Source organism: Mesorhizobium sp. WSM4814 (assembly GCF_055811595.1).
Window position 1 is genome coordinate 226641 of record NZ_JBVVQT010000005.1, and the last position, 56025, is coordinate 282665.

The 56025-nt window shown below is 63.2% G+C and carries 53 protein-coding genes and 1 other RNA gene (1 of these 54 cut by a window edge); 35 read left to right on the top strand and 19 right to left on the bottom strand.

What is annotated here, in order from left to right:
• The first annotated feature begins 150 nt into the window (after positions 1-150).
• Positions 151-477, top strand: a complete 327-nt coding sequence (locus AC0L2V_RS11515; RefSeq protein WP_473520119.1) for a hypothetical protein — start codon at positions 151-153, stop codon at positions 475-477.
• A gap of 34 nt (positions 478-511) precedes the next feature.
• On the opposite strand, the gene AC0L2V_RS11520 is transcribed toward AC0L2V_RS11515, so the two are convergent.
• Positions 512-1384 carry a 50S ribosomal protein L11 methyltransferase gene (locus AC0L2V_RS11520; protein ID WP_091594483.1) on the bottom strand — a complete coding sequence of 291 codons (873 nt, stop codon included), beginning with the start codon at positions 1382-1384 and terminating at the stop codon, positions 512-514.
• Between the two features lie 86 nt (positions 1385-1470).
• Positions 1471-2046 (bottom strand): SCO family protein, encoded by a 576-nt coding sequence (locus AC0L2V_RS11525; protein ID WP_128246426.1) that lies wholly within the window; start codon positions 2044-2046, stop codon positions 1471-1473.
• A 244-nt stretch (positions 2047-2290) separates the two neighbouring features.
• Between AC0L2V_RS11525 and AC0L2V_RS11530 the strand changes: the two genes are divergently transcribed.
• The 3 genes from AC0L2V_RS11530 to AC0L2V_RS11540 all read left to right on the top strand — a co-directional run bounded on the left by AC0L2V_RS11530 (position 2291) and on the right by AC0L2V_RS11540 (position 3985).
• Positions 2291-2785, top strand: coding sequence for a CreA family protein (locus AC0L2V_RS11530; protein WP_287065119.1), 495 nt, complete (start codon positions 2291-2293; stop codon positions 2783-2785).
• Positions 2786-2855: 70 nt separating this feature from the next.
• Positions 2856-3497, top strand: a complete 642-nt coding sequence (locus AC0L2V_RS11535; RefSeq protein ID WP_473493977.1) for an LbetaH domain-containing protein — start codon at positions 2856-2858, stop codon at positions 3495-3497.
• Between the two features lie 77 nt (positions 3498-3574).
• Positions 3575-3985: a low affinity iron permease family protein gene (locus tag AC0L2V_RS11540; RefSeq protein ID WP_473520158.1), complete on the top strand. Its 411-nt coding sequence runs from the start codon at positions 3575-3577 to the stop codon at positions 3983-3985.
• 3 nt (positions 3986-3988) lie between these two features.
• On the opposite strand, the gene AC0L2V_RS11545 is transcribed toward AC0L2V_RS11540, so the two are convergent.
• Positions 3989-4855, bottom strand: a complete 867-nt coding sequence (locus tag AC0L2V_RS11545; protein WP_473493978.1) for an SDR family NAD(P)-dependent oxidoreductase — start codon at positions 4853-4855, stop codon at positions 3989-3991.
• A 133-nt stretch (positions 4856-4988) separates the two neighbouring features.
• Here AC0L2V_RS11545 and AC0L2V_RS11550 point away from each other — a divergent pair, with 133 nt between their 5' ends.
• On the top strand, positions 4989-5270 hold the full coding sequence (locus AC0L2V_RS11550; protein ID WP_473520120.1) for a hypothetical protein: 282 nt from the start codon (positions 4989-4991) through the stop codon (positions 5268-5270).
• An 8-nt stretch (positions 5271-5278) separates the two neighbouring features.
• On the opposite strand, the gene AC0L2V_RS11555 is transcribed toward AC0L2V_RS11550, so the two are convergent.
• A complete protein-coding gene (locus AC0L2V_RS11555) occupies positions 5279-5854 on the bottom strand; it encodes a TMEM175 family protein (protein ID WP_473520121.1) in 576 nt (191 codons plus the stop codon).
• A 69-nt stretch (positions 5855-5923) separates the two neighbouring features.
• Entirely contained in the window at positions 5924-6949 is a 1026-nt protein-coding gene (locus tag AC0L2V_RS11560; protein ID WP_473520122.1) for a LacI family DNA-binding transcriptional regulator, read from the bottom strand.
• A 198-nt stretch (positions 6950-7147) separates the two neighbouring features.
• Between AC0L2V_RS11560 and AC0L2V_RS11565 the strand changes: the two genes are divergently transcribed.
• The 5 genes from AC0L2V_RS11565 to AC0L2V_RS11585 all read left to right on the top strand — a co-directional run bounded on the left by AC0L2V_RS11565 (position 7148) and on the right by AC0L2V_RS11585 (position 12337).
• A complete protein-coding gene (locus AC0L2V_RS11565) occupies positions 7148-8167 on the top strand; it encodes a Gfo/Idh/MocA family protein (RefSeq protein WP_473520123.1) in 1020 nt (339 codons plus the stop codon).
• Between the two features lie 173 nt (positions 8168-8340).
• Positions 8341-9246 carry a sugar phosphate isomerase/epimerase family protein gene (locus tag AC0L2V_RS11570; protein ID WP_128167128.1) on the top strand — a complete coding sequence of 302 codons (906 nt, stop codon included), beginning with the start codon at positions 8341-8343 and terminating at the stop codon, positions 9244-9246.
• Positions 9247-9420: 174 nt separating this feature from the next.
• Positions 9421-10434 carry a substrate-binding domain-containing protein gene (locus tag AC0L2V_RS11575; RefSeq protein WP_027153760.1) on the top strand — a complete coding sequence of 338 codons (1014 nt, stop codon included), beginning with the start codon at positions 9421-9423 and terminating at the stop codon, positions 10432-10434.
• Between the two features lie 56 nt (positions 10435-10490).
• Positions 10491-11288 (top strand): ATP-binding cassette domain-containing protein, encoded by a 798-nt coding sequence (locus AC0L2V_RS11580; RefSeq protein WP_473509091.1) that lies wholly within the window; start codon positions 10491-10493, stop codon positions 11286-11288.
• Positions 11285-12337, top strand: coding sequence for an ABC transporter permease (locus AC0L2V_RS11585; protein WP_473520124.1), 1053 nt, complete (start codon positions 11285-11287; stop codon positions 12335-12337). The genes AC0L2V_RS11580 and AC0L2V_RS11585 overlap by 4 nt, the downstream gene beginning before the upstream one ends.
• 9 nt (positions 12338-12346) lie before the next feature.
• Here AC0L2V_RS11585 and AC0L2V_RS11590 read toward each other — a convergent pair whose 3' ends face one another.
• Positions 12347-15010: an ATP-dependent helicase gene (locus tag AC0L2V_RS11590; protein ID WP_473509087.1), complete on the bottom strand. Its 2664-nt coding sequence runs from the start codon at positions 15008-15010 to the stop codon at positions 12347-12349.
• Between the two features lie 208 nt (positions 15011-15218).
• Between AC0L2V_RS11590 and AC0L2V_RS11595 the strand changes: the two genes are divergently transcribed.
• A complete protein-coding gene (locus tag AC0L2V_RS11595) occupies positions 15219-16124 on the top strand; it encodes a dienelactone hydrolase family protein (protein ID WP_473509086.1) in 906 nt (301 codons plus the stop codon).
• On the opposite strand, the gene AC0L2V_RS11600 is transcribed toward AC0L2V_RS11595, so the two are convergent.
• Positions 16125-17030: an EamA family transporter gene (locus AC0L2V_RS11600; protein ID WP_473509084.1), complete on the bottom strand. Its 906-nt coding sequence runs from the start codon at positions 17028-17030 to the stop codon at positions 16125-16127.
• Positions 17031-17119: 89 nt separating this feature from the next.
• On the opposite strand from AC0L2V_RS11600, the gene AC0L2V_RS11605 reads away from it, so the two are divergent.
• Positions 17120-17605 (top strand): Lrp/AsnC family transcriptional regulator, encoded by a 486-nt coding sequence (locus AC0L2V_RS11605; protein WP_128180780.1) that lies wholly within the window; start codon positions 17120-17122, stop codon positions 17603-17605.
• A 247-nt stretch (positions 17606-17852) separates the two neighbouring features.
• On the opposite strand, the gene AC0L2V_RS11610 is transcribed toward AC0L2V_RS11605, so the two are convergent.
• A complete protein-coding gene (locus AC0L2V_RS11610; protein WP_287177278.1) occupies positions 17853-18050 on the bottom strand; it encodes a hypothetical protein in 198 nt (65 codons plus the stop codon).
• 121 nt (positions 18051-18171) lie between these two features.
• On the bottom strand, positions 18172-18678 hold the full coding sequence (locus AC0L2V_RS11615) for a thioesterase family protein (protein WP_287282163.1): 507 nt from the start codon (positions 18676-18678) through the stop codon (positions 18172-18174).
• 201 nt (positions 18679-18879) lie between these two features.
• Here AC0L2V_RS11615 and AC0L2V_RS11620 point away from each other — a divergent pair, with 201 nt between their 5' ends.
• Both AC0L2V_RS11620 and AC0L2V_RS11625 read left to right on the top strand, forming a co-directional pair.
• The gene (locus AC0L2V_RS11620) at positions 18880-20292 is read left to right on the top strand and encodes an FAD-binding oxidoreductase (RefSeq protein WP_287291548.1); all 1413 of its coding nucleotides are present in this window, start codon (positions 18880-18882) and stop codon (positions 20290-20292) included.
• A gap of 94 nt (positions 20293-20386) precedes the next feature.
• Positions 20387-24409: an AsmA family protein gene (locus tag AC0L2V_RS11625; RefSeq protein ID WP_473520125.1), complete on the top strand. Its 4023-nt coding sequence runs from the start codon at positions 20387-20389 to the stop codon at positions 24407-24409.
• Between the two features lie 19 nt (positions 24410-24428).
• On the opposite strand, the gene AC0L2V_RS11630 is transcribed toward AC0L2V_RS11625, so the two are convergent.
• The 4 genes from AC0L2V_RS11630 to AC0L2V_RS11645 form a co-directional block, all read right to left on the bottom strand.
• Complete coding sequence (locus AC0L2V_RS11630) at positions 24429-24656, bottom strand: ribbon-helix-helix domain-containing protein (RefSeq protein WP_027153750.1); 228 nt, start codon at positions 24654-24656, stop codon at positions 24429-24431.
• A gap of 20 nt (positions 24657-24676) precedes the next feature.
• Positions 24677-24922, bottom strand: coding sequence for a DUF4169 family protein (locus AC0L2V_RS11635; protein WP_473509081.1), 246 nt, complete (start codon positions 24920-24922; stop codon positions 24677-24679).
• A gap of 18 nt (positions 24923-24940) precedes the next feature.
• Complete coding sequence (locus tag AC0L2V_RS11640) at positions 24941-25474, bottom strand: SspB family protein (protein WP_473509079.1); 534 nt, start codon at positions 25472-25474, stop codon at positions 24941-24943.
• Between the two features lie 118 nt (positions 25475-25592).
• The gene (locus tag AC0L2V_RS11645; protein WP_023798781.1) at positions 25593-26282 is read right to left on the bottom strand and encodes a TetR/AcrR family transcriptional regulator; all 690 of its coding nucleotides are present in this window, start codon (positions 26280-26282) and stop codon (positions 25593-25595) included.
• 153 nt (positions 26283-26435) lie between these two features.
• On the opposite strand from AC0L2V_RS11645, the gene AC0L2V_RS11650 reads away from it, so the two are divergent.
• Positions 26436-27641 (top strand): multidrug effflux MFS transporter, encoded by a 1206-nt coding sequence (locus tag AC0L2V_RS11650; protein WP_473509077.1) that lies wholly within the window; start codon positions 26436-26438, stop codon positions 27639-27641.
• A gap of 148 nt (positions 27642-27789) precedes the next feature.
• On the opposite strand, the gene ssrA is transcribed toward AC0L2V_RS11650, so the two are convergent.
• Positions 27790-28146: a transfer-messenger RNA gene (gene ssrA / locus AC0L2V_RS11655) on the bottom strand.
• A gap of 171 nt (positions 28147-28317) precedes the next feature.
• On the opposite strand from ssrA, the gene AC0L2V_RS11660 reads away from it, so the two are divergent.
• The 6 genes from AC0L2V_RS11660 to AC0L2V_RS11685 all read left to right on the top strand — a co-directional run bounded on the left by AC0L2V_RS11660 (position 28318) and on the right by AC0L2V_RS11685 (position 32875).
• Complete coding sequence (locus AC0L2V_RS11660; protein ID WP_287071461.1) at positions 28318-28629, top strand: DUF2853 family protein; 312 nt, start codon at positions 28318-28320, stop codon at positions 28627-28629.
• A gap of 198 nt (positions 28630-28827) precedes the next feature.
• Positions 28828-29622 (top strand): thymidylate synthase, encoded by a 795-nt coding sequence (locus AC0L2V_RS11665; RefSeq protein ID WP_287176385.1) that lies wholly within the window; start codon positions 28828-28830, stop codon positions 29620-29622.
• Between the two features lie 202 nt (positions 29623-29824).
• Positions 29825-30619 (top strand): molybdate ABC transporter substrate-binding protein, encoded by a 795-nt coding sequence (modA, locus tag AC0L2V_RS11670; protein ID WP_473520126.1) that lies wholly within the window; start codon positions 29825-29827, stop codon positions 30617-30619.
• A gap of 13 nt (positions 30620-30632) precedes the next feature.
• Positions 30633-31337: a molybdate ABC transporter permease subunit gene (gene modB / locus AC0L2V_RS11675; RefSeq protein WP_027153742.1), complete on the top strand. Its 705-nt coding sequence runs from the start codon at positions 30633-30635 to the stop codon at positions 31335-31337.
• Positions 31334-32446, top strand: coding sequence for a molybdenum ABC transporter ATP-binding protein (modC, locus tag AC0L2V_RS11680; protein ID WP_473520127.1), 1113 nt, complete (start codon positions 31334-31336; stop codon positions 32444-32446). Before modB ends, modC begins: the two co-directional genes overlap by 4 nt.
• An 87-nt stretch (positions 32447-32533) precedes the next feature.
• Positions 32534-32875: a winged helix-turn-helix domain-containing protein gene (locus tag AC0L2V_RS11685; protein ID WP_023798788.1), complete on the top strand. Its 342-nt coding sequence runs from the start codon at positions 32534-32536 to the stop codon at positions 32873-32875.
• Positions 32876-32902: 27 nt separating this feature from the next.
• On the opposite strand, the gene cobF is transcribed toward AC0L2V_RS11685, so the two are convergent.
• On the bottom strand, positions 32903-33676 hold the full coding sequence (gene cobF / locus AC0L2V_RS11690; protein ID WP_473509071.1) for a precorrin-6A synthase (deacetylating): 774 nt from the start codon (positions 33674-33676) through the stop codon (positions 32903-32905).
• A gap of 450 nt (positions 33677-34126) precedes the next feature.
• Here cobF and AC0L2V_RS11695 point away from each other — a divergent pair, with 450 nt between their 5' ends.
• The 6 genes from AC0L2V_RS11695 to AC0L2V_RS11720 all read left to right on the top strand — a co-directional run bounded on the left by AC0L2V_RS11695 (position 34127) and on the right by AC0L2V_RS11720 (position 39813).
• Positions 34127-35134 (top strand): DUF4424 domain-containing protein, encoded by a 1008-nt coding sequence (locus AC0L2V_RS11695; RefSeq protein ID WP_473520128.1) that lies wholly within the window; start codon positions 34127-34129, stop codon positions 35132-35134.
• On the top strand, positions 35134-35652 hold the full coding sequence (locus AC0L2V_RS11700; RefSeq protein WP_473520129.1) for a dihydrofolate reductase: 519 nt from the start codon (positions 35134-35136) through the stop codon (positions 35650-35652). Before AC0L2V_RS11695 ends, AC0L2V_RS11700 begins: the two co-directional genes overlap by 1 nt.
• Before the next feature lie 142 nt (positions 35653-35794).
• Positions 35795-36904, top strand: a complete 1110-nt coding sequence (gene hflK / locus AC0L2V_RS11705; RefSeq protein ID WP_287219119.1) for an FtsH protease activity modulator HflK — start codon at positions 35795-35797, stop codon at positions 36902-36904.
• Positions 36904-37863: a protease modulator HflC gene (gene hflC / locus AC0L2V_RS11710; protein WP_473520130.1), complete on the top strand. Its 960-nt coding sequence runs from the start codon at positions 36904-36906 to the stop codon at positions 37861-37863. The genes hflK and hflC overlap by 1 nt, the downstream gene beginning before the upstream one ends.
• 84 nt (positions 37864-37947) lie before the next feature.
• On the top strand, positions 37948-38160 hold the full coding sequence (locus tag AC0L2V_RS11715) for a DUF2065 domain-containing protein (protein WP_473520131.1): 213 nt from the start codon (positions 37948-37950) through the stop codon (positions 38158-38160).
• A 138-nt stretch (positions 38161-38298) separates the two neighbouring features.
• On the top strand, positions 38299-39813 hold the full coding sequence (locus AC0L2V_RS11720; RefSeq protein WP_287056274.1) for a DegQ family serine endoprotease: 1515 nt from the start codon (positions 38299-38301) through the stop codon (positions 39811-39813).
• A 240-nt stretch (positions 39814-40053) separates the two neighbouring features.
• On the opposite strand, the gene AC0L2V_RS11725 is transcribed toward AC0L2V_RS11720, so the two are convergent.
• Together AC0L2V_RS11725 and serB are read right to left on the bottom strand one after the other, a co-directional pair.
• Positions 40054-40617, bottom strand: coding sequence for a GNAT family N-acetyltransferase (locus AC0L2V_RS11725; protein WP_473520132.1), 564 nt, complete (start codon positions 40615-40617; stop codon positions 40054-40056).
• Positions 40614-41501 (bottom strand): phosphoserine phosphatase SerB, encoded by an 888-nt coding sequence (serB, locus tag AC0L2V_RS11730; RefSeq protein WP_473520133.1) that lies wholly within the window; start codon positions 41499-41501, stop codon positions 40614-40616. Before serB ends, AC0L2V_RS11725 begins: the two co-directional genes overlap by 4 nt.
• Between serB and miaA the strand changes: the two genes are divergently transcribed.
• Positions 41491-42483 (top strand): tRNA (adenosine(37)-N6)-dimethylallyltransferase MiaA, encoded by a 993-nt coding sequence (gene miaA, locus AC0L2V_RS11735; RefSeq protein ID WP_473491385.1) that lies wholly within the window; start codon positions 41491-41493, stop codon positions 42481-42483. The genes serB and miaA overlap by 11 nt on opposite strands.
• A 103-nt stretch (positions 42484-42586) precedes the next feature.
• Entirely contained in the window at positions 42587-43378 is a 792-nt protein-coding gene (locus tag AC0L2V_RS11740; RefSeq protein WP_473520134.1) for a GGDEF domain-containing protein, read from the top strand.
• A gap of 216 nt (positions 43379-43594) precedes the next feature.
• Here the strand turns inward: AC0L2V_RS11740 and AC0L2V_RS11745 are convergent, their stop codons facing one another.
• A complete protein-coding gene (locus AC0L2V_RS11745) occupies positions 43595-45433 on the bottom strand; it encodes an ATP-binding protein (protein WP_473520159.1) in 1839 nt (612 codons plus the stop codon).
• A 161-nt stretch (positions 45434-45594) separates the two neighbouring features.
• A complete protein-coding gene (locus AC0L2V_RS11750) occupies positions 45595-47397 on the bottom strand; it encodes an NAD(P)-binding domain-containing protein (protein WP_473520135.1) in 1803 nt (600 codons plus the stop codon).
• Between the two features lie 471 nt (positions 47398-47868).
• On the opposite strand from AC0L2V_RS11750, the gene AC0L2V_RS11755 reads away from it, so the two are divergent.
• The 6 genes from AC0L2V_RS11755 to nthA form a co-directional block, all read left to right on the top strand.
• Positions 47869-49650: an acetolactate synthase 3 large subunit gene (locus tag AC0L2V_RS11755; protein ID WP_473509051.1), complete on the top strand. Its 1782-nt coding sequence runs from the start codon at positions 47869-47871 to the stop codon at positions 49648-49650.
• 86 nt (positions 49651-49736) lie between these two features.
• On the top strand, positions 49737-50312 hold the full coding sequence (ilvN, locus tag AC0L2V_RS11760; protein ID WP_091594244.1) for an acetolactate synthase small subunit: 576 nt from the start codon (positions 49737-49739) through the stop codon (positions 50310-50312).
• Between the two features lie 150 nt (positions 50313-50462).
• On the top strand, positions 50463-51059 hold the full coding sequence (locus tag AC0L2V_RS11765; protein WP_473509049.1) for a LysE family translocator: 597 nt from the start codon (positions 50463-50465) through the stop codon (positions 51057-51059).
• Positions 51060-51226: 167 nt separating this feature from the next.
• Complete coding sequence (locus tag AC0L2V_RS11770) at positions 51227-52459, top strand: efflux RND transporter periplasmic adaptor subunit (RefSeq protein ID WP_473509047.1); 1233 nt, start codon at positions 51227-51229, stop codon at positions 52457-52459.
• Positions 52456-55620 (top strand): efflux RND transporter permease subunit, encoded by a 3165-nt coding sequence (locus AC0L2V_RS11775; RefSeq protein ID WP_473509045.1) that lies wholly within the window; start codon positions 52456-52458, stop codon positions 55618-55620. The genes AC0L2V_RS11770 and AC0L2V_RS11775 overlap by 4 nt, the downstream gene beginning before the upstream one ends.
• Positions 55621-55685: 65 nt before the next feature.
• A protein-coding gene (gene nthA, locus AC0L2V_RS11780) for a nitrile hydratase subunit alpha (RefSeq protein ID WP_473509043.1) crosses the window boundary here: on the top strand, positions 55686-56025 show its 5' portion. Its footprint extends 266 nt past the window's final position; the window shows 340 of its 606 coding nt (coding positions 1-340); it begins with the start codon at positions 55686-55688; its stop codon lies beyond the right edge, outside the window.

A 56025-nucleotide genomic window follows, 5' to 3' on the forward strand; every position in this document is an offset into this window, starting at 1 on the left:
CGCGGTTGTTGCCGCCCCGCGGGCGGGGGGTCGGGGGCCCCCCGGGTCATCGCGGGGGGGCTCGCCGCCCCCCTGCGCCCCGGGTGTGTTATTGTGGGGCCCGCGCCGACATCGACGGTGGTCATTCTACGTGAGCTGGGAGGCCCTCTTTTGCCTGCAGTGATTGCCCTGTTCGGTCCAGCATCGCTTTTGCGCATGGACGCCATGCAGAATCAGCGATTTAAAAGGTCAGCAGAGCTTACCTTTTTGGCGTGGAGGAACGAGTCTTACTGCCCTGCAAAGGAGACCATCATGTCCACGATTTCAGCCAGACGCGGATTTTTCAGAAGCGCCGTGAACGCTCTCATCGAAGCGCGCCAGCGCGAAGCGAGCCGCTATGTGAGCGGCGTTCTGCTTGGTTTTGACGACGAAACGCTGAAAGCCAACGGCTACGATCGCGAAGAACTGAAGAAGGCGGCAAGGTCGCGCTATGTCTGAGCGAATTTGCGGCGTGCGGTGAAGGCGCTGCGCGTCACCGCTTGAGGTGGATTGTCACCCAGCCTTCGCGATGCAACGTCCTGACATGGCGGAACCGCTGGCCGACATAGGCGGAGATCACCGCGTCGCGCTGCCGGTCGAGGATGCCTGACAGCACGATCGAGCCGCCCAAACCGATATGCCCGGCCATTTCGGGCGCCAGCCGCATCAGCGGCCGCGCCAGTATATTGGCGACGATGAGGCCAAAAGGCCCGCGCGCGGCAAAAATCGGATGGTGGAAGCCCGGCGCCGTCACCGTTTCGACGAGCGCCTTGACGTGGTTGAGCCGCGCGTTGGCGGCGGCGACTTTTGTGGCGACCGGATCGATGTCGGTCGCCAGCACCGGGATATGGGCGAGCTTGGCCAGCGCGATGGCCAGCACCGCGCTGCCGGTGCCGAGGTCGAGCGCGTTGCGCGGGCGCTCGCGCCGCACGACCTGTTCCAACATTTCGAGGCATCCGGCGGTGGTGCCGTGATGGCCGGTGCCGAAAGCCAGGCCCGCTTCGATCTCGATGGCGAGTTCGCCGCTGTGGCGCTTCCTGCGGTCATGCGCGCCGTGGACGAAGAAACGGCCGGCGCGTACCGGCTTCAGTCCCTCCAATGAACGCGTCACCCAGTCGATATCAGGCACGGGCTCGCGCGCAATCGGCCTCGACAGGGCCAGCCCGGCAAGGATCTCCTTCAAGCGCGCCTCGACGGCATCGACATCGCCGTCGGCATAGAGTGACACTTCGTGGATGTCGCGGTCCTCGTCGACTTCGACCAAGCCAATCGGCAGGCCCTCATCTTCGAATGCCGCTTCGAACGCCGCGAAGATACGGTCGGCCTCGATCTTTCCAGTGCTGAAATAAAGCCGCGTTTGGGTCATCAAACGATTTTCTTCGTGCGCATGATCTTGTCCGAAAACCGGTTCCCACTTTTCGCTGGCGCGGACCGTCGGTTCGGGACCATGCACTAACCTGCCGCCAGCCGCTTGAGCTTGGCGATGGCGGCGTCCGGGCTTTCGCCATAGGCGATGGTGCCGGCGAAATCGCCCCTGGCGTTGAGCAGCAGCACCGAAGCAGTGTGGTCCATCGTGTAGTCGCCGTTGCCGGTATCGACCTTTTTCGAATAGATGCCGAAGGATTTGGCCATGGCGCGGACCTTGTCCGGGTCGCCGGTGATGCCGAGGATGCGATCGGAGAAGTTGCTGATATAGGCGTTCATGATTTCGGGCGTGTCGCGCTCCGGGTCGACCGTCACGAAATAGGCGCGCAGGTTCTTGCCATCGTCGCCCATCGTCTTCAGCCAGCCGGCCAGTTCGAACAGCGTGGTCGGGCAGACTTCCGGGCAGTGGGTGAAGCCGAAGAAGACGACGCTGGGCTGGCCGCGAAAGGCAGCCTCGGTGATTGGAGCGCCCTTCTGGTCGACCAGCGTGAACGGCGCGCCGAACGGCTCGCCGCCATAATGCCCGCGGTACCATTCAAAGGTGAGCCAGCCGATGCCCGCCGCCATCAGGACGAGAATGCCGACCAGTATTGAACGCATCATCAATTGGCTGTCCGTCGCGATTTTCATTGGCGCCGTGTCGGCGCCTTTGGAGCTTGTTGGGCGAACACTCTTAACGGTTTGATCTCGCTCGCGCAAAGATGTCGCGTTGCCGCAACCGGCTTTCTCTTAAAAAATGATCCGCTTGCAAAGTGCTGCCCGCCGTCCCACCTGAGGTCGGCAAAACTCGAACGGCAGGAGGCTTCGTTTGCAAAGGTTGATTGGGCAACGACTGATTGGGCAAGGACTGATTGGGCGAAAACTGATCGGCGGCGCTTTGGCCGCGTGCCTTGTCGTCGGTGCTGGTGCGGCTGTCGCCCAGGAGGTCGGCAAAGTCGGCGTCGACTGGCTCGGCAACGACATCATCGTCGAGGCGATCAAGGACCCGAAGGTCGAAGGCGTGACCTGCCATGTCTCTTATTTCGACCGTGGCGTGATCGACCGCCTGCAAAAGGGCAACTGGTTCGAGGACCCATCCGATTCCTCGATCGCCTGCCGCCAAACCGGGCCGATCACCATCGGCGACATCGACATGAGCGAGGCCGGCGAGGAGGTGTTCAAGCAAGGCATCAGCCTGATCTGGAAGAAACAGGTGGTGAACCGCATCTACGACAAGACCAACGAGACCCTGATCTATCTGTCGCATTCGCGCCAGGTGCAGGACGGTTCGGCGAAAATGTCGGTCACCACGGTGCCGCTCTATGGCCAGAACGTGGTGTGGACCAACGGCAAGCCGAAATAGGCTCTGGAAACAGGTGACAACGATTGGTCCCCGCTTGCGGGACTAATCGCTCGGGCGTAAAGCCGCCGGCATGGACCCTCCCGAAAATCTTGTCCTGAAAGACCCCGAGCCGCGCATTCATCCGACCGCGGAATTGAAGGCATGCAAGCTTGGGCGCTACGCCTCGATCGGCGAGCGGGTCATCCTGCGCGAAGTCATAGTCGGTGACTTCTCCTATTTCGAGCGCCATGCCGAGGCGATCTACACGACAACAGGCAAGTTCTGTTCGATCGCCGCCAACAGCCGTATCAACGCGCTCGAGCATCCGATCGAGCGGTTGACCCAGCACAAGGTCAGCTACCGGCCAAACGAGTATTTTCGCTGGCTGGGCGTCGACGCGGCGTTCCGCGAACGGCGGCGGGCGACGTCCGTCACCATCGGCCACGACGTCTGGATCGGCCATGGCGCGGTAATCATGCCTGATGTGACCATCGGCAATGGCGCGATCGTCGGCGCCAATGCGGTGGTGACGCGCGATGTACCTGCCTATGCGATCGTCGCCGGCGTTCCGGCCAAGCCGCTGCGCCAGCGTTTTGCCGAGAAAACCGCTGCGCGGATTGAAAGCCTCGGCTGGTGGGACTGGTCGGTCGAAAAACTCGCCAGGGCCATTCCCGACATGCAGGCGCTTTCCATCGAGGCCTTTCTCGACCGCTGGGAGCACGAAATCCCCTGATCCTTGCGGGTCTCTGAACGGCTACGTCGGTGAAAGGAGGGAACCCGGAGCGGATGCTGGTTGTTTCTCCTGCCATGATGGAGAAGCTTTTCACCAGGATCGCCACCTACGTTGCCCATCTTGCCGGTCTGCCGGCGACATTCGCCGTCTGTTTTCTGATCATCGTTGTCTGGGCGGCAAGCGGACCGATGTTCGGGTTTTCCGATACCTGGCAGCTCATCATCAACACCGGCACGACGATCGTCACCTTCCTGATGGTGTTCCTCATCCAGAATACCCAGAACCGCGATGGCACGGCGATTCAGACGAAACTCGACGAGTTGATCCGGGTCGGCAAAGCTCACAATACCTTTATCGGCATCGAGCACCTGACCGAATCCGAGGTCGAGGAGATCCGTAGAAAATGTGAACAGGCGGCGAAACGGCATGATACGGCGGGCATGAAAGCCACTGCACAAAAGCGCGGCTCGAAGACGCATGCGGCGTGAGCGTCAGCTTTCCATGAACGTCGCGAAAGCGTCCTTGTGGTCCGGGTGCCAGCGCGACAGAGCAGGGCGATTTTCGATGATGTCGCCGATCGCCCAGGCCATGCGCTTTTCGTCCATAGGCCGCGTCGCCTCGTTGTCGGGGCACAGGATGTAGAAGTCGCCACGCACCAGCGCGGCCAGCATGAAGTCGATCACCTGCTCGCCGGTCCAGGCGCCGGCGGGCTTTTCGGTTGCACCCTCGGTCAGGCCGGTAAAAGTGAACCCCGGAATGAGCAGATGCGCAGCAATCTTTCCGCCGGGCTCGTTGCGCAGCGCATGCGCCAAGCCTTCGGTAAAGCTCTTCACGCCCGATTTGGAGACGTTGTAGGCAAGGTTGCCGGGCGGCGTGGTGATGCCTTGCTTGGAGCCGGTGTTGACGATCAGGCCCGGTTTTCCTGCAGCCAGCATGCGTGGCACGAAGGCCTCGACGCCATGGACGACGCCCCAGAAATTGATGTCCAGCAGCCGCTTCCAGGCGTCGCGGTTCTCCCAGGGTTTGCCGGGATTGTTGCCGACGCCGGCATTGTTCATCAACAGCGACACGCCGCCGAAGGCATCGAATGCCTTTTCGGCCAGCCGGTCGACTTCGTCGGCTTTCGAGACGTCGGTGGCGACCGCGAGTACCGCGCTGTCGCCGGCAATGGTTGCAACCGCGCCGGCAGCCTCGTCGAGCCGCGCGCCGCCGATGTCGGCAAGCACGATTTTCAGGCCCATTGCCGCCAGCCGCCTGGCCGCGGCAAGGCCGATGCCGCTGGCGCCGCCGGTGATGACGGCAACGTTGCCGGAGCCAAGGGCAGGCAAAGCGCTCTGGATTTCGGCGTCGGTGGTCATCGATAGTGTCCTCGTTCAGGTTGCGCCGAACTTAACGCGGCGACAGGCTCGCGCAAGCCCCGTTTGGGCGCCCTTGGGTTGACCACATCGGCAGGCGCTGCGCATGCTGTCCGCGTAAGAAGGAGATTACCGATTGACCGACTGGATCGAGATCCTGAAAGAACAGACCGCCGCCGGTGACCAGATGAGCCGTGAGGTGCCGCAAATGCTTGCCAATCCCGACATCAGCGAAGCGCAGGTGAGAACGCTGTTTTCGGCGCTCGAAAAACAAGCGGAATTCGTCGAGAAGCTGCGCATGGCGCTGGAAAAATTCGGCCACGATTTTTCGGTGATCAAGGCGGCCGAGCGGCTGGAGGAACGCTATGCCGACCTTGCGGCCTCGGTGGCGGAAAAGCTGAAGGCGATGCGGGGATAGGGCGGTACCTATTTTTCGATCTGCCTTTCGAAACGCTTGTCCGGCACGAACCAGATCATGGCAACCAGCACATAGAGCGCGACGCTGATCCATTGATTGACGAAGGTCAGCGGAATGGCGGCGATGTAGAGGACCACCGAGATCTTTTCCTTGCGATCGGTGCCTGCCGCTCTGGCGAAGGCAGTGTCGTTGCCATGCAGCCGGTGCAGGATGACGACCAGAATGAAGTAGGCGGCCGCGCAAAGCGCCAGGACAACACCGTAAACAGCGACAGGCACCGGCGCGAAATGGTTTTCGCCCATGAAGGCGGTGGTCACGGGCATCAGCGACAGCCAGAACAGCAGATGCAAATTCGCCCACAGCACGCGGCCATCGACCCGCTGCACGGTGTGGAACATGTTGTGCAGATTGTTCCAGTAGATGCCGACATAGATGAAGGACAGCACGTAGCTGAGAAAGGTGGGCCATAGCGGTGCCAGCGCGGAAAAATCCGCGCTATGCGGCACCTTCAATTCCAGCACCATGATGGTGATGATGATGGCCATGACGCCATCGGAAAATGCCTCGACCCGTCCCTTGCCCATGGACTCTCCCCTGCTGCGCCTGACTCATCCTAGGCGATCGACGTGGCTGGAGGGAAGGCCCGGCCATCATCAATCGCTGTCGCGCGCGATCAGCTCCAGCGGCCAGACCTCACGGATGATCCGCGCGCCTTCGGGGCCGGCGAAGGCCGGGATCGACGCCAGCAACATTTCGGCAAGCCGCCGTCCCATCGGCTCCAGGCGAGGGCGGAAGCCGGTCAGTGCCGGTAAAAAATAGCGGCAGAGCGGCGTGTCGACGATGACGATCACCGCAATGTCGTGGCCCGGCTTGATGCCCATCTCGGCCAGCGCCTTGCAGCCGCCGAGTGCCATCGCGTCATTGTTGAAGATGATGGCGGTCGGCGGGTCCTTGGAGCGCATGACCTGCGGCGTCACCGCGTCGCCGCCGGCTTCATTGATGAAGCCTTTCGCGATCAGCCCGGGGTCGACCTCGATGCCGTGCCGCCGCAAGGCCTTGCGATAGCCGGCCAGGAACAGGTAGCCGAAATTGAGGTTGAGGGACGGGCGGATGGCAGCGATGCGGCGATGGCCGCGCGCCACCAGGCGGTCGACCGCGTCGGCCCCGGCTTTTTCGAAATCGAGGTCGAGCGACGGATAGGTCTTGCCGCCGGAGCGGCTGCGGCCGAGCGTCGCGAACGGGAATCCGACCCTGGTCAGGTAATCGATGCGCTCGTCCTCGCGACGCGTATAGGCCAGCACCACGGCGTCGGCCCGGCGCGTCTCGACCACCCGGCGCAGGCGCTCCTGCTGGTAGTCGCCCGGCGCGCCCATCACCACGATCAGATCGAGCCCGCTTTCGGCGAGTTTCGCCTGCAGCCCGGTCAGGAACGGAATGAAGAACGGTTCGCCATATTGCTGGTCGCCCGGGTGCGGCTGCAGCATGAAGGCGATCGAGTGGGTGGTGCCGCGGCGCAGGCTGCGGCCGGACTGGTTCGGCGAATAGTTCAGCTTTGCCGCCGCATCGAGCACGCGCTGGCGGGTGTCGGCATTGACGTCGGCACGGCCGTTGAGCGCGCGCGACACGGTGCCGATCGAAATGTTCAGGTGACGCGCAAGGTCGTGGATGCTGGACGCCAAAGGACAGTTCTCCCCCTTGCCTGGCTATCATCGGCCGCTCTTCAGGCCAAGGTGATCAAGGTGATTTTCGCGAGCGGCCAATTGACATTCTACGCCTTCCGGTGTGTTCTCGTAAACGTTTACGGAAAAACGTTTACGGTCATGCCGTGAATGCCGTGACGATCGGTCTGGAGGGGCCGAGCGGAGGAGGAGCGCTGGATGGTGAATGTCGTCCTGGTCGGCTGCGGAGCGATGAGCAAGCACTGGCTCGATGCGGCGAGGCAGATCGACGGGTTGGCTATTGTCGGCCTTGTCGACCTCGACGCCGACAGGGCGAAGGCAAGGGCGCGCGAATACGAGCTTGCCGGCGCCATCGTCGGAACCAATCTTGACGCCGTGCTCGACCAGACCAAGCCCGACGCTGTGTTCGACATTGTGGTTCCCGCGGCCCGGCGCGATGTCGCGCTTTCGGCCTTTGCGCATCATTGCCACCTCCTGACGGAGAAGCCGCTAGCTGACAGCCCGGAGAACGCGCGCGCCATTGTCGAGGCAGCCCGACGCGCCAGGCGCGTGCACGCCGTCGTCCAGAACCGCCGCTATGTCGCCAACATCAGGCGCATCAGGCGTTTTCTCGATTCCGGCGCCATTGGTGCGCCAACCAGCATCCACGCCGAATTCTTCGTCGCGCCGCATTTCGGCGGGTTTCGCGAGGAGATGCGCCATGTCCTGCTGCTCGACATGGCGATCCATACTTTCGACGCCGCCCGCTACATGGTCGGCGGCGCGCCGGCCAGCGTCTACTGCCAGGAATGGGAGCCGGTCAATTCCTGGTACCGGCAGGGATCGTCGGCCACCGCAATTTTCGAGCTCGGCGGCGGCAAGCTGTTCACCTATGCCGGCTCCTGGTGCGCCGACGGCTTCCGCACCAGTTGGGAGAGCACATGGCGCATCGTCGCCGAGCATGGCAGCCTTGTCTGGGACGGTGAGGATGGGCTGAGGGCGGAAGTCGCGCGGCCTATCCGTGAAGGCCTGTTCGATCGCACAGAGCCGCTCGCCGTGCCGCCGCTCGATCCCAATGACCGCATCGGCGGCCATCTCGGCATCATCCAGGATTTTGTGCGCGCCGTCGAAACCGGCAGCGAGCCCGAGACGCGCGGCGCCGACAACATCAAGAGCCTGGCCATGGTCTTTGCCGCGATCGAAAGCGCCGAAACCGGGCGCCGGGTCGCGATCGCATAGAGCAAGATGAGGTTAGTTTTGGTCATTCTGCCGGTGATGGTTTGGGACAAGGTCGAGGGGTCTGGCGAAGGGCGTAGTGGTGCTACACCCGAGCCAGAGCCCGAAGGATTTGGCCCAAACCAGCCCGGCAGAATGACCAAAACTAACCTCATCTTGCTCTGGGAAGGGTGACGATGCCAAACCCGCTTCTCGACATCAGGATCGGCACCATGGTGCGGGCCAATCTCGATGACCCGGCCGCCTATATTAAGGCGATCCTGCCGCTCGGCTTCGAGAGCATCCAGCCCTTCTTCTGGCAGACGCTGGGCGACAAGGATCTTCCACGGCTGGCCGGCCAGATCCGCGAGGCGATCGGTGACGCCGATGTCGTCGTCTCCTCGCTCGGCGTCTTCGGCAATCCGCTGGAAAGCGGCGATGTCGATCGCGGCGTGCTTGATGCCTGGGAAACGGCCATCGACCATGCGCATCTGTTCGGCACCGCGATGGTCAGCGGCTTCACCGGCCGCCTCCGCGGCAAGCCGCTGCCCGACAGCCTGCCGCGCTTCCGCGAGGTCTGGGGACCGCTGGCCCGGCGCGCCGCCGACAAGGGCGTGCGCATCGCCTTCGAGAATTGCGCGATGGACGGCAACTGGGCTGATGGAGACTGGAACATCGCCCACAATCCGGACGCCTGGGAGCTGATGTTCAACGAATTGCCAGATGACAATCTCGGCCTGGAATGGGAGCCCTGCCACCAGCTCGTCTACCTGATCGATCCGATCCCGCAGATCCGCAAATGGGCGCCGCGCATTTTTCATGTCCACGGCAAGGACGCGACGGTGCGCTGGGACGTGATCCGCGAGCATGGCGTGTTCGGCCGGCTGCCGTTCGTGCAAATGCGCACGCCTGGCTTCGGCGACAGCGACTGGACGCGGGTGATCAGCGAATTGCGGCTGGCCGGATACAGGGGCGCCATCGACATCGAAGGCTGGCACGACCCGGTCTATCGCGGCGACCTTGAGATTACCGGGCAAGTGCGGGCGCTGGACTACCTCAAGCAATGCCGGGGAGGTGCGACGTATCTGCCGAACCCGGCGTGAAGTTAAGGCATGTCGCGCAAAAGCATGCCCTCGGGCCTGACCAAGGGTGTGCAGCGGTTTTGCGACAACGACATGCATCAAACAGGGAGCCGGCCAGCGAAGCATTGCGGCGAGAAGCCGAAGCATTCGTCGAAGACCCCTCGGCTTGCGAGGGAACAAAGGGAGGATAAGTGCATGAGCATCACGATGAGAAGGACAGTTTTGCGCTCGACCGTCATGGCGGCCGCCACGGCGCTCGCCGCCGCAATCTCCACCTTGCCTGCCCAGGCGCTCGATGCCCAGTGGTGCAAGGACGTCCACATCCGCTTCTTCGTCGGCGGCGCCGAGGGCGACGCCTTCGGCACCATCGTCTACAATGGCGCCAAGCAGGCCGAGGCCGATCTTGGGCCAAAGGTCGACTACATCTTCTCCCAGTGGGATGTCGAGAAGATGGTGCAGCAATTGCGCGAGGCCGTCGCGGTCAAGCCCGGCGGCATCGCCATGATGGGCCACCCGGGCGATGCTTCGATCATGCCGCTGGCCGAACAGGCGCACAAGGACGGCATCAGGATGATGTACCAGAACGTGCCTGTGCCGAAGGTCACGGCAGCGTTCGGCGGCGGGTATGTCGGCGCCCAGCAGGAAGAGCAGGGCCGCGCGCTCGGCGCCGAGGCGTTCAAGCTGGCCGGGCTCAAGGCCGGCGACAAGGCGATCATGATCGGCCCGTTCGAGAACGAGAGCCGCGGCGCGCGCGAGCGCGGCACGGTCGCCGCCCTGAAAGAGGCGGGCGTCGAGGTCATCCAGCTCTCCTCGCCGCCGAGCGGCGAATGGGCTTCCGACCCTAATCTGGCCATTCCGGTGATTACCGCAGCACTCCTCAACAATCCCGACGTCAAGGCGGTTGGCTATCCCGGCGGACAGATGCTGGGCAACGTCCCGACCTACATGCAGGCGGCAGGCAGGAAGGCTGGCGATATTTTCAATTTTGGCTTCGACACCAGCCCGCAGATCGTCGAGGGTTTTAAGGGCGGCTGGGTCCAGCTGACGGCCGACCAGCAGCCGTTCCTGCAGGGTTATCTGCCGATCCTCAGCCTCTGCCAGCAGGTGGTGCTGGGCCTGGCGCCAATGAATGTCGACACCGGCGCCGGCTTCGTCACGCCTGACAATTACGAGATCGTCGCCGAGCTCGCCAAGCAGGCGCTGCGCTGACCTTTTGACACGGCTGCCGGTCTTGCGACCGCAGCCGGAACCAAGTGAGGATCGCCATGGCAGAACGCCTTATAGAGCTGCGCGACATCAGCAAGTCCTATGGCCAGGTCTATGCGCTGGGCGGGGTCAATCTCAGCGTCGACCGCGGCGAGGTGGTCGGCCTGATCGGCGACAACGGCGCCGGCAAGTCGACGCTGATCAAGATCCTCTCCGGCGTGGTCAAGCCGACCAGCGGCGAGATCCTCATCCGCGGCCAGCCGGTGACCGGCTGGAGCGCCGCGCGCTCGCGCGACGCCGGCATCGAGACGGTATTCCAGGACCGGGCGCTGGCCGTGCAGCAGACGATCGTGCGCAACATCTTCATGGGCCGCGAACTCACCGGCTTTCTCGGCTGGCTGAAGGTCAACAAGGAAATCGAGGAGGCGAGCCGGCTGATGCGCGAGATCGGCTTCACCTCGAAAGTGTTCACGCCGCAATCGATCGTCGGCCAGCTTTCCGGCGGCGAACGCCAGGGCGTGGCGATCGCCCGGGCAATCTACAAGCAGGCCGACCTGATCATCCTCGACGAGCCGACGACGGCGCTGTCGCTGACCGAGACCGCCAAGGTCTTCCATTTCGTGCGCCAGGTGCGGGCGAGCGGACGGTCGATCCTGTTCATCGGCCACAACATCCACCACGTCTTCGACATCGCCGATCGTTTCGTCGTGCTGGACCGCGGCAAGGTGGCGCTCACCGCCGACCGCAGCCAGGTCAAGTCGGCCGAAGACCTCATCAACTTCATGAAAGACGTCGCGCATCCGGGTGGATTGCCGGGACTGCACGACGCCGGCGACCCGGAGCAGAGAGCGCGATGAGCAAGACGATGAAGCCCGATCTGCAAGAGCCGTCCGCAGGCATCTCCCGTCCCGGCAATCCCCGGAAAGAGTGGAAACACCCATCCGATCAATGGATGCGCGGCTTCATCCTCGACAACCGCGCCGCACTTGGCACGCTTGCCGTGTTCGTGGTGATGATGACGGTGTTCATGATCGCCAACCCGACCGTCTTCACCACCTGGTATCTCTACCGTTCCGTGCTCACCACGCTGCCGGTTGCGCTGTTCGTGGTGGTGCCGCTGGTCTTCGTCGTCACCTGCGGCGAGATCGACCTGTCGTTTCCGGCGACGATGGGTTTTGCCTCATGGGTGTTCGCGCTGGTCGTGCAGGCCGGCTACGACCCGTTTCTCGGTATTGCCGCCGCCATTGCAACGGGCACGTTGCTCGGCTTCCTTGTCGGGTCGCTGGTCGTCTATGGCGGGCTGTCGTCGCTGATCGCCACGCTCGGAATGAACTTCCTGCTGCGCGGCCTGATCCAGATCATCAACGAAGGCAGGTCGACGGCGCTGACCAGCCTTGCCGACAGCTGGGCCTACAAGATCTTCTCCAGCCAGCTTTACGGCATCCCGGTGCAGATCTTCTGGGCCATTGGCTTTGTCGTGCTGTCGGCGCTGCTCTACAACAGGCATCGTTTCGGCGCGCAGGTGAAGGTGGTCGGCGACAATCCCGACAGCGCCCAGCAGATGGGCATCGACGTCAAGCGCGTGCGGGTGAAAGTATTCGTCTTCGTCGGCATCGGGGCGGCGATCGCCGGCACCTTTTCGGTGATGATCAACTTCACCTGGTGGCCGACGGCCGGCGACGGCTATCTGCTGCCGGTGCTGGCATCGGTGTTCGTTGGCGGCACGCCGACCTGGGGCGGCATCGGTACCGTCGTCGGCGGCGCCATCGGCGCCGTCACCGTGTCGTTCATCCAGACCGGCGTCGTCGCGGCAGGCCTGAGCGGCTTCTATGTCCAGTTCTTCAACGGGCTGATCATCATCCTGTCGCTGCTCGGTCACAAATGGAACCAGGCGCGGTATCGGTGAGGGGGAGACTCACACCCCGGTGACAAACCCGTCCAGCACGCGTTTCTGGCCGGCCTTGTCGAAGTCGATGGTCAGCTTGTTGCCGTCGATGGCGGCAATGTTGCCGTTGCCGAATTTCTGGTGGAAGACGCGGTCGCCGACATTGAAGGGGGATGGCGTGTCGGCGACGGATTTGGCGACCAGCTCGCCGTCGATGGTGCGGCCCTTGATCGAGGTGCGGCCGGCGCCATAGCCACTGTCGGTCTCGCCATAGCCGATGCGCTCGACCTGGTGGCCGGAGCGCGAGCCCCAGTTGCGGTCGGTCGCCTCCGTGCGGTTCTGCTGCGCGCGCTGCCAGCCCGGCGTTGCATAGGTGCTGGAGAAGGCGCCGGATTTTTCTGCGCCGACATTGTCGAAGCGCGACGCGCCGTAAGGATTCTGCCGTCCTGCCGCCTGGCCGCCCCGTCCGGAGGCGAAGGAGCCGCCGCCGTAGGCATTGCCGTAGCCGCCATAGGAGTTGCCGCTCTCGGCGACCTCGACATGGGCTTCCGGCAATTCCTCGAGGAAGCGCGACGGGATCGTCGATTGCCACAGGCCGTGGATGCGGCGGTTGGAGACGAACCACAAATGCAGGTTCTTCTTGGCGCGGGTCAGCCCGACATAGGCCAGCCGCCGCTCTTCCTCGAGCCCGGAGCGGCCGCCCTCGTCGAGCGCGCGCTGATGCGGGAACAGTCCTTCCTCCCAGCCGGGCAGAAAAACTGTCTCGAATTCGAGGCCTTTGGCCGAATGCAGCGTCATGATGTTGACGGCGTCGAGCTCGGCGTTCTGCTCGGCGTCCATCACCAGCGCTACATGTTCGAGGAAGGAGCGCAGCGATTCGTACTCCTCCATGGAGCGGATCAGTTCCTTGAGGTTTTCCAGCCGGCCGGGCGCTTCTACAGAGCGGTCGTTCTTCCACATGTCGGTGTAGCCGCTCTCCTCCAGGATGGTCTCGGCCAGCTCGGTGTGCGGCGTGGTCTCCAGCGCCTTCTGCCAGCGCTCGAAATTGGCGGCGACCTCGCGCAACGCTGCGCGCGGCTTTGGCTTCAGCTCGTCGCTCTCAGCGAGTTTTTCTGCAGCCTCCAGCATCGGGATGCGCAGCGCCCTGGCGGTGTCGTGGATCTGGCGGATGGTGGCTTCGCCCAGCCCGCGCTTCGGCACATTGACGATGCGCTCGAAGGCGAGGTCGTCTGCGCCTTGCGCGACGACGCGGAAGAAGGCCAGGGCGTCGCGGATTTCGAGGCGCTCGTAAAAGCGCGGGCCGCCGATGACGCGGTAGTTGAGGCCAAGGGTGACGAAGCGGTCCTCGAACTCGCGCATCTGGAAGGACGCGCGGACAAGAATGGCCATATCGTTGAGATTGTGCTTCTGCCGCTGGTAGGCCTCGATGGTTTCGCCAACGGCGCGGGCCTCTTCCTCGGAATCCCAGGCGGCATGGACATGCACCTTCTCGTCGTCCTCGGCGATCTTTTCGGTGAACAGCGTCTTGCCGAAGCGGCTTTCATTGTGGGCGATGAGGTGGGAGGCGGTGCCGAGGATGTGCGCGGTGGAGCGGTAGTTGCGTTCCAGACGGATGATCGTGGCGCCGGGGAAATCCTTGTCGAAGCGCAGGATGTTGTCGACTTCGGCCCCGCGCCAGCCATAGATCGACTGGTCGTCGTCGCCGACGCAGCAGATGTTGACTTTGCTATCGCTCACGGCCGCGCGCGAGCTTCGCTCGCTGGCCTCCGCGGGGGCGGCCTGGCCGGCCGACGCCCGGTCGGGCTTGCGGCCTTCGGCCGTTCGCAAACCTGTCGACGTAGAAGTGCGTCCGGCGTCCGGCCGTTGCGCCAGCAGCCGCAGCCACATGTACTGGGCGGTGTTGGTATCCTGGTACTCGTCGACAAGGATGTAGCGGAAGCGCTTGTGGTATTCCTTCAGCACGTCCGGATTGGCGCGGAAGATACGGATCGGGTGGCACAGGAGATCGCCGAAGTCGCAGGCGTTCAGCGTCTTCAGCCGCTCCTGGTAAGCCTTGTAGAGTTCACGCCCCTTGCCGTTGGCGAAGGCGCGGGCGTCGCCCTCGGCAATCTCGGCGGGGCCAAGCCCCTTGTTCTTCCAGCCGTCGATCATCTGGGCGAACTGCTTGGCCGGCCAGCGTTTGTCGTCCAGTCCTTCGGCCTGGATGAGCTGCTTGATCAGGCGCACGACGTCGTCGGTGTCGAGAATGGTGAAGTCGGATCTGAGCCCGGCAAGTTCGGCGTGGCGGCGCAGCAGCTTAACTCCAATCGAGTGGAAGGTGCCGAGCCACGGCATGCCTTCGACATTGCCTTCGCCGATCAGCAGGCCGATGCGCTGCTTCATCTCGCGCGCCGCCTTGTTGGTGAAGGTGACGGCGAGGATCTGCGACGGGAAGGCCTTGCCGGTGGCGAGGATGTGAGCGATGCGGGTGGTCAGGACGCGCGTCTTGCCGGTGCCGGCGCCGGCCAGCACCAGAACCGGACCCTCGGTGGTTTCCACCGCCAGCCGCTGCTCGGGGTTGAGCCCGTTCAGATAATCGGGCGCATTGGCATGGCCGCTGCGGGCAGCCATGGCGCGCGCAGCAATGCCCGACGGGGCCACGGGCCGCGCGTTCGGTTCATCAAAAAAAGGCATATCTTCCGAAAAGCCGGACATCTCCCCCGAATGTAGTGATTCGGCAGCGAAAGGCCAGAAGTGTCTCCGTTTTGTTCTCTGTCCAGCGCCGGAACCTACAAATGGGTATATTTAACCCACCGACGTCGTGGAGCACTGCATGCTGGGCCTCACTGATCCGTGATTGGACCATGCAGCCCTCGACCCTATCTTGCGCGGCGGACATATTCCCGAAGCCGAGGAGAGCGCCATGACAAAACCGAGCCCTGCCAGCCCCGCCGTCAACAGACCCGCCATTACCCAGGCTATGATAGATGCGTATGACGAATACACGCATCTGACGCTCGACCGGCGGCGCTTCATGGAACAATTGACCAGGCTTGCCGGATCAGGTGCGGCGGCCGCCGCAATCGCGCCGCTGCTGGCGGCGAATTCAGCCCGGGCGGCGATTGTTGCCGAGGACGATTCACGCGTGACGGGCGAGGACATCAGCTATCCCGGCAGCGGTGGCGAGATGAAGGGCTATCTGGTCAAGCCGGCCGGCCAGTCCGGCAAGCTCGGCACCGTCATCGTCGTGCATGAGAACAGGGGGCTCAACCCGCATATACGCGATGTGACGCGGCGCGTGGCGCTGGAAGGCTTCGTTGCGCTGGCCCCGGATTTCCTGTCGCCGCTCGGCGGCACGCCGGCCGACGAAGACAAGGCGCGCGAGCAGTTTTCCAAGCTCGATCCGGCGCAAACCACTGCCAATGCGGTCGCAACGGTCGCTTTCCTTAGGGGCAGCGAGGATGGCAACGGCAAGGTCGGCGCGGTCGGCTTCTGCTGGGGCGGCGCCACGGTGAACACACTGGCTGCCAATGCGCCGGATCTGGCTGCCGCTGTCGCCTATTACGGCATGCAGCCGAAGGCCGAGGATGTGCCCAAGATCAAGGCGGCGCTGCTGCTGCATTATGCCGGACTCGACACCCGCATCAATGCCGGTATCGACGCCTTCAGGAAGGAGCTCGATGCAGCTGAAGTCGAGTACACGATCCATGTCTATGAAGGCGCCAATCATGCCTTCAACAATGACACGTCGGCGGCTCGCTACGACAAGAACGCGGCGGACCTCGCCTGGGGCCGGACGATCGCCTTTCTCAAGGAGAAGCTTGCCTGATCAGGCATTTGCCGGTTTGTGAAAAGCGACGCCGGCCACCACCAGCGCGATGCCGATGCAATCGGTTGGGCTGGGTATCTGGCGGAGCACAAAGACGCCGATCAGCGTGGCGGTGACCGGCAGCAACGACAGCATCAGCGCGAAGCTCGATCGCGGCAGCCGCGACATGGCAAGCTGGTCGCAGATATAGGGGATGACCGACGAGCAGATGCCGACGCCGATGGCGGCGATGAGCAGTGGCGGCGCCGTGAAAGCCGGCAGCGCATCGGTGAAGCCGATCGGCAGCACGATGAGGCAGGCGACCGCCATGGCGGCACCCAGGCCGGCGATGCCGTCGCCAGCGCCGGCGCGGGCAACGCGATGGCCAAGCATGATGTAGCCGACGAACAGCGCGCCGTTGAGGAAAGCCCAGAACAGGCCGATCGGGTCGCTTGACCATTTGACGTCGATCAGCAGCAAGGTGCCAGTGACGGCAACGGCAAGGGCTGCGAGATTGCGCGGGCTTCTGACGCCGAACAGCGCAACGCCGATGGTGCAGACGAACTCGATCGCCGCGACCAGCGAGATCGGCAGCCGGTCGAGTGCCAGGTAGAAGGAGCAATTCATCACGCCGAGGCAAGCGCCAAAACCGAGAAGCAGCAGCCGTGTCGGCCGGTCGGCGCGGGCGAAGACCGTCCACGGCCGGGTCAGCGGCGCGAAGACAAGGGCGGCCGCAACGATGCGCAGCCAGGCCATTCCGAGCACGCCGACATGCGGGAAAAGCAGCACGGCGAAAGCCGGCCCGAGATAATGAAACACAGCGCTGACACCGAACCAGACATGCGGCGGCAGCGATGTTGCCAGCCTGCCAAAGACAGGGCCGGCGAGGGCAGGGATAGCAGCTGGGGCTTGCGCTTGATCGTCCATAGGGTCATTATCGCAGGCAGATTTACCTTTTTATATGGGTAATGGCCGACCAAAGAGATCATTTGTTCTCGTGAACAAAGGAGTTTTCCCTGAAACGCATTCGAAACGAAAATGCTGATCTGGATGCGGCGGATCTGAAAATCCTGCGCCTGCTGGAAAAGGATGCGCGCACCAGCACTGCTGAACTGGCGCGCTCGGTCGGCCTGTCGGCGCCGAGCGTGGCCGAGCGCATCAAGCGGCTGCAGGAGAGCGGTGTGATCGAGGCCTATACTGTGCGGATCAACCCGGCCGCGCTCGGCATGAAGCTGTCGGCATGGCTGCGGATCAGGCCGGTGCCCGGGCAGTTGGCTGCGGTCGCCGAGATCATCCGCGACTTGCCGGAAATCGCCCAGTGCGATCGGGTGACCGGCGAGGACTGTTTCATCGCGCTGGCGCATGTCGGCTCGGTGGCCGAACTCGAACGGGTGATCGACCGCATCATTCCGTTTGCGATGACCAACACCGCAATCATCCAGTCGTCGCCGGTGGTGGCGCGTTCACCGCTTGCGGCAGTGTTCGTCAATACATCAGCTTAACTGGAAAAAGTCGCGCCGCCCCTCATCGCCCTGCCGGGCACTTCTCTCCGTATAGTGACGGGGAGAAGGACGCTGTCATCAATGGTTTCGCCAATTTGCGGGCGTTGCTGAAAGAGCGCCGAGGCTGCGGCAAGCTCCCTTCTCCCCGTCTCTATACGGGGAGAAGGTGGCGGCAGCCGGATGAGGGGCGGCGCAAACGCCCCCGAAAAATGCGACCGGAGGACGAGACCATTTCTTTCCGCACCGATCAGGCGTGGCCGCGCTTCATACGCGCTTGCTTCAGGATGGCGCGCCAGCGGATCATGGCGAAAGGGATCGGCTCGTTGTTGTTGGCGATGGTAAAAATTTCGTAGTTGAGGTTCTTCAGCGATCGCCAGAAATCGTAGTCGCTGATGCGTGGGTCGGCCGCCAGCTTGTCCGCCTCGACCTTGATATCGGTTTTCATGCAATTTCCCCGAACCGCTTCAGCCCCCGCCGTCAGTATCGCAATGCTGACGGTTCTCGACCGCCGTACTGAGTCGTGCAACGCCTCAATTCGGCTTGTTCACGTTAAAACCTTGGTAAGGTTAACGGCGGTCTGACTGCGGCTCAAGCGTCTTGCGACGAATACCGATCGAACGGCCGGCGCGCTCAGGCATCGGCAGCGCCGCATGGGCGGCGCGCATGACTTCGACCTTGGCCAGGACATCGGCCGGGAAGGGCGCCACCTTCGGTCCGGACATGTCGACATGCAGCGACAATGATTCGGACGTGGCAGCGAGCCAGCCGTCGACATGGCGGATTTCCTGGTAGGCTCTCAGCCGCTTGTCGTCATGGTCGAGCAACTGGAACGAGACATCGACCTTGTGGTCGAGATGTAGCTCCCTGATATAGCAGACATGGACTTCCGCCGTGTAGATGGTCAGCCGGCGCTGCTTCGCATAGTCCGGCCCCATCCCCATCATTTCGAACGCTTCGTCGGAACAGCGGTCGAACAGCACGTTGTAATAGGCCATGTTGAGATGGCCGTTATAGTCGATCCAGTCTTTTTCGATGGCCATGGGAGCAGAGGCGAAGGGGGCGGCGGTGGACATCGAAAACTTCCTTCTGGCTGGACAGGACGTGGTCGGGGAGACTAGAGCGACGTGCGTCGAATTGGACGCACAAAGTACGCTCTAGCACATTGAATCTTCGCATCGTGCTTTCCGAAAATCGATTTCGATTTTCGGGCCGATGCGATAGGCATCCATAAGTCCATAACAAGGGTGGACGTTGGTCCATTCGCGGAGGAATAGATGGCTCTGAGCGACCTCAATCCGGTCGAGCGCAACGAAGAAGGCATCGCCGCGGTGCTCGGCATCCTCAAGCAGCGGCTCGGCGAACGGTTCCAGACCGGCCAGGCGATCCGCACCCAGCACGCGCATACCACCACCTATATTCCAACCCAGGCGCCGGATGGCGTGGCGTTTCCAGAGACGACACCGGAGGTGCAGGAGATCGTGTCGGCCTGCGCCGCGCACCGCGTGCCGGTGATCGCCTTCGGCGTCGGCTCTTCGCTGGAGGGCCACACCAACGCGCCGGGCGGCGGCATTTCTGTCGATACGTCGCGGATGAACCGCATCCTAGCGGTCAACCCGCAGGATCTCGATTGCACGGTGGAGCCCGGTGTGACGCGCGAGGATCTCAACCGGCACCTGCGCGACACCGGCCTGTTTTTTCCGATCGATCCGGGCGCCAATGCATCGCTCGGCGGCATGGCGGCGACGCGGGCGTCGGGCACCAATGCGGTGCGTTACGGCACGATGCGCGAGAATGTATTGTCGCTGACGGCGGTGATGGCCGACGGCGAGACGGTGACGACCGGCAAGCGCGCAAAAAAGAGCTCGGCCGGCTACGATCTGACGCGGCTCCTGATCGGCTCCGAAGGCACGCTCGGCATCATCACCCAGCTGACGCTTAAGCTGCAGGGCATTCCGCAGGCGATTTCCGGCGGCGTCTGTCCGTTTCCCAGCGTCGAGGCGGCCTGCAATGCGGTGATCGCGACAATCCAGATGGGCATTCCGGTGGCGCGCATCGAACTGGTCAATGCGCTGCAGATGCGGGCGATGAAGAGCTATTCGAAACTCGACTATCCCGAAAGCCCGTGCCTGTTCGTCGAATTCCATGGCAGCGACGCCGGCGTTGACGAGCAGGCCGAAACCTTCGGCACGATCGCCGAAGACTATGGCGGCGGACCATTCCTGTGGACCAGCGTCGCCGAGGAACGGACGAAGCTGTGGAAGGCCAGGCACGACGCCTATTGGTCGTCGCTGACGCTGCGGCCGGGCGCCAAGGGGCTGTCGACCGACGTTTGCGTGCCGATCTCGCGCTTTGCCGAATGCGTTACGCAAACCGAGGCCGACATCGCCGAGATGGGGCTGATCGCGCCGATCGTCGGCCATGCCGGTGACGGCAATTTCCATGTGCTGGTGCTGATGGACGCGGACGATCCGAAGGAAATCAAGCAGACGGAAGAGTTTGTCGCGCGGCTGAACATGCGGGCGATCGGCATGGATGGAACCTGCACCGGCGAACACGGCATCGGACAAGGCAAGATCGGCTTCCTGCGCCATGAACTCGGCCACAGCGTCGATATCATGCGCACGATCAAGCAGGCGCTCGATCCGCAGAACATTATGAACCCTGGGAAGATACTGCCGGCCGACTAAAGTCTTTTGCTTTTGGGGCGATCGATTTGCCTCTTTATCGACACGCTGATGCGGGTAGAGTGCGGCTGATTTTCAATCAACTGCTTGGGGGTTGATGCTCGCACGCTTGTTCGTGATCTTCGGTGGCTTTTTCGTGCTGGTGCTGTGTGCGGCGCTGGTGGTGCCGTATTTTATCGACTGGACGGGCTACCGGGCCGATTTCGAGCGCGAGGCGAGCGCCATTCTGGGCCGCAAGGTCACCGTTCAGGGCGATGCAACGGCGAAATTGCTGCCGTTTCCCTCGGTGACCTTCTCGAATGTCACTGTCGCCGGCGGCCCCGGCGGCCGGCCGGCAATGACCGTCGAGACCTTTTCGATGGATGCCGAACTGGCGCCCTTCCTGAGCGGCGAGGTGCTGATCTTCGACATGCGGCTGGTGCGGCCGAAGGCGACGATCGACATTGCCGCCGACGGCACGGTCGACTGGGCGATACGCCCGTCCTCACCCTACGATCCCAGCCAGATCTCGATCGAGAAGCTGACGGTGACCGACGGAGAGATCGCGCTGCGCCATGCCGCCGGCGGCCGCAGCCATCGTCTTTCCGAGATCAATTCGACAATCTCTGCCAGATCGCTGGCCGGACCCTGGCGGATGGATGGTTCGCTGCGGCTCGACGGCCTGCGCAGCACGGTCGTCGTCTCCACCGGCAAGGCCAGTGGCGACGGACAATTGCGGCTCAGGCTCAAGGCCGACCCAGACGCCTATCCGCTGGTCATCGAAGCGGATGGCAATGCCGGCATTGTCGACGGGGCCGCGATCTATTCGGGCCAGTTCAGGGTCACAAGCTCTGACAGGAATGGCGCCGACAAGCGTTTGCCACAGCTTGACGGCACCGACGGTGAGAAGGCCAGCGCCGGCAAGGCGGAACCGGGGTTCAGGCTGAACGGCAAGTTCTCGCTCGACCACCGGAAGCTTGGCGTCGACGAATTCCGCTTCGAGACCGGACCACTCGACAATCCCTACACCGCCGACGGCAAGGCTGCCGTCGACCTTGGGCCGAACCCTCGCTTTTCAATCGAGGCCGATGGCGCTCAGGTGCAGTTCGATGAAGCCGTCGGCGCCGCGACCGGACTGACGCTGTCGGAGCGCGTCGCGGCGTTGGAGCAGGCGCTGCTCGCCCTGCCCAAGCCGACCATACCGGGCACCGTCGAGGTGAAGCTGCCGGCGGTAGTGGCCGGCGACACGACGGTTCGTGACGTGCGCCTTTCGGCCGAGCCGGCCGATGCTGGCTGGTCGGTGAAGTCGCTGGGCGCGACGCTCCCGGGCCGTGCCAGGCTGGAAGCAAACGGCATGCTCAGTCTCGAGGATCAGTTCGGCTTCAGCGGTTCGCTGCTTCTGGCCGTGGGGCAGCCTTCCGGCTTCGCCGCCTGGCTGTCGAAGGATGTCGACGAGGCGATCCGCCGGCTTCCGGCCGCCGGCTTCAAGGCCAGGGTCGACCTGTCCGGGAACCGCCAGGCCTTCAGCGACCTCGAACTCGTTCTCGGCAAGGCGAAATTTTCCGGCCGCATCGATTCCAGCCAGGGCGAAGACGCCAGGCCGTCGGTGCTGATGCGGCTCGACGGCGGCGAGCTCGACGTCGACGGGCTCGCCGCCTTCGCCTCGATCTTCATCAGCGACAAGGGCGCCAACCGATTTTCCGACCGCGACCTCGATTTCCAGATCAAGGCCGGGCCGGTCAGCGCCGGCGGACTGACCGCCGATACGGTCGATACGGCGCTCAGGCTGCGCGACGGGCTGCTTGAAATCGACCGGCTCTCGGTCGGCGGACTTGCCGGCGCCTCGATCAGCGCCACCGGTCGGATCAAGGATTTCCCAGCGAGCCCGACCGGCAAGCTCGATGCCTCTGTGGTCGCCGTCGATCTCAAGCCGTTGGTCGATGTCGCGGCGAAGCACTATCCCGACAATGCCGTGCTGAAAGGGCTGGCGGGGCGTGTCGCCGCCTATCCCGAGCTGTTGCAGAATGCGCGCATCGATCTGGTGACAAGTGCCGCCGCCAATGGCGACGGCACGACGGGACTGGCGGTCAGCGCGCAAGGCAGGGCAGGCGGCTCGGCGTTTTCAGCATCGCTGTCCGGCAAAGGACTGGCCGATCGGCTTCTCGAGGCGCCGGTGTCGTTGACCTTCAACGCCAAGAATACCGACGCCACCGCGCTTCTGGCGCTTTACGGCCTGCCGGCGCTGCCGCTCGGCATGCTTGGCGAGGCGACCACTGATGTTTCGGCGAATGGCACGCTTGGCGGCGGCATGGCGACGAGCTTCAACCTGACCGGCGACGATTTCAAAGCCGGTTTCGACGGGACGATCGCCAGCGCGCCACAAGGCGCCACCGCCAGGGGCAAGATCAACCTGGAAGCCGCCGACATCGAGCCGTGGCTGATGACGACAGGCGTCGGACTGCCGGGCCTGGGGACAGGCATGTCGACTTGGCTTGCGGCCGACGCCGACTTCGGCAACGGCCGTCTGGTGCTGTCCAGTCTGAGCGGCGCCATCAACGAGGCTGCGGTTTCCGGTGACCTCAATGTCGGCGTCACCGACGGGCTGCCGCATCTTGCCGGCGCGCTGGCGCTCGATGATCTGGATCTCGACCCGATGGCGGTGGCACTGTTTGGCGACCAGGCCTTTCTGGGCTCCGGCAAGGCTTGGCCGGCCGCCCCATTCAGCCAGAAAGCCATCCTGCCGTTCACCGCCGAACTCGACCTGACCACGGCGTCGCTGGTCGCCGGCCCGTTGGCCACGGCCTATGACGCGGCGCTTTCGCTGAAGCTCGACCACGAAGGCATCCGCGTTTCGGACCTCAAGGCAAAGTTCGCCGGCGGCGCGCTTTCCGGACTGTTCGAGCTGAAGAACAATGACGGCACCGGGTTTTTCTCCGGCCAGCTGAAACTTGCCGGCGCCGATCTGGCCACAGTGCTGCCCGAGACTGGCATCAGCGGAACCGGCGATTTCTCGGCGGCGCTCTCGACCAGTGGCAAATCGGTCGATGCAATGGTTGCGGCGCTGTCCGGTTCCGGCACGGCGGCGCTGAAAGGTTTGACCATTGCCGGCGTCAATCCCGACGCCTTTGGCGCCTTCATCGCCAAGGCTGACGCCATTGGGCGCGATATCGACGCGGCCAAGACCGCCGGCTTCGCGCCGCAGATCGCCGCGGATGGCAGTTTTCCGGCTGGGGATGCCGACATCGCCTTCACAATCGCCGGTGGCACGCTGAGGGCGCCGCCGGTCAATCTTGAAAATCCGGCGGCGACGCTGTCGGCCGACATCACGGCGGACCTGAAGGCCAGCAAGGTCGCTGCCAGTGGCTCGATCATTTATCGGCCCGGCGACGAAGCGCTGGTCGGCTCCGACCCGACCGTGAATTTCAGCGTCGACGGACCGTTCGGCGCCGCGAAGCGGCGATTCGACAGTGAGCCGCTGGCGCAGTTCCTGACCCAGCGCGCACTGGAAAAGGAGCAGCAGCGGGTCGAGGCGATGCAGGCGGCGCTGCTTGAAAAACAGCGGTTGCGACGCGAGGTGCGTTACTACGCGGCCCTGCAAGCCGAGCGCGACAGGGCAGCCGAAGAATTGCGCAAGCAGCAGGAGGCGGCGCGGCTGAAAGCCGAAGCGGATGCCAGGGCGAAAGCCGAAGCCGAGGCAAAGGCTAAAGCCGAAGCGGAGGCGAAGGCCAAGGCGGATGCGCAGGCGAGGGCTGAAGCCGAGGCTAAAGCCGAAGCCGAGGCGCAGGCGAAGGCTGAAGAGGAGGTTAAAGCCAAGGCTGAAGCCGAGGCCAAGGCTAAGACGGATGCCGAAGCGAGAGCCAAGGCGGCGCAAAAAGCGGCGGACGAGGCGGCGAAGGCCGAGGAACAGCGACGGCGGAAAGCGGAAGAGGCGAGGCGGGCGGAAGAGGCGAGGCGGATCGCTGCGGAACAAAAGGCAAGGCTCGACGCCGAGCGCAGGGCCGCCGCCGAGCAGGCGCAGAAAATCGAGCGGGCGCGTCAGCCGCCGGCCAATGACAACCCGCCGCCATCAGGACCCGCGCCAAAACCCACGCTTGAACCCTCGTCGATCGACAATCTGCTGAAGTCGCTGGGCGGCGGATAGCCCCAGCTAACCATCCGGGCTAGACCGGATTCATCCCTCGCTTCGCCCAATCCAGGACGTAGAGCCTGAGCGCCGAGGACAGGTTGGCATCGCGCGGCCGGGCCTCGTCGATTTCGGCGACGAGGGCGGCGAGAGTCAGTTTGCGTGCGGCGGCGATGGCGACGAGATCGTCGAAAAACGGCTTTTCGAGCGAATAGCTGGTGCGATGGCCGCGAATGGTCACCGAGCGTTTCTCGACCGGGCTCACCGGACCTGACTCATTTCACTTCAGGCATCGGACTTATCCGAAAACCCCGCCGCATTTTTCGGTCTGACTTCAGGGCAATCCGCATCGCCCGAGGTTTCGCGGCGATGGCCGGCGACAAATTTTTCTGCCTTGTCGGCGATCGAACGGTCACGCTCCCGGTCGGCCTTGGAGCGGCCGTGCAGCGCCCGGTTCTGTTCGGCCAGGCGCTCCTGCTCGGCTCGTGCCTTCTGCTTGCGGGCCTGGCGGAGGTTGACGATGTCGGCCATGTCGCGCGGCCCGTCGGATCACTTCTTGCGGAAGGCGTCGAGCGACACCACTTCGGCGCCCTTGGCGGCGGCGTCGGCTGCGGCCGGCTTCTTTTCGGCCTCAGCGGTCTTCTTCTTCTCGGGCTTTTTCTCGGCGACGACGGCCAGCGGTTCGGAAGCGGGCTTGCCGGTCAATTCCCCGTCTGCCGAGGTTTCCGTCTTCACGTCGAATTCGAGCTCGAAATTGACGGACGGGTCGTAAAAGCCGCGCACGGCCGAGAACGGGATTTCCAGCTTTTCCGGCACGTCGGAGAAAGACAGCCCGACCTCGAAGCCGGTGTCGGTCACCTTCAGGTCCCAATACTGGAACTGGATGACGATGGTCATCTGTTCGGGATAGCGCTCCCGCAAGCGGGAAGACACGCGCACGCCGGGGGCGCCGGTCAGGAAAGTGATGAAGAAATGATGGTTGCCGGGGAGGCCGGTGCGCGCGACTTCGGCCAGGACCTTGCGCATGACGCCGCGCAGTGCCTCCTGGGCCAGAATGTCGTAGCGAATGTGGTCGTCGGCCATGTCGCTGTCGGGTTCCGTTGAATCGTCCGCATAGCTGTAATCAAGCTTGAGCGCGGCGTAAACCGGATATAGATGCCGGCAGCACAGATGCGAGAGGGCATGCCTCAGATTTTATCGCTTAGGCGCCAGCGAGCGCGCTGTGCTTTTGCGCATCGGCCGCCGGCTGCCGCTTGGCGAAGGCGCGCAGGAAGGTGCGCACGCCATGTGTCGCGGATTGCAGCACTTCATCATCGGTCGGCGTGCCGCCGAGCATGAAGGTCGTCTGCAATTCGGCATTGGCGAGGGCCTGGAACTGGCGCGCCGCGACATCGGGGTCCTCGATGTCGAGGAAACCGGCATGGGCGAGGCGGGCGAAACGGGCGGCGATCGCCGGCCATGTCCTGCCCGGTCCCAGTTCGCGCCATTCGGCAAACAGCTCGGGATAGCGCTCGCCCTCGGTCTGGATCAGCTTGCGCAGGAACTTTCCGTCGCGGCTGCAGATACAGTTGCGGGTCATGCGCACGGCGAAGGCGATCAGATCGGCCTCGAGATCCTTCGGCTGGTCGGGAAAGGTTGAAATGGTGGCGAAGATGCCGGCATTGCAGCGCTCGGTGAGGTCGCGGACGATGGCGACGAAGAGTTTCTCCTTGTCGCCATGGTGATTGTAGATCGTCTGGCGCGACACGCCGGCCTCGGCGGCAATCATGTCGATATTGGCGCCGGCGAAGCTTTCGCGGCAGAACACCTCGCCGGCAGCGTCCATGATCGAGGCGCGCTTTGCCTCATGGCCGCGTGGCGGGATGCTGTCAGGAGAAACGTCGTGCTTCATGAAAACTATATATAGGTGATTGACGAATTAGACAAGAGTGTCTAAATTTATGGACTTAGATTTAGAGGAATTCCCCCCTGCAGGAATTCCACGGGATGGGACGTCCCAGGATTACACGCCGGTCGGCAACCAGATTGAAAGAAGCCCGCTATCATGAATCCCCAATTCCTCCGCATCGCGGTTGTGCTCGGCCTGTTATCGGCCATCGGTCCGTTCGCCATCGACATGTATCTTCCCGCACTGCCTTCGATCGGCGCAGATCTGCAGGCCAGCACCGCAGCCGTGCAGATGAGCTTGCTGATCTTCTTTCTGTCCATGGGCTTTGGCCAGATCGTCGTCGGACCGATCTCCGACATGGTCGGGCGCAAGCTGCCGCTCTATGGCGGCCTCGCCCTGTTCATGGTCGGCGGCATCGGCTCGGCGCTGGCGCCCTCGGTCGAATGGCTGATCGCCTTCCGTTTTCTGCAAGGGCTCGGCGCCAGTGCAGGCATGGCGGTGCCGCGCGCCATCGTGCGTGACCTGCACACCGGCACCGAAGCTGCCAAGCTGATGTCGCTCCTGATGCTGGTGTTTTCGGTGTCGCCGATCCTGGCGCCGCTCACCGGCAGCGTCATTATCGAGAATTTCGGCTGGCGTGCCGTGTTCTGGACGGTGACCGGTGGGGCGGTGCTCGCCACCATCCTGCTGGCGACCTCGCTGAAGGAGACGCGGCCGGTCGAGGCGCGTGCAGGCAGTTCGTTCGGCACTGCGCTGTCGGCCTATCGCTTCCTGATCGGCGACCGCAACTTCCTTGGCCTGGCGGCCATCGGCGGCTTCGGGCTGGCGAGCTTCTTCGTCTATCTGTCGAGCTCCTCCTTCATCCTGATAGAACACTACGGGCTGTCGCCGTCGGTCTACAGCGTGTTCTTCTCGATCAACGCGGTCGCCTTCATCGGCATGTCGCAATTGACGGGAACGCTGTCCGAAAGGTTCGGGCTGAGGCCGGTGGTGCGGGTCGCGGTGGCCGGCTATGCGACGACGATGGTGGTGCTGTTCGCGGTGATGGCGTCCGGCGTCGATCGGCTCGACGTCATGGCGGCGCTGCTGTTCGTCGGCTACGGGTTCCTCGGCCTGGTGATCCCTGCGACTTCGGTGCTGGCCATGGAGGAGCATGGCGCGATCGCCGGCACGGCCTCGGCACTGATGGGCACCCTGCACTTCGCCATCGGCGCGGTCGCCATGGGCATCGCCGGGGTGTTCTTCGACGGCACGCCGCTGCCTATGGTGGCCGGCATCATGCTTTGCGCGGTGATCTCGTTCACGCTGGCCAAGGTGACGCTCGGCCGCGGACGGCAGGTTGTCGAAGCGCCGGCAGAATAGATGCTTTCCAGTGAGAGCAATGAAAAAGGCCGGGTCAGTCCCGGCCTTTTTCACGTCTGGGCGCGGCGGCGCGGCCAGCAAGCCTGCTGCCGTCACAGTATCGAGGTGAGATGGGGATCGGAGGGAAAGTTGGAATCGAAGCAGGAGAAGTGGAGGTTTCTGTTGCCAGGTACCTCCGAACCCCGCCTAGAAGTGCGAACCACTAGGGCTTGATTTGAAGCTATCGCACCGCTTACGCGGCGAGACGTGCTTCCGCATAGTTGTCGTTGGCAACTATAAGTTCAGCCCGATAACGGTGGTACAATGCCGGGCAAAAGTACGATCTTTACACCTTCGTCGATCCTATTTCGCCCCCAGCAAAAGCCGCTCTTCGCAGAGCGGTTTTTGGTGGAGGCGCCGGGTACCGCCCCCGGGTCCGAACGGCTTATTTCATCGCCTGTTTATCGCCATAGTCGGTCGAGCCGACGAAACAGATATAGGGACCGATCGTGAAAAATGAAAGGCCTCAATGATGCTTTGTCCGCTGTCTCAAACAGCATCGCCAAAGGCTTGACTTGTCAACGCTCTCAACCGAAGCTTTGCGGCGGTGAGGAGTTACCGACTAGCGCACATTTTGCGGCAGCGCGCCACAACCCTCATCGACTGGATCTCGTGGCGCCGACGAGGGGAAAATTTGATGGCCGATTATCTCGCAGACGTGAAGAAGTACGACGCCGCGGCGGATGCCGACGCGGTCGCCAAGGTCGTGAAGCATTTGGGCATTGCGCTTAGGAATCGGGATTCCTCGCTGGTCTCCTGCACGGATCCCGACGAACTCGGTCGCGTCAAGGCCAGCTGGGTTGCCAAAAAGCTCGGCGTCGACGACGGCAGCAAGGCGGACGCGGCCATCGAAAAGACCTGCAAGGCGATGGAGGCCGATAACACCAAGAGCCGGGTGACCTTTTATTACCTGGTCGCCAAGGAGCTGGGCAAGCTCGCCAGCCTCTGAGCATCGCATGTCAATTTGCGGATGCTGACGCGGGCAGCTCTTCCTCCCCGTCACTATACGGGGAGAATTGCCCGGCAGGGCAATGAGGGCGGCGCAAACGACCGGTAAGAGAAAGCGACTCTGGTGCCGTTTTGACATATTCGGCCGGCAGCCAGTCGGTTATGATTGCCTAACCCGAATCGAGCCACCGAATCGCCGATGCGCCAATATCTCGACCTGTTGAAGCACGTGCTGGAAAACGGCGCCGATCGCGGTGACCGCACCGGCACCGGAACGCGCTCGGTGTTCGGCTACCAGATGCGCTTCGACCTCGCGCGCGGCTTTCCGGTCACCACCACCAAGAAGCTTCACCTGAAGTCGATCGTGCACGAACTTCTGTGGTTCCTGGCCGGCGACACCAATATCAAATATCTCAACGACCACGGCGTCTCGATCTGGGACGAATGGGCCGACGAGAATGGCGACCTCGGCCCGGTCTACGGCAAGCAATGGCGCTCCTGGCCGGACGGCCATGGCGGCGCCATCGACCAGATTGCCAATCTCTTGAAGGAGATACGCAAGAATCCTAATTCCCGACGCCTGATCGTTTCGGCGTGGAACCCGGCCGAAGTGGAAGCCATGGCGCTGCCACCCTGTCATTGCCTGTTCCAGTTCTATGTCTCGGAAGGCAGGCTCTCCTGCCAGCTCTACCAGCGTTCCGCCGATATCTTTCTCGGCGTGCCGTTCAACATTGCTTCCTATGCGCTGCTCACCATGATGGTGGCGCAGGTGACGGGGCTGAAGCCCGGCGATTTCGTCCATACGCTGGGCGATGCGCATCTTTATGCAAACCATTTCGAGCAGGCGCGCGAACAGTTGCAGCGCACGCCCAAGGCGCTGCCGACGCTATGGATCAATCCGGAGGTGAAGGACCTTTTTGCCTTCCGCTTCGAAGATTTCCGGCTGGAAAACTACCTCGCCGATGCGACGATCAAGGCGCCCATCGCGGTGTGAGCCGCAACATCGGGCTTTTTGCTTTGTCTCAAATTGCTCGCCGGTGCTGTGTCGTCCGCCCGCGAGCGGTGGCGGTGCCATGCAGTGCCGTCGGCGGGCCATTGGGCCAAAGTCTGGCAAAAAACCTTCCCTTGTTATATTCAGGCGGATATATCGACTGGCAGGGTCGCGCCGATCGGATTTCAAGCCCCGGGAGAGTTTCATGCTGGTGCGCAAGGGTTTCGGATTGAAGGCGGCCGCCATTGGCGGTCTTGCGATATTGATCGCCGCCATGCCGGTTGCCCATGCCGATGACAGGCTGATCGTCTTTGCCGCCGCAAGCATGAAGAACGCACTGGATGCAGTGAACACCGCCTGCGCCGCCGATGTCGGCGAGGCGGCGACCATTTCCTATGCGGCAAGCTCCGCATTGGCCAAGCAGATCGAGGGCGGCGCGCCGGCCGACGTCTTCATCTCGGCCGATCGCGACTGGATGAACTATCTCACTGACAAGAAGCTGACCAAGCCGGGTTCCGAGGTGAAATTGCTCGGCAACCAGATCGTGCTGGTGGCGCCGAAGGATTCGACGGTCGAAACCAGGATCGAAAAGGGTTTTGATCTTGCCGGGCTGATCGGTGACGGCAGGCTTGCCATGGGCGATTTCCAGGCGGTGCCGGCCGGCAAATATGGCAAGGCGGCGCTTGTATCGCTCGGCGTCTGGTCCTCGATCGAAGACAAGTTGGCGCAGGCCGAGAACGTGCGTGCCGCGCTCAAGCTGGTCTCCACAGGTGAGGCAGCGCTCGGCCTCGTCTACGCCACCGACGCGCATGCCGAGCCCGGCGTCAAAGTGATCGGCACCTTCCCGCAGGATTCGCACCCGCCGATCGTCTACCCGGTTGCCCAGATCGCGGATTCGAAGGACAAGCATGCGTCGGCATTCCTAAAGTGCCTGCAATCCGCCAAGGCAGGCGAGCTCTTCAAGGCGCAAGGTTTTACGGTCCTCTCGCCGAGCAACTGAGGCACGCCAAAAGATGGATTGGTTGCTGGACCTCACTCCCGACGAATGGAACGCGGTCCGGCTGTCGATCAAGGTGGCGACAGTGGCGATGGTCGCCAGCCTGCCGCCCGGCATATTGATCGCGCTTGTGCTTGCCCGTGGCCAATTCTGGGGCAAGACGCTGCTCAACGGGCTGGTGCATCTGCCGTTGATCCTGCCGCCGGTGGTTATCGGCTATCTGCTGCTGCTCTCCTTCGGCAGGCGAGGCCCGGTCGGGGCGTTTCTGGCCGAGCATTTCGGCATTGTCTTCTCCTTTCGCTGGACGGGTGCCGCATTGGCCTGCGCTGTCATGGGCTTTCCCCTGATGGTGCGGGCGATCCGGTTGTCGATCGAGGCGGTCGACCGCAGAATCGAGGCGGCGGCCGGGACGCTTGGCGCCAATCCGTTGTGGGTGTTCGGGACGATCACGCTGCCGCTGATCCTGCCCGGCCTGATTACCGGTGCGATCCTGTCTTTCGCCAAGGCGATGGGCGAATTCGGCGCAACAATCACTTTCGTTTCCAACATCCCCAACCAGACGCAGACGCTGCCGTCGGCGATCTACACGTTCACGCAGGTGCCGGGCGGCGATGCCGGCGCGCTCAGGCTGACGCTGATCTCGATCGTCATCTCGATGGCAGCACTTGTCGCATCGGAGGTGCTGGCGCGGCGCGTCGGCAGGCGGATGGATATCGAATGACGGTCGTGGTCGACATCAGCCATCGGCTCGGCGACTTCGAGGTCGACGCCCGCTTCGAGAGCGCGGGGCGGCTGACCGCGCTGTTCGGGCCCTCGGGCTCCGGCAAGACGACGCTGATCAACATGATTGCGGGCCTGATCCGGCCGGACAAGGGGCGGATCGAGGCCGACGGCCGCGTGCTGGTCGATACGGATGCGGGTCGGTTCGTGCCGAAGCACAAGCGCCGCATCGGCATGGTGTTCCAGGACGCGCGGCTGTTTCCGCATATGAGCGTGGCCAGCAATCTGCGCTACGGCCGCTGGTTCACGCCGACGGCCGAACGCTATGCGGACATCAATGCGGTGGTCGACCTTCTCGGCATCGGTGCATTGCTGGACCGGCGGCCGGCAAAGCTTTCCGGCGGTGAGAAACAGCGCGTGGCGATCGGCCGGGCGCTGCTCGCCAGCCCGAAACTGTTGCTGATGGACGAGCCGCTGGCTTCGCTCGACGAGGCCCGCAAGGCAGAAATCCTGCCTTATATCGAGCGGCTGCGCGACGAGACGACAATCCCGATCGTCTATGTCAGCCATTCGATTTCAGAGGTCGCGCGGCTGGCAAACGACGTCGTTGTGCTGGCGCAAGGCAAAGTCGCTGCTTGCGGCCCGACCGGGGCGATCATGCAGCGGCTCGACCTGTTGCCGGCGGAGGAGCGCGGCGAGGGCGGCGCGGTGCTGGATACCGCGGTGCTGCGCCACGACAATGTCTTTGGGATGACCGTGCTCGGCTCGGTGGCGGGCGAGATCCGCGTGCCGCTTCTGGCGGTGCCGGTCGGTGCGCCGATGCGCATTCGCATCCGTGCCCGCGATGTGATGATCGCCACCGAACAGCCGACGGGTCTCAGCGCGCTCAACATCTTGCAGGGCATGATCGTGACGATGGCGCCGGGCGAGGGTCCCGCAGTCGAGATCGGCATCGACTGCCATGGCGCAACCGTGCTTGCCCGGATCACCGAGCAATCGCGACAGACGCTGAAACTCCGGCTTGGTCGAGAGGTCTACGCGGTGGTCAAGACGGTTAGCTTCGACCCGGCGAACATGAGCGCCGGCCTGCCAGTCGAGGCGGATGGATGACCCGCGGATGATCGTCGCTATATCATTTTGGAATAGCGGTAGCGCCGGAGAGCTTCTAGGATGGATGGCGGGACTGCGGAGGAGAGAATGCCGTCGCTGAGCTTGCGGATAAACCTCGATCCAGAAGGGCGCATCGGGCCGGGTAAGATCGAGCTTCTGGAGCAGATCGCCGCCTTCGGCTCGATCTCGGCGGCGGCGCGCGGCATGGAAATGTCGTACAAACACGCCTGGGATCTGGTCGAGGACATGAACCGGGTGTTCGGCAAGCCGCTGGTCGCGGCGCAGACCGGTGGAAAAAAGGGCGGCGGCGCGCAGTTGACGCCGGCGGGGCTTGCGGTGGTCAGCCGCTTTCGCGCCATCGAACGGGCTGCGGCTTCCGCGGCGGCGGCGCATCTGGAAGCATTACAGGCGGAGATCGATGCCGGGTGAGGTCGGTGGAACCTGTATCGGCGGAGCCTACTCCTCCGGCTCGCCGGGCTTGCGCAGCAGATAAGTGTCCATGATCCAGCCTTTTTTCCGACGCGCCTCGTCGCGGGTCCTGACGATCTCGTCGCCGACGTCGCCAAGGCGGCCGGAAATGAGGATCTCGTCGGGCGTGCCGAGATAAGCGCCCCAGTGGATAAGGAGGTCGTTGTCGTCCAGCGTGTTGAAGGCGCATTTGCCGTCCAGCATGACGACGGTGCTGCCGGCATTGTCGGGCAAACCTTCCTCGGTGAGCCGGCGGCCGGTGGTGATCTGAACCGCATCGCCGATGCGGTTCAGCGCCATCTTGTGGCTGGCGGCGAGCGCCTGGACGGCAGTGATGCCGGGGATCACCTCGAGCTCGAACGCGACATTGCCTCTCATGCGCACCCGCTCCAGGATGCGCAGCGCGCTGTCGTAGAGCGAGGGATCGCCCCAGATCAGGAACGCACCGCAGCCATCTTGCGAAAGCTCGTCGCGGATTAGGCTTTCATAGATCGCGGCGATCGCCTCGTGCCAGTCATCGACGGCCGAGCGATAGGAGGGCGCTGGCTCGGCCCGCACCGGCACGTCGAATTCGACCCGGCGCGAGTTTGGATTGGTGACGAATCGATCGCAGATCTGGCGGCGCAGTTCTGCGAGATCGTTCTTTTTTGCGCCCTTGTCGGGAATGAACAGCACGTCGGCGCGGTTCAAGCCGTCGACCGCCTGCACGGTCATGTGGTCGGGATTGCCGGCGCCGATGCCGATGACGAGAAGCTTGCGCATGGGCGATCTCCTGCCCGATCGGAACGTCGCTGTCCAGACTGGCCCGGCAGGTCGGCATGGCATGTGGGCAAGCGCGGAAGGGCTTTGAAACTCCACATTGAAACGTCTAGAGCGACGCGCGTCCACTTGGACGCGCAAAGTACGCTCCAGCACCTTTAATCGTCGCATCGTGCTTTCCGAAAATCGATTCCGATTTTCGGGCCGATGCGATAGAGCGACGTGCGTCTACTTGGACGCGCAAAGTACGCTCTAGCACCTTAATCGTCGCATCGTGCTTTCCGAAAATCGATTCCGATTTTCGGGCCGATGCGATAGAGCGACGCGCGTCCACTTGGACGCGCAAAGTACGCTCTAGCACCTTTAATCGTCGCATCGTGCTTACCGAAAATCGATTCCGATTTTCGGGCCGATGCGATAGAGTCATAGCGGCATCTCGCCCAGGGAGCTTCCATGTTCCGTTATGTCCTGACCGCCGCGCTGGCGCTTTCGGCCACGCCCGTGTTCGCCAATGATTCGATCGCCGAATTGGGGACGGGCGGCCTGATCCTGTCGCGCAGCGACGCGGTCGCCATGGAGAGCGAGGACCTCTACATCTCGCCGGAAAAGGTGACGGTCGACTATGTCTTCCGCAACATCACCGACAAGGATGTCGACGCGATCGTCGCCTTTCCGATGCCTGACATCGAAGGCGATCCGAACGAGATGCCGGCAATTCCCGACGGCCAGAGCGACAATTTCCTCGGCTTCGAGGTGACGATCGACGGCGTGGCGGCAAAGCCGCAGCTCGAGCAGAAGGCATTTGCGCTCGGCATCGACATCAGTGCCGATCTCGAGTCGCAGAACGTGCCGTTCTACCCGTTCGGCGATGCGGCAAGGGCGGCATTGGCGAAGCTGCCGCAAGCGGTTGCCGACGACTGGGTCGACCGCGGCCTCATCATCGAGGATACCGCCGACGACGGTTCGGGCATGAAAACCGTCCATGTGCCGTTCTGGCAATTGCGCTCGACCTATTGGTGGCGCTCGAGCTTTCCAGCCAACAAGGCAGTTCGCGTCGCCCATCGCTACAAACCCAGCGTCGGCGGCACCTCTTCGGTCAGCTTCTTCTATGACGGCCAGTTCCAGGGCCAATACGCCGCCTACAAGACCCGTTACTGCATGGACGGCACGTTCGAGAATGCGATTCGCAAGGCGGCGAAGGGCAATCCCGACGGCACCCCGAGATATTTCGAAAACCGCATCGCCTATGTCCTGACCACTGGCGGCAACTGGGCGACTGGCTCGATCGGCAAGTTCAAGCTGACCGTCGACAAGGGCGATCCGAAGAACCTGGTCTCGTTCTGTGGCGAAAACGTCAGGAAAGTCGGGCCGACGCGTTTCGAGATGACGGCAGAGAATTTCTACCCTGAGCACGACATCGACATATTGCTGCTGGCACCTTCGGGCGGGAGCGGCGGCTGATGGACGTCGCGATCTATGTCGCCATCGCCGAAAACGGTGTGATCGGGCGCGATGGCGGTTTGCCGTGGCGGCTTTCTAGCGATCTCAAGCGGTTCAAGGCCGACACAATGGGCAAACCTGTCATCATGGGTCGCAAGACCTATGAAGGCATCGGCCGGCCTCTGCCTGGCAGGCTCAATATCGTGGTGACCCGCGACAAGGCCTGGCGCGCCGAGGGCGTCGAAACCGTGCATTCGCTCGACGAGGCGATCCGCCTGGCCAAGGTGCGCGGGCGCTGCATGGCCGGCGCCGACGAAATCTGCGTTATCGGCGGCGGCGAGATCTATGCCCAGGCGCTGCCGCTGGCCGACCGCCTGCATGTCACCCATGTCCTTGCCGCGGTCGACGGCGACGCGCATTTCCCGCCGATCGACCCGGATTTGTGGCGCATCGGCCGCTCGCAGGACGTTCCGGCCGGTGAAAAGGATAGTCATGCGACACGCTATTCGGTTTACGAGCGACGCCGCGACGTGCATTGAGAGACGGTAAAGGGTCGCGACGGTCCAAAACGGGCGGTGACGACGACCGATCGCGTTGAAAGCGCGCCGTCGCATCCCTATAGAAGAACAACACCGGATTTTGCGTCGTCAGGCCGGCGCATGAGGGAGCGAAAGGACATTTATGCCCTGGAATGACAAAAGCGGCGGAGGCGGCGGCCCATGGGGCGGCGGCAACAATCCTGGACCCTGGGGGCAGGGACCAAAGGGGCCTAGCGGTCCGCAGGGCTCGCCTCCCGATCTCGAAGACATCATTCGGCGCGGCCAGGACAGGTTGCGGCGTGCTTTGCCGGGTGGCGCTGGCGCCAGCCCAGCCGTGTTCGGATTGATCGCGGCGGCGCTTTTAGCGCTGTGGGCGTTCAAGGCGGTCTATACCGTGCAGCCCGACGAGGTTGCGGTCGAACTCAGATTCGGCGTGCCAAAGGCAGAGTTCTCCCAGCCCGGCCTGCATTTCCATTGGTGGCCCATCGAGACGGTCGAGACGGCCGTCATTGCCGAACAACTCGTCAACATCGGCGGCGGCACGGCCTCCGGCAACGGTTCAGGGCTGATGCTTTCGGGCGACCAGAACATCGTCAACGTCCAGTTCTCGGTGGCCTATCAGGTCTCCGATCCGAGGGCCTATCTGTTCGACGTGTCCGATCCCGACGGCATGCTGCGCCAGGTCGCCGAAAGCGCCATGCGCGAAGCGGTCGGCCGGCGGCCGGCGCAGGACATCTTCCGCGACGATCGCGAGGGCATTGCAGCGTCCGTGCGCGAAATCATCCAGACGACGCTGGACGGCTACAAGGCCGGCCTTAACGTCAACGCGATTTCGATCGAGGATGCCGCACCGCCGCGCGAAGTGGCCGACGCCTTTGACGAGGTGCAGCGCGCCGAACAGGACGAGGACAAGTTCGTCGAGCAGGCCAACCAGTACTCCAACCAGAAGCTCGGCCAGGCGCGCGGCGAGGCCGCACAGATCCGCGAGGAGGCGGCCGGCTACAAGAACCGGGTCGTGCAGGAGGCCGAAGGCGAGGCGCAGCGCTTCATCTCGGTCTATGACGAATACGCCAAGGCGCCGGATGTGACGCGCCAGCGGCTTTATCTGGAAACGATGGAGAGGGTTCTGAAGGATTCCAGCAAGGTCATTATCGAGCAAGGCAGCGGACCAGGGGTCGTTCCCTATCTGCCGCTGCCGGCATTGCAGCAGAACGCGCCGGCGCCGGCGCCGGTGCTGGGAGGAAACCAGTGATGGCCAACCGTCTTCCCATCATCGCCGTCATCGCCGCGGTCGTCCTGTTCCTGCTCTATTCGTCGGTCTTCGTTGTCAATGCGCGCCAGCAGGCACTGGTGCTCAGGTTCGGCGAGATCGTCGACGTCAAGAGCCAGCCGGGCATTTATTTCAAGGCGCCGTTCGCCTTCTTCGATGCCGACAGCGTGCAGTTGATCGAAAACAGGGTGCTGCGCTTCGACCTCGACAACATCCGCGTCCAGGTTTCGGGCGGCAAGTTTTATGAGGTCGACGCCTTCATCGCCTATCGGATCTCGGATCCGCGCGTGTTTCGCTCCGCGGTGTCCGGCCAGATCGAGCTGGCCGAGGCACGCTTGAGGACGCGTCTCGACGCCGCCTTGCGCCGTGTCTACGGTCTGCGCGACTTCGAGGCGGCGCTCTCGGAAGAGCGAGCCGTGATGATGCGCGAAGTGCGCGATCAGCTGAGGCCCGACGCCACGTCGCTCGGCCTGCAGATCGAGGATGTCCGCATTCGCCGGACCGATTTGACGGCGGAAGTCTCGCAACAGACATATGACCGCATGAAGGCTGAGCGTCTGGCCGAAGCCGAGCGGCTGCGGGCGCGCGGCAACGAGGCGGCGCAGCGCATCAGGGCGCGCGCCGACCGCGAAGTGGTGGAGATCGTCGCCGAGGCACGGAGAGAGTCTGAAATCCTGCGCGGTGAAGGTGAAGCTCAACGCAGCGCCACCTTCGCGAACGCCTACCAGCGCGATCCAGCCTTCTTCGACTTTTACCGGTCGATGAATGCCTACGGCACGGCGCTGAACAGTACCGGGACGACGATGGTGCTGTCGCCGAATTCGGACTTCTTCCGTTTCTTCCGCAATCCCGCCGGCGCGGACACGCCGGCAGCGCCTGGTGCAGCAGCGGTGCCCCGTGCACCCGCTGCACCGACAGCGCAGCCAGGCACCGGTCAGTAACGGCCGGTGCAGGACTTTCTGGCGGCAATAGGCCTGGTTCTCGCGCATGACCCCGAAAATCGGAATCGATTTTCGGAAAGGATCATGCGCCAAATCAAAGTGCTACAGCGTCCTTTGCGCGTCCAAAAGGACGCGCGGCGCTGTAGTGTCGAGGGCCTGGTCTATGGCGGCTTTCCCGGCCTCGCCAAGAAACTTGCCGGCGAAGTTCTGTCGATTCCGGAAAATACGCTGCGGGTCGCCGGGCTGATTGCAATCGCCGTTGGTGTCGGCCTGGTCTGGCTGGTGCGGGGTGAATGACGATGATTTCGGGATAACGGAGGATTTATCCTCCGCCGATAGCCATAGCCGCAAACGTGCCGTATTTCTTGCCAACATGGCTCGACGCAGCGTTTTCGGCGAGCGCCTTTCTTCTCAGAGACACCGGGAGACTTCTCGATGACATCCAACAGCTTTTTGCGCGCGGCGAGGCGGACGTTGACCGCGGGTGCTGCAGCACTTCTTATCGGCGTCGCTACCGTCCCGTCGCTGGTGACGCCCGCGGCCGCCGACGACGGCCCGGCTTCGGTCGCCGATCTGGCGCAGGGCCTGCTCGGCGCCGTGGTCAATATATCGACCTCGCAGAGGGTGAAGGGCACGGAGGGCCCGGGCGCGGTGCCGATGCCGCAGCTTCCAGAGGGCTCGCCCTTCCAGGACTTCTTCGACGATTTCTTCAAGAACCGTCCCGGCGAACAGGGCAATCCCTCGCAAAAGGTGCAGTCGCTGGGATCAGGCTTCGTGGTCGACGCCGAGCAAGGCATCGTGGTGACGAATAACCACGTGATCGCCGATGCCGACGACATCGAGGTGAATTTCTCCGACGGCGTGACGCTGAAGGCGACGCTGGTCGGTACCGACACCAAGACCGACGTGGCGGTGCTGAAGGTCGATCCGAAAGGGCACAAGCTGACGGCGGTGAAATTCGGCGATTCCAGCAAGATGCGCGTCGGTGACTGGGTGATGGCGATCGGCAATCCGTTCGGCCTCGGCGGCACCGTGACGGTCGGCATCGTCTCGGCCCGCAACCGCGACATCAATTCCGGCCCCTATGACGATTTCATCCAGACCGATGCCGCGATCAACCGCGGCAATTCCGGCGGGCCGCTGTTCAACAGCGCCGGCGAGGTGATCGGCATCAACACGGCGATCATTTCGCCGTCCGGCGGCTCGATCGGCATCGGCTTTTCCATTCCCTCGCAGCTGGCGTTGGGCGTCGTCGACCAGCTCCGCCAGTTCGGCGAGACGCGGCGCGGCTGGCTCGGTGTGCGCATCCAGCCGGTGACGGACGACATTGCCGAGAGCCTCGGCATGGCGACCGCCAAGGGCGCGCTGGTCGCCGGCGTCATCAAGGGCGGGCCTGTCGACAACGGCACCATCCTGGCGGGCGACGTCATCATCAAGTTCGACGGCAGGGACGTCAATGAAATGCGCGACCTGCCGCGCGTCGTCGCGGAGAGCACGGTCGGCAAGGCTGTCGACGTGGTCATCGTGCGCAAGGGCGTCGAGCAGACCGTGAAGGTGACGCTTGGCCGGCTCGAAGATGGCGAAAAGCTTGCCAGCGGCGAGAACGGCAATACCGACAAGGACACTGGCGACGAGGCGCCTGCCGTCCCGACGGCGTCCGTGCTCGGCATGACCGTTGGCGACCTCAACGACGAGACGCGGACGAAATTCGGCATTGCCGCCGAAGTCTCCGGCGTCGTTATCACTGAAGTCGCCAAGGATTCGGCCGCTGCCGAACGCGGCATCCAGGCCGGCGAGGTGATCACCGAGATCGCGCAGGAATCGGTCGCCACGCCCAAGGATGTCATGGACCGGATCGCTGCGTTGAAGGAGCAGGGACGCAAGAATGCGCTGCTGATGCTGGCGTCGAAGAGCGGCGAATTGCGGTTTGTGACGATCCGGATGGACTGAGTCCCGGAGGCGCGTGCTGATGGTGTGTCGCTGAACCAGTGGATCGCGTCGGCCGTGTCGCAGAAGGTTGGAGCCATGGAGACAGCGGCCCGATTTCCTGCGCCGACGGGCTGGTGATGCATCGGGCGACGATTTCGCGAAAGTGCTCGATCGGGTCGGCGCAAAACCGCCGCAGCCCGGCGACGAGCTTCCGTTTGACAAGCGGTGATTAGGGTCGGCGCTGATCAGGGCCGGCGCTGATCAGCGTCGGTTTTTCTGCCAATCCTTGGCTGTCAGCCTGTAGAACACATGCCGCTTGAGCCTGGCGTGGCTGTCCGGAATGCCGGGGTGGTCGAAATCGCTGGTCGGGTCGGCGGTCATGCCCAGGCGTTCCATGACGGCAGTGGACCGGCTGTTATCCCTGACGGCGAAAGAAACGATTTCCTCGAGGCCAAGCGTTTCGAAGCCATAGGCGAGCCAGGCTTCGGCTGCCTCGGTGACATAGCCATGGCCCCAGAATTCGGGCGCCAGCCGCCAGCCGATCTCGACGGTGCCGGCCGGCAGGAACGGCAAATGATCGGTGTCGAGGAGGCCGACGAAGCCGATGCATTGGCGCGTTTCAATTATCTCGGCGGCAGCGAAACCGTAGCCATCCTCGGCAATCCAGGCGCGGAACTCGTCCATCTTGGCGTCGGCCTGCGCGCGGTCGCGGCGAAACGGAAAGAACTCCATGACGCGCTCGTCGGAGTTGATGCGGTAGAAGAGGTCGCGGTCGCGATCCTCCCAGTTGCGCAGGATCAGGCGCTCGGTGCGGATTGGCGTCACTCCACAAACTCCTCCCGCCGGTAGCCCTGCAGATAGAGAAGCGCGGTCAGGTCGCCATGGTCGATGCGGAATTTTGCCTCCGCCGCCACGACATGCTTGGCATGAAGCGCCACACCGGTGCCGGCAAGGCGGATCATGTCGAGGTCGTTGGCGCCATCGCCGACAGCAATGGCGTCGGCGGTCGTCAGCCCGAGGCGCGCCGAAATCTCGAGCAGCGCATCGGCCTTGGCGGCGCGCCCCAGGATCGGCTCGGCGACCAGCCCGGTGAAGCGGCCATCCTGCTCGATCAAGCGGTTGGCCCGATTCTCCTGAAAGCCGAGCATGGCGCCGATGCGTGAGGTGAAGACGTTGAAGCCACCCGACACGAGTGCAGTCCAAGCGCCGTTGGCCCGCATGGTCTGGACAAGCGCGCGGCCACCGGAAGCCAGCGTCAGGCGATTGGCGATGATGCGGTCGACCACGGCAGTGTCGAGGCCTTTCAGCAGCGCCACCCGCTCGCGCAAGGCCGGCTCGAAAGCGATCTCGCCATTCATCGATCGCGCCGTGATGGCGGCGACGTAATCCTTGACGCCGATCTCGTCGGCGAGCTCGTCGATGCACTCCTGATCGATAACAGTCGAATCCATATCGGCGATAAGGATTTTCTTTCGCCTGCCCTCGGGCCGCTGAACGATCACGTCAACCGGTTCGGGTGCAAGCACGGCGCGCAGGCTGGCGGTCGTTTCAGCGGCTTCGGCCGTCTCTGGCAGGGCGAATTCACAGGCGATGCCTTCGGCCAGCCAGCGAACAGTGCTTGCGCCGACCGACCGCGACGCCATATTCGCAAGCGCCGGCGACAATGCGCGACCGGCGGGATGGGATACAAGCGTGGCGATCAGCGGCATAAAAAATTCCGGCGGGCAGGCGGGCGAGAGCCGCGTTAAGAACGCGATCCTGATAGCCGGGCCGACCGCCAGCGGCAAGTCCGCCCTTGCGCTCGCCCTCGCCGAGCGCAACGGCGGCGTCATCGTCAACACCGATTCGATGCAGGTCTATTCGGTGCTCGACGTGCTGACGGCGCGGCCGACTGCTGCCGAACTCGCTCGCGTCCCGCATTTCCTCTACGGACATGTCCATCCCTCCACCGCCTATTCCACTGGCGCCTGGCTGCGCGACGTGATGAAGCTCATCGACGACGGCGCGTTCGTCGAACGGCCGGTCGGCACGTTCTTCGAACGGCCGGTGATTTTCGTCGGCGGCACCGGGCTTTATTTCCGGGCGCTTGCGGAGGGCATTTCGGAAATGCCCGACATTCCGCAGTCGATCCGTGATCGCTGGCGCTACGAACTCCAGGAGCAGGGCGCAGCCAAGCTGCACCGTATCCTGCTGCGCAGGGATTCTGCAGCCGGCATGATGCTGAAGCCGACCGACGGCCAGCGCATCGTGCGGGCGCTGGAGGTGCTCGACGCATCGGGCCGTTCCATCCTGGAATGGCAGGCGGCGCGCGGCCGTCCACTGATCGACAGGGCCGGCACGCGCTTCCTTGTGATCGAGCCGGACCGAGCGGAGCTGGTGGAGCGGATCGAGGCGCGGTTCGACCGCATGCTGGAGAAGGGCGCCCTCGACGAGGTCAGGCAGATCACCGATCTTGGTCTCGATCCCGACTTGCCTGCGATGAAAGCCATCGGCGTTCGCGAACTCCAGGCCGCAATGGCCGGCGAGCTGAGTTTTCCCGAAGCGATCGAGCGCGCGAAGATCGCGACGCGACAGTATGCCAAGCGCCAGGCGACCTGGTTCAGGCATCAGTTGGGTCCGGAATGGCTGAGATTGCGTCCTGGTGATCGTGTGGAATCCACGATCTTGGATACCTTTTCGAGTGCAACCTGAAAAGTTGACTTTAAGGGAAGACCTCCCGTTGAAGTTGTCCCAATTAACCCTCCGTAAGGCCGTAGATGCCATAACGTCTTTGGGGTTTTGCAACGGGGAGCAGATGCGTTTTCACAAGGCGGAATCAGCCTTTTTCGTCTTCATCTTCGTGATCCTGGCCGCCGGCCTGGTGACGCTTCACGCCTATGGGCATCTGCAGGCGCTCGCGGCGGAGATCACTACGCCTGCCGCGATTGAGAAGACCACTTATCTCAACAAGCTGTTGTTTGGGACCGGCGTCCTTTTGGCGACTGCCCTGTTCTTTGGCATTTTCTTCATCTACCCGCTGATCCGCAAGCAGGCGACGGAAGAAGGCAAGCTGCGCGCCATGACGGTTTCGCTCAGCGCCCGTTCGGAAACGCTGGAGCATGCGGCGCTGACCGACGGCCTGACCGGCATGCAGAACCGGCGTTATTTCGACGATGCACTGAAGGAATATCTCGAGGAATTCCGTCGCATCGACAAGCCGGTCGGGCTGATGATCCTTGATCTCGACCATTTCAAGCAGGTCAACGACACTCACGGCCATGATGTCGGTGACCAGGTGTTGCGGGCGGTCGCCAGTTGTCTCAAGGACATGACACGCTATCACGACGTGGTGGCGCGCCTGGGTGGCGAGGAGTTCGCGGTGGTCATGCCCAACATGGACGCCGAACTGCTGTCCAGGTTCGCCGAACGCATCCGCAAGGCGATCGCCAACATGTCGATACTGTCAGGCAATGTCCGGCTGAAGATCACCACCAGCGTCGGTCTTGCCATCTGGGACCGCAAGGAAACCGCCGAAGAGTTCTATCGCCGCGCCGACCGTCAACTGTATGAGGCCAAGAGGCAAGGCCGCAACCGCGTCTGCGCCTGAAATCCCGGAGAAGAATTCATGAGGCCGGCCGACTGACGCAGCTTTCTCGACTTCCGGTGCTCATGGACTCAAATGTCCACTCCGCGCCGGGTTCTCGAAAGCCACGTCATTCGATCCGGCCTGATGAATTCCCTTCCGGGATTTGCCCTGGTTTCCTAGGGGGACATAGTTTTAACTTTGGAAGCGCCTTAGCCTCACAGGCTAAAGCCGCCCGGCTCAATCGTTCTGCGGGCGCAGGCCGAAGGTTGCGGGTTTCAGGCCATAACGCATGTCGAAATCGTCGTCCGGCTGGGCGCGTGCGACAGTCGGGGCGGGCGGCTTGCGATAGTCGGGATCGCCGGCCTGCCGGCTTGAATCCACGACTTCGGCGAAGGCCATCGCCTGCTGCGGTTTTGGCACGTTGCGAAGCCTTTCGACGATCGCCACCAGATCGACATCATTGCCAAGCTTGGACGGCAAGGCTTCCTCGCGCTTGGCCGTGCCCGGGATCAGGCCCTCGGATAGTTTTTCGAATTTCATTCGCATGGTCGTCGCCACGCCTTCACCAAAGGCGATGGCTTCGCGCTGGCCCATCGAAGACAGGAATGCCAGTGTCGAGGCTGAGGAATCGGCGATCGCCGAGCGGATGATCGCCTGGTCCTGCTCGTTGGCGAGCCGCATCGCAAAAAAGGTCGAGCACTGCGACAGGATAGTGGGATCGAGTTCGCCCGGGCGCTGGGTGACGATGCCGAGATAACAACCATATTTGCGGCCTTCCTTGGCGATGCGCGACAGCGCGTGCCGGGTCGGCGCGAAACCAAGGCGCGGATCGGCCGGCATGTAGCGGTGCGCTTCCTCGCACAGCAAAAGCAGCCGCAGCCGGCCTTCGCTCCATAGCGCCAGGTCGAAGGCCAGACGCGCCAGCACCGAGCAGACGGAATTGACCACTTCCGAAGGCATGCCTGCCATCTCGAAGCAGGTCACCGGGCGGCCGTGATGCGGCACGCGGAAGATGTTGCCGATCGTCTCGTGGATGGTGTCCTCGATCAGCCGCGAGTTGAACATGAAGCGGTAGCGCGGATCGGAGGCTGCCGATTCGATGCGCGTCTTCAGCGATTTGAGGGTGGGGCGGTCGTTCTTGCTTTCCAGCAGTCCCATGCGCTCGTCGATCTGCTTGATGAGATCGACAATGCGATAGGGCACCGGCGTGTCCGCGGTCAGCGCATCGCTGCCGCGCCTGAGATACGTGCCCGAATTCGGGTTGCGATAAAGGTTTTTGGCCGCGGGAATAAGATCGCGCAAGGCGTCCACCTCTTCCGGCACGATCTCTCGACCGCGAAACAGCACTTCGGCAAACTCCTCGAGCTTGAACATCCAGAAGGGCAGGTCAAGCGTCGCCGAATCGACCCTGACGCAGTGCTCTGGCAAGGACGCGGCGAACTCGTTGTGCGGATCGAGGATGAGAACGCGCAGGTCGGGTCGAGCGGCGATCGACTTGCGCAAAAGCAGCGAGACGGCGGTGGATTTGCCGACGCCGGTGGTGCCGACAATGGCGAAATGGCGCGCCAGAGTGTCGTCGATAGCGATGTTGGCGTCGATCGCCTCATCCTGTGACAGCGTGCCGATGGTGATCGAGTGACGGCCGGCGAGGTCATAGACCGCCTGCAGGTCGCGGCTGCGGATGCGGTGGGCGATGGCGCCGATATGCGGATAGGTGGTGATGCCGCGGTCGAAAACCGGTTTGGCGCCGGGCTCGGCGCCGTCGCGCACCTCGCCGATGAGCTCGATACTGACCTCGATCGGGTTCTGGCCCTCATCGTGCCAGGCGCGATCCGACTTGCCGACCGCGTAGACCAGCCCGACGGTCCGCGTGTTGCCAAGGTTGATGGAGATCATCTTGCCGACGCTCCAATGGCCGGTGACCGTGCCTACGATATCGGCGGCATGGGCGCTGATGGTGGCGCGCGCGCCGTCGCACTGGACGACATTGCCCAGAACGCGCTTGTCGCTCTGCTCCGCCTTGCGGCGCTCCTGCAAAGTCGGCTCTCCAACGGAGGCGTCGCGGTCGACGAACATGGACAGGCTGTTCCCCATTTCCCATTTTCCATTTTCCCCAAGGCGATCGACCTTACGCCGACGCGGTTAAGGGGGGGTGAGGTCGGATGGTGTAGGGACGATTAAGCCGGTCGCGAAAATTGAACCGACCGGCGGCGAGTCCCGGCGACAGCCTTGAACGTCTATCCCGCGTGATGGACCTGCTGCAGGCCGTAGACCGGCGTCGCGATGCCCTCGTGCCGTGCTTTCAACTGCAGCGACAGGAACTGCGAGTAGTGGCGTGACTGGTGCAGATTGCCGCCGTGGAACCACAGCGCTTCCTGTTGCGTCGGCTTCCACATGTTGCGCTGCTCGCCCTCCCAGGGACCGGGATCCTTGGTGGTGTTCGAGCCGAGCCCCCAGCATTTCCCGACTTTGTCGGCGACCTCTTTCGAGATCAGCTCCGCCGCCCAGCCGTTCATCGAACCGTAGCCGGTGGCATAGACGACGACATCGGCCGGCAGCTCGGTGCCGTCGCTGAGCAGGACCGAATGTTGCTTGATCTCGGTCACGTCGACGCCGCTCTTCAGCTTGATGGCGCCGTCGATGATCAGCTGGGAGGCGCCGATATCAATATAGTAGCCGGAACCGCGCCTGAGATATTTCATGAACAGGCCCGAACCGTCGTCGCCCCAGTCGAGCATGAAGCCAGCTTTTTCCAGGCCCTCGTAGAAGGCGGCATCACGCTCCTTCATCTTCTCGTAGAGCGGGATCTGGAATTCGTGCAGGATCTTGTAGGGCAGCGAGGCGAAGATGAGATCGGCCTTGGCCGTGGTCATGCCGTTTTGCACGGCCTGCTCCGAATAAAGGGCTCCGAGCCCGATATCCATCAGCGTGTCGGATCTGACGATGTGCGTGGTCGATCGCTGCACCATGGTGACGTCGACGCCGGCTTCCCAGAGTGCGGCGCAGATATCATGCGCGGAATTGTTCGACCCGATGACGACGACTTTCTTGCCAAAGCAGCTGTCTGGACCGGGATGTTTCGAGGAATGGTGCTGATCGCCCTTGAAATTCTCCATGCCTTTGAACTGCGGGATGTTGGGCCGGCCCGACATGCCGGTGGCCAGCACCAGCTGCTTCGGCTTCAGCGTGATGTCCTTGCCGTCGCGATGGACGACGACCGTCCATTCCTTCTTCTGATCGTCATAGGTGGCGCTCTTGGCCGGCGTGGAGGACCAATAGTTCAGCTCCATGACCTTGGTGTACATTTCCAGCCAGTCGCCGATCTTGTCCTTGGGCGAGAAGACCGGCCAGTTCCGAGGAAAGTCGATATAGGGCAGATGGTCGTACCAGACCGGATCGTGCAGGCAGAGCGACTTGTAACGCTTGCGCCATGAATCGCCGGCACGCTCGTTCTTCTCGACGATGATGGTCGGCACGCCGAGCTGCCTCAACCGGGCACCGAGCGCGATGCCGCCCTGGCCGCCGCCGATGATCAGCGTGTTGGGTTGATTGACAAACCCGAGTTCGGTCGCCTCCTTTTCGCGCTCCTCCTTCCAGGTCGGCCGGTTTTTGCCGTGACCGTGCTTGGCACCCATCGGCCGGGCGAAGCCGGCGGGTTCCTCATGGCCCTTCAGCTCGACCATGGTGGTGAGCAGTGTCCAGATCTTGCCGTTCTTCAGCCGGATATGGCCGAAGCCGCGCGCAACCTCCGTTTCGAAACTGATCCAGCCTTCCAGCAGCCCGTCGCTCTCCGTGGCGTCTTCGCCTTTCGCAAGCGCCCAGTTCGATGGCTTTATCGTCGCCAACTGGCTCATCAGCATATCGCGCACCTGGTCGCGACCTTCCATGGTCTTGATGTTCCAGGTGAAGGACACCAGGTCGCGCCAGTAGCAGTCTTCCTGAAAGCACCCGACCGCTCCGTCGATGTCGCCGGCGGCGAGCGCTGCGCTGAATTGGTCGAGCAGGTCGGATAGTTTCTTGGCTGGGGCCTTGTCGAGCATCGAATTTCCTCCCGTGAAGTGCTGGTCGTCGTCGCGGCGTGCCGGACCCTCCCAGGCCGGTCGACCGGAGTATCGCGGCAAACTGCGTGCCGCGTCACGTCGTCAAATAGTTTGGCGCGGTTTCAATGGCTTATCGCGATGATCGCGGACACTGATCGTGCCGGTGGTCGTACGGAACGGTGGTTCGAGGCGATGGGTGCAACCGGGCCTGCCGGATACGGTCAATTGGCTCGAACCGCCCGGCATCGTGCATATTCGCCGTTGACAGCGGCGCAAAACCAATTCTATTGTCCGCCACCATGAAAACGGCACTCATTCTCGTAGTAGGAAAGCGTATGGGCAAGGCGGTGTAACCGCCGGGCGAAACCCCCCATGCGCAGACACAGGCTCCCTCGGGGGCCTTTTTTATTGCCCGAAACACGACTAAACGACCAGCAATCGCCCGATGGCGGACAATACGGGACCAGACCGATGAGCAGTGGACAGAACGAGCGGCGCGAAATGACCGGTGCCGAAATGGTGGTGCAGGCGTTGAAGGACAATGGCGTCAAGCATGTTTTCGGCTATCCGGGCGGCGCGGTTCTCCCGATCTATGATGAAATCTTCCAGCAGGACGAGGTCGAGCACATCCTCGTCCGTCACGAGCAGGGCGCCGGTCATGCGGCGGAAGGCTATGCGCGCTCGACCGGCAAGGCCGGCGTCATGCTGGTGACATCGGGGCCGGGCGCCACCAACGCGGTCACGCCGCTGCAGGATGCGTTGATGGACTCGATCCCGCTGGTCTGCCTGACCGGGCAGGTGCCGACCTCGCTGATCGGCTCGGACGCCTTCCAGGAGTGCGATACGATCGGCATCACGCGGCCCTGCACCAAGCACAATTGGCTGGTGAAGGACGTCAACGATCTCGCGGCGATCATCCATGAGGCCTTTCACGTCGCGACGACAGGACGCCCCGGTCCGGTCGTCGTCGATATCCCGAAGGACGTGCAGTTCGCCAAGGGCATCTATGTGCCGCCGCAGACGGCGCCGCGCACCAGCTATCAGCCCAAGGTCCAGGGCGACCTGGACAAGATCAAGGCGGCGGTCGAGCTGATGGCCAACGCGAAAAGGCCGATCCTCTATACCGGCGGCGGTGTCATCAATTCCGGCCCGGAAGCCAGCCATTTGCTGCGCGAACTGGTCGACCTGACCGGGTTCCCGATCACCTCGACGCTGATGGGCCTTGGCGCCTATCCGGCTTCGGGCAAGAACTGGATGGGCATGCTCGGCATGCACGGCACCTATGAAGCCAACATGGCGATGCATGATTGCGACGTCATGGTCTGCATCGGCGCGCGCTTCGACGACCGCATCACCGGCCGGCTCACCGCGTTCTCGCCGAATTCGAAAAAGATCCATATCGACATCGATCCGTCGTCGATCAACAAGAACGTCCACACCGATGTGCCCATTATCGGCGATGTCGGCCGGGTTCTGGAGGATCTGGTGCGGCTGTGGCGGGCGACCGCCAGGGCCGACAAGAAGGCGCTGCACCCGTGGTGGGAGCAGATCGCGAAATGGCGGGCGCGGGATTCGCTTGCCTACAAGATGAACCACGACGTCATCATGCCGCAATATGCCGTCCAACGGCTCTATGCGCTGACCAAGGACATTGACACCTACATCACCACCGAGGTCGGCCAGCACCAGATGTGGGCGGCGCAGCACTATCATTTCGAGAAGCCGAACCGCTGGATGACCTCCGGCGGGCTCGGCACGATGGGCTACGGCCTGCCGGCGGCGCTCGGCGTGCAGATTGCGCACCCGGATGCGCTGGTCATCGACATTGCCGGCGACGCCTCGGTGCAGATGACGATGCAGGAGATGAGCGCCGCGGTGCAGCACGAGGCGCCGATCAAGATCTTCATCCTCAACAATCAGTATATGGGCATGGTGCGGCAGTGGCAGCAGCTTCTGCACGGCAACCGGCTGTCGCATTCCTACACCGAAGCGATGCCGGATTTCGTCAAGCTCGCCGAAGCCTATGGCGGCCATGGCATCCGCTGCGAGAAGCCGGACGAACTGGACGACGCCATCAAGGAGATGATCTCGGTGAAGAAGCCGGTGATCTTCGACTGCCGGGTCGCCACGCTTGCCAACTGCTTCCCGATGATCCCGTCGGGCAAGGCGCATAACGAGATGCTGCTGCCGGACGAGGCGACCGACGAGGCGGTGGCCAACGCCATCGACGCCAAGGGCAGGGAACTGGTGTAACCCCTGTCGCCCGAGCCGAGGCAGGGCTGTCGGAAGCCGTGTGGAAACAGAAAAACAGCTCAAAGTTTGAAATCGAGATTCATGTCATGAACGCACAGCACCTTCAACCCACCGGTTCCGCCTACTTCATCGCCAAGGAGACGGAAAGACCGGAAATCCACACGCTTTCCGTGCTGGTCGACAATGAGCCGGGCGTGCTTGCCCGGGTCATCGGCCTGTTTTCCGGACGCGGCTACAATATCGAGAGCCTGACCGTTTCCGAAACCGAGCACGAGAAGCATCTGTCACGCATCACCATCGTGACGCGCGGCACGCCGCATGTGCTGGAGCAGATCAAGCACCAACTCGAGCGCATCGTGCCGGTGCACCGTGTCGTCGACCTCACCGTGCGCTCGCACGAGCTCGGCCAGGAACGGCCGCTGGAGCGGGAACTCGCGCTGGTGAAAGTGGCCGGCACCGGCGAGGGCCGCGTCGAGGCGCTGAGGCTGGCCGATGCCTTCCGGGCCAGCGTCATCGACGCCAACACCGAGCATTTCATTTTCGAGATCACCGGCAAGGGCTCCAAGATCGACCAGTTCATCGCCATCATGAAGCCGCTCGGCCTGGTCGAGATCTGCCGCACCGGCGTGGCGGCGATGAATCGCGGCCCGCAAGGGATGTGATCATCCGGCGCTTTGGGTCCAGTGCTCTGGCACCGCCTGTATTTATTCTGTCGGCTTGATCCTGACCTTCTGGCCCGGCTGCCGCCGTGAGCTGGCCTTTGTGCGTCTGAGGTAAAAGGACAATATTGCTGACCTGCTTGGGAGAAGCCAATGACCCTCGATGCGTTCCTTGCCCTGCTGGTCTATGCCTTCGTGACTTCGATCACACCGGGTCCGAACAACTTCATGCTTCTGGCTTCCGGCGTGAATTTCGGTTTTGCCAAAACCATTCCGCACATGCTGGGCATCAGCATCGGCTTCCTCGTGCTGTTGCTTGCCGTCGGCTTCGGTCTTGGCGCGGTGCTGATTGCGTTTCCGGTTCTCGACACTGCATTGAAGATCGCTGGCGGCGTCTATCTGCTCTATCTCGCCTGGAAGATCGCCATGTCGCGTTCGCTCAGCAGCAAGGGCGAGGCCAAGGCGCGACCGATGCGCTTCATCGATGCGGCAGCGTTCCAGTGGGTCAATCCAAAGGCGTGGGTGATGGCGATCACCGCCATGGCCGTCTATGCCGTTCCGGAGCATCCGTTTCTGTCGGTGGCGCTGGTTTCGATAGCCTTCACCGTCGTCAACCTGCCGAGCGTTTCGGTGTGGGCAGGTTTCGGCACGGCGCTGCGCGGTTTTCTGTCGGACCCGGTGCGGCTGAAATGGTTCAACATCGCCATGGGCGTGCTGCTGGCAGCGACGTTGTGGCCGATGCTGCAGTAGCTGCCGTTTTATTGTGCACTGCACATTAAATCTTCGTAATCCCGGGTTTTGGCCCTTTTTTGCCCTCGGCGCCCTCTATCTATTTGGTGAAACCGCGGCACGAGGCTGCGAGTTATACCCAGACATGACCACCGAACCACGGCGTGTCGGATGGAAGGTCTTTGACGATGCGTGGAAAGATCGTGCTGGCGATGCTGGCGGTCGCCTGCCTTGTCGCGGCCGGACTCTATCTTTCGCCCGCGGCAACGGACAAGGTCCGGCAGATGCTGTCAGCGGGTCAGGCGGCGCCTGACAAACCGGCGGCCGCCGCAAATGCCGCACGTGCTACCGCCGTTGTTGCCGCCACCGCTTCGACGGCCGACTTCCCGATCCGGCGCTACGCCATCGGCTTTGTATCCTCCCCTGCCGTGGTCAGCGTGAATGCGCGGATCTCGAGCCAGATCACATCGATCGCCGTCAAGGACGGGCAGATGGTGAAGGCCGGCGACCCTCTGTTCTCGCTGGACGACCGCGCGCTGAAGGCGCAACTGGCCCGTGACCAGGCGACGCTCGCCAAGGACCAGGCGCTGCTTGCCAGTGCGACGGCCGATCTTGAGCGGGCCAGGGCTCTTGTCGCCAGGCAGGCCGGCACGCAGCAGACCTATGACCAGGCGATCGCCGCGCAGAAGTCCGCCGCGGCCACGGTCGATGCCGACAGAGCAACGATCGATGCGGACGAGGTCCAACTCAGCTTTGCCACGATCACGGCGCCGATTTCCGGCAGGCTGGGTGCGATCAGCGTCGCGATCGGCGATCTCGTCACCACCAACAGCGGCAGCAGCACGTCGGCCCCGCTGGTGACCATCACCCAGATGGACCCGTTGCGGGTGGACTTCAATCTTCCGGAAAGCGATCTTGCCCTTTTGCACAAAGCGCTGGCGGCGCCGGGGCAAGCCGCAGTCACGCTGACCAGGGACGGCGACCCGACCCCGATCGGCAAGGGGACCCTCGATTTCGTCGATTCCAGCGTCGACACCGCCTCCGGCACGATCGCAACGCGGGCCAGCGTGCCCAACCCCGATCTTTCGCTGTGGCCGGGCCAATATGTCAATGTCGTGCTCGATGCCGGCATCATGCCGCAAATGACGTCGGTTCCCACGGTTGCGGTGCAGCCTAGCCAGAAGGGGCCGTTCGTCTATGTGATCAAGCCCGACAACACGGTGGAGGTGCGGCCCGTCCAGGTCGCACTGACCGAAGGCGACAACAGCGCTATCGGCAAGGGGCTGAAAAGCGGCGAAAATGTCGTCGTCGAAGGCCAGGCAAAGCTGAAGGACGGCGCGCCGGTCCGCGAACGCGAGGCCGGTGATCTGGCGTCTCCCAGGGTTGCCGAGGCTGGCAAGGCGGGCGGGACGCGGCCATGATCTCCGAATTCTGCATCCGCAGGCCTGTCGCCACCCTGCTCATGTCGTTTGCGCTCGTGCTGGGCGGGCTGTTCGCTTACAAGTTCCTGCCGGTGGCCGCTCTGCCGAGCGCCGAGTTTCCGGTGGTCAACGTCTCGGCCTCGCTGCCCGGCGCCTCGCCGGAAACCATGGCGACCTCGGTGGCAACGCCGCTGATCAAGCAGTTCACCACCATCGCCGGCATCGATTCGATCTCGACCACCAACGCGCTCGGCTCGACCTCGATCGCCATCCAGTTCGTGCTCAACCGCGATATCGATGCGGCCGCCGCCGACGTGCAGGCGGCGATCGCGCGAACGCAGCGGCAATTGCCGCCCGAGATGACCAGCCCGCCGAGCTATCGCAAGGTCAATCCGGCCGATGCGCCGATCCTGCTGATGTCGCTGGTCAGCGATACGGTTCCGCTGACAGATCTCGATGCCTTTGCCGAGAATGTGATCTCGCCGTCGCTGTCGACGATCGAAGGCGTGGCGCAGGTCTCGATCTTCGGCCAGCAGAAATACGCGGTGCGCGTCCAGATCGATCCGACGGCACTCGCCGCACGAGGCATTTCGATCGACCAGCTGCAGACGGCGATCGCCTCGGCCAACAGCAACACGCCGCTCGGCGTGCTGCAGAACGACAAGCAGCAGCTGACGATCACCGCCAATACCCAACTGAACAACGCGGCGGGATTTTCCAACATCATCATAGCCACCAGGAACGGCCGTCCGGTCCGGCTCGGCGAGGTCACCCGCGTCATCGATTCGGTCGAGACCACGACGACGGCAAGCTGGTACGACGGCACCCGCGCGATCATCATGGCGGTGCAGCGTCAGCCCGATGCCAACACCGTCGACGTTGTCGACCGGGTCAAGGCGATGCTGCCGTCCTTCCAGGATCAGATGCCGGCGGCGGCCAGCATCCGGTTGCTCAACGACCGCTCGACGTCGATCCGCGAGGCGGTCGACGACGTGCAGGTCACGCTGCTGCTCACCATCGCGCTGGTGGTGATGGTGATCTTCCTGTTCCTGCGCCGGGTAACGGCGACGATCATCCCGGCGGTGGCGGTGCCGATCTCGCTGATCGCCACGCTCGGCGCCATGTTCCTGTTCGGCTTTTCCATCGACAACATCTCGCTGATGGGGCTGACGCTGGCGGTCGGTCTTGTCGTCGACGACGCGATCGTCATGCTGGAGAACATTTTTCGCCACATGGAGGAGGAGGGGCTCTCGGCCTTCGACGCGGCACTCAAGGGTGCGCGCGAAATCGGCTTCACCATTATTTCGATCTCGATCTCGCTGGTCGCTGTGTTCATCCCCGTGCTTTTGATGGGCGGCGTGATCGGCCGCATCTTCAACGAATTCGCGGTGGTGGTGACGGTCGCCATCCTGGCCTCGATGTTCGTGTCGCTGACGCTGACGCCGATGCTGTGCTCGCGGCTCTTGTCGGTTTCGAGGGCTGAGCGCGAAGCAGCGCAGGGCGAAGGTCACAGGCACAATTTCTTCATGCGGGGTTATGACTGGCTGCTGACAGTTTGCCTGCGGCACAGGTTCCTGGTTCTTCTCGTCTTCATTGGCACGGCCGCACTGTCGGCCTGGCTGATCCAGACCTCGCCGAAGGGCTTCTTTCCGCAGGAGGATATCGGCCAGATTTCGGTGACGACCACCGCGCGCCAGGACATCTCGTTCGACGCCATGGTGAAGCTGCAGGGGCAAGTGGCTGATGTCTTTACCCATTCACCCTATGTCTCGCATGTCGGGTGGTCGGTGGGCAGCGGCGACAACGCACTCAACCAGGGCCGGCTCTATGTGCAGTTGAAGGACAAGGGCCAACGCCCCGACATCGACAAGGTGCTCTCGGATCTGCGGCGGCAGCTGGCCAATGTCCCCGGCATCGAAACCTTCATGCAGCCGGTGCAGAACCTGCGGCTCGGCGCGCGCGCTTCGGCCAGCGCCTATCAGCTCGTCGTGCAGGGCCTCGACATCGGCGCGGCGGACAGCTGGGCGCAGAAGCTCACCGACGCGATGGCCGCCGACCGTAGTGCCTTCACCGACGTCACCAATGACTTGCAGAACAACGCCCTGCAGGCGTCGCTGGTGGTCGACCGCGACAAGGCGGCGACGCTCGGCGTCGACACCGATACGTTGCGCTCCAGCCTCTATGGCGGTTTCGGCACCGAGCAGGTCTCGACCATCTTCGGTTCGGCCGACAGCTACGAGGTGATCATGGAGCTCGACCCGAGGATCGAGTGGTCGCCGGAAAGGATGCTGGCGATCAAGGTGAGGACGGCCGGCGGCAGCCTGGTGCCGCTCGGCGCCTTTGCCCGCGTCGATCGGACCGCCGGCGCCTTGACCGTCAATCAGCTCGGCCAGCTTCCGGCGGTGACCATTTCCTACAACCTGCCGCAGGGCGTCGCGCTCGGCGACAGCGTGAGCCGCATCGATGCGCTGAAGGAGAAGATCGGCATGCCGGCGACGATCTCGACCACTTTTTCGGGCACGGCGAAAATTTTTCAGGACTCGCTTGCGAACCAGGGCCTGCTGATCGCCGGCGCGATCCTGACCATCTATATCGTCCTCGGCATCCTCTACGAGAGTTTTATCCATCCGCTCACCATCCTGACCGGACTGCCGTCGGCGGTGCTCGGCGCGCTTGTTGCACTGCGGCTTGCGGGGATGGACCTGTCGGTGATCGCGGTCATCGGTATCCTGATGCTGATCGGCATCGTCAAGAAGAACGGCATCATGATGATCGACGTCGCGCTCGAACTCAGGCGCGAGGGGATGTCGCCGCTCGAGTCCATTCACAAGGCCTGCCTAATGCGCTTCCGGCCGATCATGATGACGACGCTGGCGGCACTGATGGGCACGATCCCGATCGCGCTCGGCACCGGCGCCAGCGCCGAACTGCGCCAGCCGCTCGGCGTGGCGGTGGTCGGCGGCCTCGTCGCTTCGCAAGCGCTGACGCTGTTCGTCACGCCGGTCATCTATGTCTACATGGAGCATTTTTCGGGCTGGCTTGTCGGGCTGTGGCCGAAGCGCCGGCACGAGCAGCCACCTGTCGAGGCCGTCGACCAGCCGTCGCTGTTCGAGAACGGAGAAGCGTTGCAGGGCGAGCCGCACAAGGCGGCGGCCGAATAGAAGCCGACGGGCTGGCCCAAGCCGTGGCGCTTGCGGTGGAACGCTTGCAGCCTTAATTTACGGCCATGTCCCACGATCATGATCACGACAGCGAGCTTGATCCTTTTGCCGCCCGGGTGCGCGCACTGGAGACGATCCTCACCCAGAAGGGGCTGATCGATCCGGCCGCGATCGACGTGATCGTCGACACCTATGAGACAAAGATCGGTCCGCGCAACGGCGCCAAGGTGGTGGCGAAGGCGTGGGTCGAGCCGGACTTTGCCGTTTTGCTGAAACGCGACGCGAGGGCGGCGATCGGCTCGCTCGGCTACACCGGGCGGCAGGGCGAGCACATGCAGGCCGTGTTCAACACGCCGGACACGCACAACCTCGTCGTCTGCACGCTGTGCTCCTGCTACCCGTGGT

Excerpts from the sequence above, each read along its gene's own strand:
- AC0L2V_RS11580 (WP_473509091.1), top strand. The coding sequence starts at position 10,491 with ATGGCAGAACGCCTTATAGAGCTGCGCGACATCAGCAAGTCCTATGGC.
- AC0L2V_RS11520 (WP_091594483.1), bottom strand. The coding sequence starts at position 1,384 with ATGACCCAAACGCGGCTTTATTTCAGCACTGGAAAGATCGAGGCCGAC.
- AC0L2V_RS11660 (WP_287071461.1), top strand. The coding sequence starts at position 28,318 with ATGGCCGATTATCTCGCAGACGTGAAGAAGTACGACGCCGCGGCGGAT.
- AC0L2V_RS11645 (WP_023798781.1), bottom strand. The coding sequence starts at position 26,282 with ATGAAGCACGACGTTTCTCCTGACAGCATCCCGCCACGCGGCCATGAG.
- AC0L2V_RS11565 (WP_473520123.1), top strand. The coding sequence starts at position 7,148 with ATGGTGAATGTCGTCCTGGTCGGCTGCGGAGCGATGAGCAAGCACTGG.
- AC0L2V_RS11540 (WP_473520158.1), top strand. The coding sequence starts at position 3,575 with ATGGAGAAGCTTTTCACCAGGATCGCCACCTACGTTGCCCATCTTGCC.
- hflK (WP_287219119.1), top strand. The coding sequence starts at position 35,795 with ATGCCCTGGAATGACAAAAGCGGCGGAGGCGGCGGCCCATGGGGCGGC.
- modB (WP_027153742.1), top strand. The coding sequence starts at position 30,633 with ATGGATTGGTTGCTGGACCTCACTCCCGACGAATGGAACGCGGTCCGG.
- AC0L2V_RS11525 (WP_128246426.1), bottom strand. The coding sequence starts at position 2,046 with ATGATGCGTTCAATACTGGTCGGCATTCTCGTCCTGATGGCGGCGGGC.
- AC0L2V_RS11585 (WP_473520124.1), top strand. The coding sequence starts at position 11,285 with ATGAGCAAGACGATGAAGCCCGATCTGCAAGAGCCGTCCGCAGGCATC.
- AC0L2V_RS11750 (WP_473520135.1), bottom strand. The coding sequence starts at position 47,397 with ATGCTCGACAAGGCCCCAGCCAAGAAACTATCCGACCTGCTCGACCAA.
- AC0L2V_RS11685 (WP_023798788.1), top strand. The coding sequence starts at position 32,534 with ATGCCGTCGCTGAGCTTGCGGATAAACCTCGATCCAGAAGGGCGCATC.
- AC0L2V_RS11640 (WP_473509079.1), bottom strand. The coding sequence starts at position 25,474 with ATGGCCGACGACCACATTCGCTACGACATTCTGGCCCAGGAGGCACTG.
- AC0L2V_RS11755 (WP_473509051.1), top strand. The coding sequence starts at position 47,869 with ATGAGCAGTGGACAGAACGAGCGGCGCGAAATGACCGGTGCCGAAATG.
- ilvN (WP_091594244.1), top strand. The coding sequence starts at position 49,737 with ATGAACGCACAGCACCTTCAACCCACCGGTTCCGCCTACTTCATCGCC.
- AC0L2V_RS11570 (WP_128167128.1), top strand. The coding sequence starts at position 8,341 with ATGCCAAACCCGCTTCTCGACATCAGGATCGGCACCATGGTGCGGGCC.
- AC0L2V_RS11625 (WP_473520125.1), top strand. The coding sequence starts at position 20,387 with ATGCTCGCACGCTTGTTCGTGATCTTCGGTGGCTTTTTCGTGCTGGTG.
- AC0L2V_RS11740 (WP_473520134.1), top strand. The coding sequence starts at position 42,587 with ATGCGTTTTCACAAGGCGGAATCAGCCTTTTTCGTCTTCATCTTCGTG.
- serB (WP_473520133.1), bottom strand. The coding sequence starts at position 41,501 with ATGCCGCTGATCGCCACGCTTGTATCCCATCCCGCCGGTCGCGCATTG.
- AC0L2V_RS11590 (WP_473509087.1), bottom strand. The coding sequence starts at position 15,010 with ATGTCCGGCTTTTCGGAAGATATGCCTTTTTTTGATGAACCGAACGCG.
- AC0L2V_RS11770 (WP_473509047.1), top strand. The coding sequence starts at position 51,227 with ATGCGTGGAAAGATCGTGCTGGCGATGCTGGCGGTCGCCTGCCTTGTC.
- AC0L2V_RS11595 (WP_473509086.1), top strand. The coding sequence starts at position 15,219 with ATGACAAAACCGAGCCCTGCCAGCCCCGCCGTCAACAGACCCGCCATT.
- cobF (WP_473509071.1), bottom strand. The coding sequence starts at position 33,676 with ATGCGCAAGCTTCTCGTCATCGGCATCGGCGCCGGCAATCCCGACCAC.
- AC0L2V_RS11700 (WP_473520129.1), top strand. The coding sequence starts at position 35,134 with ATGGACGTCGCGATCTATGTCGCCATCGCCGAAAACGGTGTGATCGGG.
- AC0L2V_RS11575 (WP_027153760.1), top strand. The coding sequence starts at position 9,421 with ATGAGCATCACGATGAGAAGGACAGTTTTGCGCTCGACCGTCATGGCG.
- AC0L2V_RS11635 (WP_473509081.1), bottom strand. The coding sequence starts at position 24,922 with ATGGCCGACATCGTCAACCTCCGCCAGGCCCGCAAGCAGAAGGCACGA.
- AC0L2V_RS11535 (WP_473493977.1), top strand. The coding sequence starts at position 2,856 with ATGGACCCTCCCGAAAATCTTGTCCTGAAAGACCCCGAGCCGCGCATT.
- AC0L2V_RS11775 (WP_473509045.1), top strand. The coding sequence starts at position 52,456 with ATGATCTCCGAATTCTGCATCCGCAGGCCTGTCGCCACCCTGCTCATG.
- AC0L2V_RS11765 (WP_473509049.1), top strand. The coding sequence starts at position 50,463 with ATGACCCTCGATGCGTTCCTTGCCCTGCTGGTCTATGCCTTCGTGACT.
- AC0L2V_RS11650 (WP_473509077.1), top strand. The coding sequence starts at position 26,436 with ATGAATCCCCAATTCCTCCGCATCGCGGTTGTGCTCGGCCTGTTATCG.
- AC0L2V_RS11555 (WP_473520121.1), bottom strand. The coding sequence starts at position 5,854 with ATGGGCAAGGGACGGGTCGAGGCATTTTCCGATGGCGTCATGGCCATC.
- AC0L2V_RS11545 (WP_473493978.1), bottom strand. The coding sequence starts at position 4,855 with ATGACCACCGACGCCGAAATCCAGAGCGCTTTGCCTGCCCTTGGCTCC.
- AC0L2V_RS11610 (WP_287177278.1), bottom strand. The coding sequence starts at position 18,050 with ATGAAAACCGATATCAAGGTCGAGGCGGACAAGCTGGCGGCCGACCCA.
- AC0L2V_RS11665 (WP_287176385.1), top strand. The coding sequence starts at position 28,828 with ATGCGCCAATATCTCGACCTGTTGAAGCACGTGCTGGAAAACGGCGCC.
- AC0L2V_RS11720 (WP_287056274.1), top strand. The coding sequence starts at position 38,299 with ATGACATCCAACAGCTTTTTGCGCGCGGCGAGGCGGACGTTGACCGCG.
- AC0L2V_RS11600 (WP_473509084.1), bottom strand. The coding sequence starts at position 17,030 with ATGGACGATCAAGCGCAAGCCCCAGCTGCTATCCCTGCCCTCGCCGGC.
- modA (WP_473520126.1), top strand. The coding sequence starts at position 29,825 with ATGCTGGTGCGCAAGGGTTTCGGATTGAAGGCGGCCGCCATTGGCGGT.
- hflC (WP_473520130.1), top strand. The coding sequence starts at position 36,904 with ATGGCCAACCGTCTTCCCATCATCGCCGTCATCGCCGCGGTCGTCCTG.
- AC0L2V_RS11620 (WP_287291548.1), top strand. The coding sequence starts at position 18,880 with ATGGCTCTGAGCGACCTCAATCCGGTCGAGCGCAACGAAGAAGGCATC.
- AC0L2V_RS11745 (WP_473520159.1), bottom strand. The coding sequence starts at position 45,433 with ATGTTCGTCGACCGCGACGCCTCCGTTGGAGAGCCGACTTTGCAGGAG.
- modC (WP_473520127.1), top strand. The coding sequence starts at position 31,334 with ATGACGGTCGTGGTCGACATCAGCCATCGGCTCGGCGACTTCGAGGTC.
- AC0L2V_RS11715 (WP_473520131.1), top strand. The coding sequence starts at position 37,948 with ATGCGCCAAATCAAAGTGCTACAGCGTCCTTTGCGCGTCCAAAAGGAC.
- AC0L2V_RS11615 (WP_287282163.1), bottom strand. The coding sequence starts at position 18,678 with ATGTCCACCGCCGCCCCCTTCGCCTCTGCTCCCATGGCCATCGAAAAA.
- AC0L2V_RS11695 (WP_473520128.1), top strand. The coding sequence starts at position 34,127 with ATGTTCCGTTATGTCCTGACCGCCGCGCTGGCGCTTTCGGCCACGCCC.